General features: G+C 72.0%; 58 protein-coding genes, 2 tRNA genes and 1 riboswitch (1 of these 61 cut by a window edge). Of the genes, 23 read left to right on the plus strand and 37 right to left on the minus strand.

Annotated features, from left to right (window positions below):
- The 3 genes from AC069K_RS23595 to AC069K_RS23605 all read left to right on the plus strand — a co-directional run.
- On the plus strand, nt 1-651 hold a 651-nt coding region (locus AC069K_RS23595; RefSeq protein ID WP_478619434.1), incomplete at its 5' end, for a flavodoxin-dependent (E)-4-hydroxy-3-methylbut-2-enyl-diphosphate synthase.
- Between the two features lie 44 nt (nt 652-695).
- A complete protein-coding gene (gene dxs, locus AC069K_RS23600) occupies nt 696-2603 on the plus strand; it encodes a 1-deoxy-D-xylulose-5-phosphate synthase (protein ID WP_478619437.1) in 1908 nt (635 codons plus the stop codon).
- Nucleotides 2600-3997, plus strand: a complete 1398-nt coding sequence (locus AC069K_RS23605; protein ID WP_478619440.1) for an aspartate aminotransferase family protein — start codon at nt 2600-2602, stop codon at nt 3995-3997. The genes dxs and AC069K_RS23605 overlap by 4 nt, the downstream gene beginning before the upstream one ends.
- Before the next feature lie 129 nt (nt 3998-4126).
- Here the strand turns inward: AC069K_RS23605 and AC069K_RS23610 are convergent, their stop codons facing one another.
- From AC069K_RS23610 to AC069K_RS23675, 14 genes are all read right to left on the minus strand, one after another.
- Nucleotides 4127-5299, minus strand: a complete 1173-nt coding sequence (locus tag AC069K_RS23610; protein ID WP_478619443.1) for a site-specific integrase — start codon at nt 5297-5299, stop codon at nt 4127-4129.
- On the minus strand, nt 5299-5484 hold the full coding sequence (locus AC069K_RS23615) for a helix-turn-helix domain-containing protein (RefSeq protein ID WP_478619446.1): 186 nt from the start codon (nt 5482-5484) through the stop codon (nt 5299-5301). The genes AC069K_RS23610 and AC069K_RS23615 overlap by 1 nt, the downstream gene beginning before the upstream one ends.
- Nucleotides 5477-6763 carry a replication initiator gene (locus AC069K_RS23620; protein ID WP_478620028.1) on the minus strand — a complete coding sequence of 429 codons (1287 nt, stop codon included), beginning with the start codon at nt 6761-6763 and terminating at the stop codon, nt 5477-5479. Before AC069K_RS23620 ends, AC069K_RS23615 begins: the two co-directional genes overlap by 8 nt.
- 53 nt (nt 6764-6816) lie before the next feature.
- Entirely contained in the window at nt 6817-7509 is a 693-nt protein-coding gene (locus tag AC069K_RS23625) for a class I SAM-dependent methyltransferase (protein ID WP_478619449.1), read from the minus strand.
- Nucleotides 7502-7624, minus strand: a complete 123-nt coding sequence (locus tag AC069K_RS23630; RefSeq protein WP_478619452.1) for a hypothetical protein — start codon at nt 7622-7624, stop codon at nt 7502-7504. The genes AC069K_RS23625 and AC069K_RS23630 overlap by 8 nt, the downstream gene beginning before the upstream one ends.
- Nucleotides 7621-7866 carry a hypothetical protein gene (locus AC069K_RS23635; protein ID WP_478619455.1) on the minus strand — a complete coding sequence of 82 codons (246 nt, stop codon included), beginning with the start codon at nt 7864-7866 and terminating at the stop codon, nt 7621-7623. Before AC069K_RS23635 ends, AC069K_RS23630 begins: the two co-directional genes overlap by 4 nt.
- Nucleotides 7863-8051: a hypothetical protein gene (locus AC069K_RS23640; RefSeq protein ID WP_478619458.1), complete on the minus strand. Its 189-nt coding sequence runs from the start codon at nt 8049-8051 to the stop codon at nt 7863-7865. The genes AC069K_RS23635 and AC069K_RS23640 overlap by 4 nt, the downstream gene beginning before the upstream one ends.
- A 91-nt stretch (nt 8052-8142) precedes the next feature.
- Nucleotides 8143-8472 (minus strand): SpdD-like protein, encoded by a 330-nt coding sequence (locus AC069K_RS23645; protein ID WP_478619461.1) that lies wholly within the window; start codon nt 8470-8472, stop codon nt 8143-8145.
- 23 nt (nt 8473-8495) lie between these two features.
- On the minus strand, nt 8496-8654 hold the full coding sequence (locus tag AC069K_RS23650; RefSeq protein ID WP_478619464.1) for a hypothetical protein: 159 nt from the start codon (nt 8652-8654) through the stop codon (nt 8496-8498).
- Between the two features lie 18 nt (nt 8655-8672).
- Nucleotides 8673-9335, minus strand: a complete 663-nt coding sequence (locus AC069K_RS23655) for a DUF2637 domain-containing protein (protein WP_478619467.1) — start codon at nt 9333-9335, stop codon at nt 8673-8675.
- Nucleotides 9335-9493: a hypothetical protein gene (locus AC069K_RS23660; RefSeq protein WP_478619470.1), complete on the minus strand. Its 159-nt coding sequence runs from the start codon at nt 9491-9493 to the stop codon at nt 9335-9337. Before AC069K_RS23660 ends, AC069K_RS23655 begins: the two co-directional genes overlap by 1 nt.
- A gap of 73 nt (nt 9494-9566) precedes the next feature.
- Nucleotides 9567-9758, minus strand: coding sequence for a hypothetical protein (locus tag AC069K_RS23665; protein WP_478619473.1), 192 nt, complete (start codon nt 9756-9758; stop codon nt 9567-9569).
- Between the two features lie 73 nt (nt 9759-9831).
- Entirely contained in the window at nt 9832-11169 is a 1338-nt protein-coding gene (locus AC069K_RS23670; RefSeq protein ID WP_478619476.1) for an FtsK/SpoIIIE domain-containing protein, read from the minus strand.
- Nucleotides 11170-11174: 5 nt separating this feature from the next.
- Nucleotides 11175-11531 (minus strand): SCO3933 family regulatory protein, encoded by a 357-nt coding sequence (locus AC069K_RS23675; RefSeq protein WP_478619479.1) that lies wholly within the window; start codon nt 11529-11531, stop codon nt 11175-11177.
- A gap of 431 nt (nt 11532-11962) precedes the next feature.
- On the opposite strand from AC069K_RS23675, the gene AC069K_RS23680 reads away from it, so the two are divergent.
- Nucleotides 11963-13006 (plus strand): XRE family transcriptional regulator, encoded by a 1044-nt coding sequence (locus AC069K_RS23680; protein ID WP_478620031.1) that lies wholly within the window; start codon nt 11963-11965, stop codon nt 13004-13006.
- Here AC069K_RS23680 and AC069K_RS23685 read toward each other — a convergent pair.
- Nucleotides 12990-13781 carry an NUDIX domain-containing protein gene (locus AC069K_RS23685; RefSeq protein ID WP_478619482.1) on the minus strand — a complete coding sequence of 264 codons (792 nt, stop codon included), beginning with the start codon at nt 13779-13781 and terminating at the stop codon, nt 12990-12992. The genes AC069K_RS23680 and AC069K_RS23685 overlap by 17 nt on opposite strands.
- A gap of 769 nt (nt 13782-14550) precedes the next feature.
- On the opposite strand from AC069K_RS23685, the gene AC069K_RS23690 reads away from it, so the two are divergent.
- From AC069K_RS23690 to AC069K_RS23700, 3 genes are all read left to right on the plus strand, one after another.
- On the plus strand, nt 14551-14958 hold the full coding sequence (locus AC069K_RS23690; RefSeq protein WP_478619485.1) for an NrdR family transcriptional regulator: 408 nt from the start codon (nt 14551-14553) through the stop codon (nt 14956-14958).
- 439 nt (nt 14959-15397) lie between these two features.
- On the plus strand, nt 15398-16006 hold the full coding sequence (locus AC069K_RS23695; RefSeq protein ID WP_478619488.1) for a helix-turn-helix domain-containing protein: 609 nt from the start codon (nt 15398-15400) through the stop codon (nt 16004-16006).
- Between the two features lie 10 nt (nt 16007-16016).
- Nucleotides 16017-16160, plus strand: coding sequence for a DUF6126 family protein (locus AC069K_RS23700; RefSeq protein ID WP_365109476.1), 144 nt, complete (start codon nt 16017-16019; stop codon nt 16158-16160).
- Between the two features lie 13 nt (nt 16161-16173).
- Here AC069K_RS23700 and AC069K_RS23705 read toward each other — a convergent pair whose 3' ends face one another.
- Nucleotides 16174-16989, minus strand: coding sequence for a tyrosine-protein phosphatase (locus tag AC069K_RS23705; RefSeq protein ID WP_478619492.1), 816 nt, complete (start codon nt 16987-16989; stop codon nt 16174-16176).
- 588 nt (nt 16990-17577) lie between these two features.
- A riboswitch (cyclic di-AMP (ydaO/yuaA leader) is annotated at nt 17578-17743 on the plus strand.
- Between the two features lie 4 nt (nt 17744-17747).
- On the opposite strand from AC069K_RS23705, the gene AC069K_RS23710 reads away from it, so the two are divergent.
- The gene (locus AC069K_RS23710; RefSeq protein WP_478619495.1) at nt 17748-18671 is read left to right on the plus strand and encodes a LysM peptidoglycan-binding domain-containing M23 family metallopeptidase; all 924 of its coding nucleotides are present in this window, start codon (nt 17748-17750) and stop codon (nt 18669-18671) included.
- Between the two features lie 150 nt (nt 18672-18821).
- A complete protein-coding gene (locus AC069K_RS23715) occupies nt 18822-19613 on the plus strand; it encodes an SGNH/GDSL hydrolase family protein (protein WP_365109485.1) in 792 nt (263 codons plus the stop codon).
- 77 nt (nt 19614-19690) lie between these two features.
- Here AC069K_RS23715 and AC069K_RS23720 read toward each other — a convergent pair whose 3' ends face one another.
- The 4 genes from AC069K_RS23720 to AC069K_RS23735 form a co-directional block, all read right to left on the minus strand.
- Nucleotides 19691-20683: an NAD-dependent epimerase/dehydratase family protein gene (locus AC069K_RS23720; RefSeq protein WP_478619499.1), complete on the minus strand. Its 993-nt coding sequence runs from the start codon at nt 20681-20683 to the stop codon at nt 19691-19693.
- A 108-nt stretch (nt 20684-20791) separates the two neighbouring features.
- Complete coding sequence (locus AC069K_RS23725) at nt 20792-21589, minus strand: polysaccharide deacetylase family protein (RefSeq protein ID WP_365109491.1); 798 nt, start codon at nt 21587-21589, stop codon at nt 20792-20794.
- 115 nt (nt 21590-21704) lie between these two features.
- Nucleotides 21705-22703 carry a pentapeptide repeat-containing protein gene (locus AC069K_RS23730; protein ID WP_478619502.1) on the minus strand — a complete coding sequence of 333 codons (999 nt, stop codon included), beginning with the start codon at nt 22701-22703 and terminating at the stop codon, nt 21705-21707.
- A 226-nt stretch (nt 22704-22929) separates the two neighbouring features.
- Entirely contained in the window at nt 22930-23109 is a 180-nt protein-coding gene (locus tag AC069K_RS23735; protein WP_358834403.1) for a hypothetical protein, read from the minus strand.
- A gap of 148 nt (nt 23110-23257) precedes the next feature.
- On the opposite strand from AC069K_RS23735, the gene AC069K_RS23740 reads away from it, so the two are divergent.
- From AC069K_RS23740 to AC069K_RS23770, 7 genes are all read left to right on the plus strand, one after another.
- On the plus strand, nt 23258-23698 hold the full coding sequence (locus AC069K_RS23740) for a TIGR03618 family F420-dependent PPOX class oxidoreductase (protein ID WP_478619507.1): 441 nt from the start codon (nt 23258-23260) through the stop codon (nt 23696-23698).
- A gap of 97 nt (nt 23699-23795) precedes the next feature.
- The gene (locus AC069K_RS23745) at nt 23796-24989 is read left to right on the plus strand and encodes an MBL fold metallo-hydrolase (RefSeq protein WP_478619510.1); all 1194 of its coding nucleotides are present in this window, start codon (nt 23796-23798) and stop codon (nt 24987-24989) included.
- Nucleotides 24990-25204: 215 nt separating this feature from the next.
- A complete protein-coding gene (locus AC069K_RS23750; protein ID WP_478619513.1) occupies nt 25205-27091 on the plus strand; it encodes an ATP-binding protein in 1887 nt (628 codons plus the stop codon).
- Nucleotides 27092-27098: 7 nt separating this feature from the next.
- Complete coding sequence (locus AC069K_RS23755) at nt 27099-27533, plus strand: roadblock/LC7 domain-containing protein (protein WP_067166122.1); 435 nt, start codon at nt 27099-27101, stop codon at nt 27531-27533.
- A 2-nt stretch (nt 27534-27535) separates the two neighbouring features.
- A complete protein-coding gene (locus AC069K_RS23760) occupies nt 27536-27907 on the plus strand; it encodes a DUF742 domain-containing protein (RefSeq protein ID WP_365106503.1) in 372 nt (123 codons plus the stop codon).
- A complete protein-coding gene (locus tag AC069K_RS23765; RefSeq protein WP_365106505.1) occupies nt 27885-28499 on the plus strand; it encodes a GTP-binding protein in 615 nt (204 codons plus the stop codon). The genes AC069K_RS23760 and AC069K_RS23765 overlap by 23 nt, the downstream gene beginning before the upstream one ends.
- Nucleotides 28496-29065 (plus strand): GAF domain-containing protein, encoded by a 570-nt coding sequence (locus AC069K_RS23770; protein WP_478619518.1) that lies wholly within the window; start codon nt 28496-28498, stop codon nt 29063-29065. Before AC069K_RS23765 ends, AC069K_RS23770 begins: the two co-directional genes overlap by 4 nt.
- Nucleotides 29066-29092: 27 nt before the next feature.
- Here AC069K_RS23770 and AC069K_RS23775 read toward each other — a convergent pair whose 3' ends face one another.
- A complete protein-coding gene (locus tag AC069K_RS23775) occupies nt 29093-30298 on the minus strand; it encodes an acyl-CoA dehydrogenase family protein (RefSeq protein ID WP_358836057.1) in 1206 nt (401 codons plus the stop codon).
- A gap of 609 nt (nt 30299-30907) precedes the next feature.
- Between AC069K_RS23775 and AC069K_RS23780 the strand changes: the two genes are divergently transcribed.
- The 3 genes from AC069K_RS23780 to AC069K_RS23790 all read left to right on the plus strand — a co-directional run bounded on the left by AC069K_RS23780 (nt 30908) and on the right by AC069K_RS23790 (nt 34676).
- Nucleotides 30908-32131 carry a Gfo/Idh/MocA family protein gene (locus AC069K_RS23780; RefSeq protein WP_478619522.1) on the plus strand — a complete coding sequence of 408 codons (1224 nt, stop codon included), beginning with the start codon at nt 30908-30910 and terminating at the stop codon, nt 32129-32131.
- 69 nt (nt 32132-32200) lie between these two features.
- Nucleotides 32201-32277, plus strand: a tRNA-Pro gene (locus AC069K_RS23785).
- 179 nt (nt 32278-32456) lie between these two features.
- Nucleotides 32457-34676: an NADP-dependent isocitrate dehydrogenase gene (locus tag AC069K_RS23790; protein WP_478619525.1), complete on the plus strand. Its 2220-nt coding sequence runs from the start codon at nt 32457-32459 to the stop codon at nt 34674-34676.
- 107 nt (nt 34677-34783) lie between these two features.
- Here AC069K_RS23790 and AC069K_RS23795 read toward each other — a convergent pair whose 3' ends face one another.
- The 11 genes from AC069K_RS23795 to AC069K_RS23845 form a co-directional block, all read right to left on the minus strand.
- The gene (locus AC069K_RS23795; protein WP_478619528.1) at nt 34784-36037 is read right to left on the minus strand and encodes an MFS transporter; all 1254 of its coding nucleotides are present in this window, start codon (nt 36035-36037) and stop codon (nt 34784-34786) included.
- A gap of 139 nt (nt 36038-36176) precedes the next feature.
- On the minus strand, nt 36177-36539 hold the full coding sequence (locus tag AC069K_RS23800; protein ID WP_478619531.1) for an ArsR/SmtB family transcription factor: 363 nt from the start codon (nt 36537-36539) through the stop codon (nt 36177-36179).
- Nucleotides 36540-36614: 75 nt separating this feature from the next.
- Nucleotides 36615-37340 (minus strand): SDR family NAD(P)-dependent oxidoreductase, encoded by a 726-nt coding sequence (locus tag AC069K_RS23805; protein WP_358836052.1) that lies wholly within the window; start codon nt 37338-37340, stop codon nt 36615-36617.
- Nucleotides 37341-37409: 69 nt separating this feature from the next.
- A complete protein-coding gene (locus tag AC069K_RS23810; RefSeq protein ID WP_365106525.1) occupies nt 37410-38786 on the minus strand; it encodes an aldehyde dehydrogenase family protein in 1377 nt (458 codons plus the stop codon).
- A complete protein-coding gene (locus tag AC069K_RS23815) occupies nt 38786-39883 on the minus strand; it encodes a phenazine biosynthesis protein (RefSeq protein WP_478619534.1) in 1098 nt (365 codons plus the stop codon). The genes AC069K_RS23810 and AC069K_RS23815 overlap by 1 nt, the downstream gene beginning before the upstream one ends.
- Before the next feature lie 215 nt (nt 39884-40098).
- Nucleotides 40099-40980: an inositol monophosphatase family protein gene (locus AC069K_RS23820; RefSeq protein ID WP_478619537.1), complete on the minus strand. Its 882-nt coding sequence runs from the start codon at nt 40978-40980 to the stop codon at nt 40099-40101.
- Between the two features lie 4 nt (nt 40981-40984).
- A complete protein-coding gene (locus AC069K_RS23825) occupies nt 40985-41842 on the minus strand; it encodes an NAD(P)H-binding protein (protein ID WP_478619540.1) in 858 nt (285 codons plus the stop codon).
- Between the two features lie 44 nt (nt 41843-41886).
- Nucleotides 41887-42573: an FmdE family protein gene (locus tag AC069K_RS23830; RefSeq protein WP_478619542.1), complete on the minus strand. Its 687-nt coding sequence runs from the start codon at nt 42571-42573 to the stop codon at nt 41887-41889.
- A 67-nt stretch (nt 42574-42640) separates the two neighbouring features.
- Nucleotides 42641-43258 (minus strand): MPN domain-containing protein, encoded by a 618-nt coding sequence (locus AC069K_RS23835; RefSeq protein WP_478619545.1) that lies wholly within the window; start codon nt 43256-43258, stop codon nt 42641-42643.
- Nucleotides 43255-44724, minus strand: coding sequence for a class-II fumarase/aspartase family protein (locus AC069K_RS23840; RefSeq protein WP_478619548.1), 1470 nt, complete (start codon nt 44722-44724; stop codon nt 43255-43257). The genes AC069K_RS23835 and AC069K_RS23840 overlap by 4 nt, the downstream gene beginning before the upstream one ends.
- Nucleotides 44721-46001, minus strand: coding sequence for a Glu/Leu/Phe/Val dehydrogenase dimerization domain-containing protein (locus tag AC069K_RS23845; protein WP_478619551.1), 1281 nt, complete (start codon nt 45999-46001; stop codon nt 44721-44723). The genes AC069K_RS23840 and AC069K_RS23845 overlap by 4 nt, the downstream gene beginning before the upstream one ends.
- Nucleotides 46002-46175: 174 nt before the next feature.
- Between AC069K_RS23845 and AC069K_RS23850 the strand changes: the two genes are divergently transcribed.
- Nucleotides 46176-46610, plus strand: a complete 435-nt coding sequence (locus AC069K_RS23850; protein WP_478619554.1) for a MarR family winged helix-turn-helix transcriptional regulator — start codon at nt 46176-46178, stop codon at nt 46608-46610.
- Between the two features lie 361 nt (nt 46611-46971).
- On the opposite strand, the gene AC069K_RS23855 is transcribed toward AC069K_RS23850, so the two are convergent.
- Nucleotides 46972-48147 (minus strand): nitric oxide synthase oxygenase, encoded by a 1176-nt coding sequence (locus AC069K_RS23855; RefSeq protein WP_478620034.1) that lies wholly within the window; start codon nt 48145-48147, stop codon nt 46972-46974.
- A gap of 252 nt (nt 48148-48399) precedes the next feature.
- Nucleotides 48400-49209, minus strand: coding sequence for a helix-turn-helix transcriptional regulator (locus AC069K_RS23860; protein ID WP_478619557.1), 810 nt, complete (start codon nt 49207-49209; stop codon nt 48400-48402).
- A gap of 102 nt (nt 49210-49311) precedes the next feature.
- On the opposite strand from AC069K_RS23860, the gene AC069K_RS23865 reads away from it, so the two are divergent.
- The gene (locus AC069K_RS23865; RefSeq protein WP_478619560.1) at nt 49312-50490 is read left to right on the plus strand and encodes an MFS transporter; all 1179 of its coding nucleotides are present in this window, start codon (nt 49312-49314) and stop codon (nt 50488-50490) included.
- A gap of 270 nt (nt 50491-50760) precedes the next feature.
- On the opposite strand, the gene AC069K_RS23870 is transcribed toward AC069K_RS23865, so the two are convergent.
- Nucleotides 50761-50856, minus strand: a tRNA-OTHER gene (locus AC069K_RS23870).
- A gap of 219 nt (nt 50857-51075) precedes the next feature.
- Here AC069K_RS23870 and AC069K_RS23875 point away from each other — a divergent pair.
- Entirely contained in the window at nt 51076-51747 is a 672-nt protein-coding gene (locus AC069K_RS23875) for a GDSL-type esterase/lipase family protein (RefSeq protein ID WP_365106555.1), read from the plus strand.
- A gap of 113 nt (nt 51748-51860) precedes the next feature.
- Entirely contained in the window at nt 51861-52805 is a 945-nt protein-coding gene (locus tag AC069K_RS23880) for a phosphatidylglycerol lysyltransferase domain-containing protein (RefSeq protein ID WP_478619564.1), read from the plus strand.
- A 14-nt stretch (nt 52806-52819) separates the two neighbouring features.
- On the opposite strand, the gene AC069K_RS23885 is transcribed toward AC069K_RS23880, so the two are convergent.
- Both AC069K_RS23885 and AC069K_RS23890 read right to left on the minus strand, forming a co-directional pair.
- Nucleotides 52820-53581, minus strand: coding sequence for an AfsR/SARP family transcriptional regulator (locus AC069K_RS23885; protein ID WP_358837626.1), 762 nt, complete (start codon nt 53579-53581; stop codon nt 52820-52822).
- Nucleotides 53582-53824: 243 nt separating this feature from the next.
- Nucleotides 53825-54595: the 3' portion of an NAD(+)/NADH kinase gene (locus tag AC069K_RS23890; protein ID WP_478619568.1), read on the minus strand. The gene runs 120 nt beyond the window's last position; only the last 771 of its 891 coding nucleotides appear in the window; the start codon falls outside the window, past its right edge; its stop codon occupies nt 53825-53827.

Genomic DNA, 54595 nt, shown 5'->3' on the forward strand with positions numbered 1-54595 from the left:
TCGGCGTTGTGGGAGGCGTCGCTGTTCGAGGAGCATGATTTCCGGGATATCAAGATCTCGGTGAAGCACAACGATCCGGTGGTGATGGTCGAGGCGTACCGGCAGCTGGCGGCGCAGTGTGACTATCCGCTGCATCTGGGGGTGACGGAGGCGGGTCCGGCGTTCCAGGGGACGATCAAGTCGGCGGTGGCGTTCGGGGCGCTGCTGAGCCAGGGGATCGGGGACACGATCCGGGTGTCGCTGTCGGCGCCGCCGGCGGAGGAGATCAAGGTGGGGATGCAGATCCTGGAGTCGTTGAACCTGCGTCAGCGGCGTCTGGAGATCGTGTCGTGTCCGTCGTGCGGGCGGGCGCAGGTGGATGTGTACAAGCTGGCGGAGGAGGTCACGGCGGGTCTGGAGGGCATGGAGGTGCCGCTTCGGGTCGCGGTGATGGGGTGTGTGGTGAATGGGCCGGGTGAGGCGCGTGAGGCGGATCTGGGGGTGGCCTCCGGCAACGGCAAGGGGCAGATCTTCGTGAAGGGCGAGGTCATCAAGACGGTCCCGGAGTCGAAGATCGTGGAGACGCTGATCGAGGAAGCGATGAAGATCGCGGAGCGGATGGAGGGAGAGGGCGCCGCCTCCGGCGTCCCCAGCGTCACCGCACGGGGCTGACCGCAACCACCGAGAGCTGAACGGGATCCGAAGGGGGCTCCAGCGTGACGATCTTGGAGAATGTTCGGGGGCCGCACGACCTGAAGGCGCTTCAGAGCGCCGAACTCCCCGCGCTGGCGCAGGAGATCAGGGAGTTCCTGATCCAGGCGGTGGCGCGGACCGGGGGCCACCTGGGCCCGAACCTCGGGGTGGTGGAGCTCTCCATCGCCCTCCACCGGGTCTTCGACTCGCCCGTCGACCGCGTCTTGTGGGACACCGGGCACCAGAGCTACGTACACAAACTGCTCACCGGGCGGCAGGACTTCTCGAAGCTGCGCTCCAAGGGCGGCCTCTCCGGCTACCCCTCGCGCGCCGAGTCCGAGCACGACGTCATCGAGAACAGTCACGCCTCGACCGTGCTCGGGTGGGCCGACGGCCTCGCCAAGGCCAACGAGGTCCTGAAGAGGGACGACCACGTCGTCGCGGTCATCGGCGACGGCGCCCTGACCGGCGGTATGGCCTGGGAGGCGCTGAACAACATCGCCGCCGCCCGCGACCGGCCCCTGATCATCGTCGTCAACGACAACGAGCGCTCCTACGGCCCCACCATCGGCGGCCTCGCCGACCACCTGGCGACCCTGCGCACCACCGACGGCTACGAACGGTTCCTGGCCTGGGGCAAACAGGTGCTCCAGCAGACGCCGGTGCTCGGACGCCCGCTCTACGAGTCGCTGCACGGCGCCAAGAAGGGGTTCAAGGACGCCGTCGCGCCGCAGGGGATGTTCGAGGATCTGGGGCTGAAGTACGTGGGACCCATCGACGGGCACGACATCGAGGCCGTCGAGTCGGCGCTGCGGCGCGCCAAACGCTTCCACGGCCCCGTCCTGGTGCACTGCCTCACCGAGAAGGGCCGCGGCTACCAGCCCGCCCTGGACGACGAGGCCGACCGCTTCCACGCCGTCGGCGCCATGGACCCGCTGACCTGCGTCCCGCTCACCCCGGCCGGCGGCCCCTCCTGGACCTCGGTGTTCGGCAAGGAGCTGGCGGCGCTCGGCGAGGAGCGCGAGGACATCGTGGCGATCACCGCCGCCATGCTCCACCCCACCGGGCTCACCGAGTTCGCGGCGCGCTTCCCCGACCGGGTCTGGGACGTCGGGATCGCCGAGCAGCACGCCGCCGTCTCGGCGGCCGGGCTCGCCACCGGCGGGCTGCACCCGGTGGTCGCCGTCTACGCCACCTTCCTCAACCGCGCCTTCGACCAGGTCCTGATGGACGTGGCCCTGCACAGGTGCGGAGTGACGTTCGTCCTGGACCGGGCCGGTGTCACCGGAGTCGACGGCGCCTCCCACAACGGCATGTGGGACCTGTCGGTCCTCCAGGTCGTGCCCGGTCTGCGCATCGCCGCCCCGCGCGACGCGGCCCAGCTCCGGGCCCAGCTGCGCGAGGCGGTCGAGGTCGACGACGCCCCGACCGTGCTCCGCTTCCCCAAGGAGGCGGTCGGCCCGGACCTCGCGGTCCTCGGACGGATCGGCTCGATGGACGTGCTGCGCCGGGACGAGGACGCCGAGGTGCTGCTGGTGGCGGTCGGGGGGCTCGCGCCCGTCTGCCTCCAGGCCGCCGACCTGCTCGCCGGGCGCGGCATCCGGTGCACGGTGGTGGACCCCCGCTGGGTCAAGCCCGTCGACGAGCAGCTCGCGCCGCTGGCCGAGCGGCACGCGCTGGTCGCGGTCGTGGAGGACAACTGCCGTACCGGGGGCGTCGGCTGGGCGGTCGGGCAGGCGCTGCGGGACGCCGGGGTGGACACCCCGCTGCGCGCCTTCGGCATCCCCGAGCAGTTCCTCGCGCACGCCAAGCGCGCCGAGGTCCTCGCCGACATCGGGCTCACCCCGGTGGAGATCGCGGGACGGATCAGCGCCGCCCTCGCGGCGCGCCAGGACGCCGCAGCGGCGGCCGAGAAGGGACATGACGGATGACCGACGGCGGACCCAAGGGCTTCGACCTGGCCCGGCTCCTCGCCGAACGCGGCGGCGAGCGCTACGAGCTGCACACGAAGTACCTCAACCACCAGCTGCCGCGGATGCTGCACACCATCGGCTTCGACAAGGTCTACGAGCGGGCCGAGGGCGCGTACTTCTGGGACGCGGAAGGCCAGGACTACCTGGACATGCTCGCCGGGTTCGGGGTCATGGGCCTGGGCCGCCACCACCCCGTGGTGCGCAAGGCGCTCCACGACGTCCTCGACGCCTCGCTCGCCGACCTCACCCGCTTCGACTGCCAGCCGCTGCCCGGCCTGCTCGCCGAGAAGCTGCTCGCCCACAGCCCGCACCTGGACCGGGTGTTCTTCGGCAACAGCGGTACGGAGGCGGTGGAGACCGCCCTGAAGTTCGCCCGGTACGCCACCGGCAGGCCCAGGGTCCTGTACTGCTCCCACGCCTTCCACGGGCTGACCACCGGCTCCCTCTCCGTCAACGGCGAGTCCGGCTTCCGCGACGGCTTCGCCCCGCTGCTGCCCGACACGGCCGTCCCCCTCGGCGATCTCGCCGCCCTGGAGCGGGAGCTGAAGCACGGGGACGTGGCCGCGCTGATCGTCGAGCCGATCCAGGGCAAGGGCGTCCACGAGGCGCCGCCCGGCTATCTGCTCGCCGCGCAGGAGCTGCTCCACCGGCACAGGGCGCTGCTGATCGCGGACGAGGTGCAGACCGGTCTCGGCAGGACCGGCGACTTCTACGCCTACCAGCACGAGCAGGGCGTCGAGCCGGACCTGGTCTGTGTCGCCAAGGCGCTCTCCGGCGGGTACGTGCCCGTCGGGGCGACCCTCGGCAAGGAGTGGATCTTCAAGAAGGTCTACTCGTCGATGGACCGGGTCCTGGTCCACTCCGCGAGCTTCGGCTCCAACGCCCAGGCGATGGCGGCGGGCCTCGCGGTGCTCGCGGTGATGGAGGACGAGGAGGTCGTCGCCAACGCGCGCGCCACCGGCGAACTCCTGAAGTCCAGGCTGGCCGCGCTGGTCGGCCGCTACGAGCTGCTGCACGACGTGCGCGGGCGCGGCCTGATGGTCGGCATCGAGTTCGGCAAGCCCTCCTCGATCCGGCTGCGCGGGCGTTGGACCATGCTCCAGGCCGCCCGCAAGGGCCTGTTCGCGCAGATGGTCGTGGTCCCGCTGCTCCAGAAGCACCGCATCCTCACCCAGGTCTCCGGGGACCATCTGGAGGTGATCAAGCTGATTCCGCCGCTGACGATCGGCGAGCGCGAGGTGGACCGCTTCGTCGAGGCGTTCACGGCCGTGATGGACGACGCACACGGCGGGGGTGGCCTGATGTGGGACTTCGGGCGCACCCTGGTTCAGCAGGCGGTAGCCAACCGGTAGCGCTTCTTGCCTCTGGGAGAAAGACCAGTGATCCCACGGGCCGCCACCGGCACTAGGAAACACAAGGTCAAGGCCACCCGGGAAGGTTCCTGGGTGGCCTTGATCGTGTGTGCGTGACTATCTGCGTGACTAGGGCTCCGGTGACGCCGACGTTCGGAAGATTTCGTCCATGGCCACGGCCCCGGTCTGGATCACGGGCCGGATCTGCTTCCGGTATACCTCTTCGGTCACCGCCGTGCTGGAGTGGCCGACGAGCCGGGAGATCTCTTCGAGCGGGATGCCCTTGTCCGACAGGATCGACACGAAGGAGGTACGCAGTTCGCGTGTCGTCCAGTCGTCCGCTTTGATCTTCGGAACCCGTTCCAGGATCAGGCGCAATTCCCGGCGCATGTCGGCAGCGGTGAGCTGTGTACCGACTGCCGACGTGAAGACGAGACCGTGTTCCTGCCAGTGGTCACCGGCCGCCGCCCGTTGCTGTGCCTGGTGCTCACGGTGGACCTTGAGCGCGTCGATTGCGCGTTGGGGCAGCGCCAAGGTCCGGCGGGACTTCTTGGTCTTGGTATCACCGCTTCTACGGACCGAGCGCCAAACCGCGATGTGCGGCGGGATCTCCGGAACCGCATCCGGGTCCCCGTCAAAGTCAACGTGATCCCAGCGGAGAGGTCGCATTTCCTCCGTACGGCCACCGGTCAGCAGCGACACGACGAAGTACGCGCCAAACACTGTGCCTTCCGCAGCAGCCAGGACCGCCTCCGCTTGGGCCAACGACAGCGACTTCGACGGTCGGCCGGGACGCCCGGTGGGGATGGAACACAGCTCGACGACGTTGCGCTTGACCTTGTCCCGAGCCATGGCCCGCTTGACAGCTCGGTTCAGGCACGAATGGATCGCCCGGAGGCTGCGCGTGCTGAGGACACTGGCTTTCACCGCCAACCACTTGTCCACGTCATCCGCGCTGAGGTCCCGCAGCTTGCGCGCCCCCAGGGCGGGGATCACGTGCCTCTTGCACAGGCTGGTGTTGGTACCGAGGGTGCCCTGATCCCGCCCAGCCAGCCCGTACGCCAACCAGTCGTCCACCGCGTCCTTGACCGTGTAGCGGTTCGGTGCGATTGGCAATCCGTCATCCGAGTCCCGAAGAATCGCCTTGAGCTTGTTCTTCGCCTCAGTCTTGGTACGGCCGCTGCCGCGCTTCACGATCCGCTTGCCGCTCGGGTCGTAACCGAGGCTGGCTGTGGCGATCCAGCGTTGGCGCTTGTCATCCCAGTGAAGTCCGCCGTCACCCCGGCTGCGTCGCTTGGCCATCAGGCAGCCCCCCAGCCATTCGGGCGGGATGCGACGTACGCGCGGTAGCCGTCCAATGGAATGCGACGGCAGCGGCCGACCTTGATGGACGGCAGCCGACCCGTGCGGAGGAGGTCGTACACGGCGGACTTGCCAATCTTCAGCTTGCACACGACCTCAGCCACGGTCAGGAAGTCGTCACTCATCCGCGTCACCGCCTCCCATGCCAGCGGCGAGCCATTCTTCGGCTCGGGTGAGGCCGGTTGCGGCGAAGGTCCAGTGGGTGAGGACGAGGGTGGTTTCGTCGGCCGGTAGGTCCGGGGCGGGGTGGTGTTCGGCCTGGGCTTGGGCGGCTTGCTGGCGGCGCCATTCGGCACGGGCAGCACGCAGGAGGGCGAAGGTGGTGGAGTAGCGACGCCCTTTGGTCAGGAAGTGGCCTCGGAAGCCGAGCATGTGAGCCCAGGCCCGCAGTCGGAGGTGTTCGAGGTCCTTGCGGGCGCCCAGCGTCCAGGCGGTGCGGATCATGCGGCGGGCGTGCTCGGGGATGCGCATGCGGGCCAGTTCGGCCAGGAACCTGATCGGCCGGTCCAGGGTGCCGGTGGCGGTTTCGGCTCCCTTGGTGGCGTACTTGGCGATGTAGGCGGCGACCGCCCGGTCGGTGAGTTCGGTGCCGGTGGCGAAGTCGGCCGAGCGGATGATGCGGATGTCGAGCTGTCGGCCGAAGGCGAAGGAATGCGTGCGGCCGTTGACAACCGGGCCGGGCACGGACGCTGCACGAGCGGCAGCCTTGATCGCGTCGGTGAGAAGTGCGGCCGTCGCCCAGCACGGCGGCAGGGCAGCACCGCCCGCTGTCCCGTCGAGGCGGATCACGGCATGAAAGTGGATCGCACCCCGCTTCTGGTACTCAGCGACCTTGGCGAACGAGATCCGGGCGTGTTCCGCGAACTCGCGTTGGGTCAGTCCGGCCCGCTTGGCGACCTCCCGGCGCAGGTAGATCGAGAAGCGGGCCCAGATCTTCGAGGCGTGCGCGTTCCACAGCACGGCTGCTTCGTAGTCGTAGCGTTCGGGATCAAGCGGGGTGCCTAACTCCTCTGCATCGTCCGGATGCTGGAGGCCGCAGCGGCAGCGGCCGGAGGCGGGCCGGTTGTGGACGGGGCCGAAGCCGGGGGCAGTGAACGTGGCGAACACGCGGGGGTGGGTGGCCACGTCGGCCGGGGTGCCTTTGCCGCCCTTGAGCCCGGCGGTGATCAGTTGGTAGGCGTCGCGGCGGTAGGTCTCCGCACACGAGGCACAGCGCGTGGCCCGGCGGTTGTTGCACCGTACGAGGAGGTGTCCGGCGGGAAGGCCGGCCGCCGTGATGTGGGAAAGGACGGGGCCGATCTGTCCTGTGGTGGTGTTCACCGTGTGTTCGGTGCGGTGTCCGTCGAGGCGGACCGGGTTGGCGCAGCCGCCCAGGCTCCGGAGCTGGGCCATGAGGCCGGGCATGGTGCCCAGGCGGGCGAGGTAGGCGAGTTCCCCGGCAGGGGGCGTGGTGGTGGTCACGCTGCCTCCAGGGTGCGGGCAGCGAGGTAGTGGCCGGCGATGTGGCGGGTGTAGGCCGGGGGGATGCATTCGCGGATGCCGTCGCGGTTCATCCACGGGACGCTCATCACGGTGCGGGCCTGGCTGACGCCGGAGAAGTTGCCGATGTACTGGCCGAAGTGGCCGGGCGGGACCGGGCGGCCCATCTTGGCCTGGGGTGCGGTGTGGCGAGGGTGGCGGGGCTGGGTGAAGGCGAAGCCGCCGCCGGTCTCAAAGTAGCGGTGGCGGTAGGTCTCAAGGCCGAACATGGGCCCGCACAGCAGCAAGGGGGCGTAGAGCTTGGGCAGCGCGCCCCGTACGTTCTCGATCACCCACGGCCGCCCGGTGGACTCCAGTGCGGCGCGGGTGGGTGCGATCAGATCGGGGTGGGTGTTGCCTTGCAAGCGCTGGCAGTCGCTGTCTCCCTGGCAGGGCGGTGAGGCGTGGATGAAGTCGAAATCTGCGCCGTGCTCGCGGATGAAGGCAACGGCGTCGCCCTGGACGAACGTGAAGGGGTAGCGGGGCTGGGGTGCGAGATCAATACCGGTGACGTCGAACCCAGCGTCCGCGTAACCCTTGCCGGCGCCTCCCTGGCAGCAGAACGCATCCAGAACGCGCAGCCCGCGCGCACCTGCCCCGGGGAGGCCGGGGGCGGGGGTGAGGTCAGACATGGGTCACCACCACGGTGCGGGCCGGGTGAGTGCCGGTGCCCCGGCAAGTGGGGCAGTGGCTGGTGACCGTGGTGCCCTGGCAGTGGCAGGCGGCTGGGGTGATGGTGGTGGTCATCGGGACCCGTCCTTGCTGTGATTGCGGGGCGGGTCGGAGTGGTAGCGGCGGGTGCCCAGGTCCCGGCCGTCGTGCAGGTGACGCGGGGCGGCGGGGTGGTTGTCGTTCCAGTCCTCCGCGCACACCTTGTGGACCGGTTCGCCGGAGTGGGCGCGCAGCGGGGTGGGCTTGCCGCACTGGGTGCAGGCGCAGTCCCCGGTGTGGTCGAAGTGGTCGCCGGAGCGCCAGTTCAGGAGGCTCATGCCGTCACCGCCCGGTACTGCGGGCGCAGGGTGAGCGTGTGGCCGGTGCCACGGCAGGCCGGGCAGAAGACGCGGACGGTGCGGCGGCGGCCGAACCGGTCCACGGTTCCGGTGGTGATGGCGGCGGCGGCGAAGCCGTCGCAGTCGGGGCAGACGCGGGCCGGGGTGGGGTGGTGCTGGGGCATGATGGGTGTGCCTTTCGGGTCCGTTGGATCGGGAAGGGAAGGGCCGTCCGGGCGGGCTGGACTTGGCGGTTGAGACCGCCCGGAGGGCCGCTCAGCGCGTCGGGCGCTGGGAGTTCATGAGCGAGCGCACGACCAGCGCGCAGATGGCGACCGAGGCGCCGGTGATCGCCACGGCCAGCAGGAGCGAGACGAGGACCGCGCCGAGGACGAGAACCACGGCGGTGCCGCCGCCGATCACGGCCAGGACACCGGCCGGGGACAGATGCGACGTGGGCGTGGCCGGGGCCGGTGCCGGGGTGTGCGTGGGGTGCTGGCAGTGGCAGGGCGCCGGGGTGAGCGGCTGGGGCTGGTAGACGACCGGGGTGGTCAGGTTCTGGATGGTGGCCGGGAGCGGGTTGGCGGGGACTTTGGGGCGGATCATCGGTGTTCTCCTTCCGGGGTGGGTTACGGGTTGAGGGCGTCGTTGATGGCGGGGGCGAAGTCGCTTCCGGCGAGCAGGAAGCCGCCGAGGAGGAGCACGGCGACGAGCCAGGCCGGTGGGCGGGTGAGTTTGATGCCGAGCCAGCCGATGACGATCAGGGCGAGCCACAGGGGTACGTCCATGGCGGTTCTCCTTCCAGGTCAGGCGAAGTGCGTGGCGAGTTGGGTGGCCATCGGGGCGGGCAGGCCCAGGCGGTCGGACAGGGTGGCCGCGTCGATCGGGCGGCCGGTGGTGGTGCGGTGCGCGTCAGCGACCTTCCGGGCGTGGTCCACCAGGGCCGGGGGAAGATCCGCCAAACGGCCGGCGGGCAGAGGCGAGGCAGGCTCCGGGGCGGTGACCGCCTCGGGTAACGGCTCGATGACCGGGGCGGGCGGCACGGGAGCGGGCGGTTCGGGCAGCGGCTCAGGCGCCGGGGTGGCGGTCGCGGCAGCCGGGGTGTGGACGAGGAGGGTGCCGCCGAGGAAGGCCAGCGCGGGCCATCCGGCGACGAGGATCCGCAGCCAGGCCGGAACAGCGGACAGGTTCAGGAGTCCGGCGGTGGCGACGTTGGCGCCCAGCGATGCGGCGAGGGCGACGGTGAACCACGTCCAGGCCGCGCCCGTCGGCCCGCCAGTAGCGCGCAGGGTCCGCAGCCGGTGCCACGCGGCGACCAGCAGCAGATCCACGCTGATGGGGTAGGCCCAGGCTTTCCAGCCGTCCTGTCCGGCAGCGGCGGCGATGTCGTGCAGGTGGGCGAACGACAGGGAACCAGCGATCACCGCTTGGACTAGGAGAGCATCGGGACGGAGCGTGGGGCGGGCCATCACTGCCACACCGCATCGGGAAACAGGTCGTCGATCTCCCCCGACCCGTTAGCCATCGCCTGTTCAGCGATGCGGGCCAGTTCCAGCAGCGTGGGAGCCTCGTCGGAGTTCAGCGCCTGCGGTTCTGCACTTGGCGTTTGTCCGTTCTCATTGCACATCGCGTGCGTCCTCTCGGCTGGTGGCCGGGGCCGGGCGGGGAAGTAATCTCCTGCCGCCCGGTCCCGGCGGTGATCAGGTGGCGGGGGCGTCGCCCGTGCCGAGGCAGGTCATGCACAGCGCTTCCTGGCGGGCCGTGCTCTCGCGCTTCTTGCGACCGCCGACCAAGAACGTCTCGGAGGTCTGCCCGTCGCTCTTGCAGTCCGGGCACGGCGCGGAAGCAGTCGGTTTGGCGGGGCGACGGGTGGTGGTCTTCTTGGTGACCATGGCTCTCCCCTTTCGGGCATGGAGCGGGTAGGGACCTGGCGCGAGAGGCCGCGCCGACCGGGGATGCGAAGGGCTACGGGATGCGGGAGGAGGCGGCGGCTTCGATGGCGGCCGGGCGCCAGGCATCCAGGGCCGGAAGGTGCGGGGTGAGGTGGGCGAACTGGCGGCACACACCCGCCGCCTCGCCCAAGGTCGTGTACGGGGTGCGGATGCGGGACCAGCCGCCGGAGGAATCCCCGGCTACCGCCATGCCGCGCCGCTCGGGCGGGATGCTCGTGGCAGCCAGTACGGCCAGCTCGTCCACATCACCGAGGCCCATTTCGGCGGTCTGCTTGTCGTTGCAGCGGTGCACCACACGGCCGGTGAGCTGAGCGCGCAGGGCGGTTGCACCACGGCCGAGTTCGGAGCCGAAACGCTGCCCGCTGATCTCCAGGTACATGCCGACCGCGCGGGCGAGCTGTCCGTACCGGATCAGCTGGGTGACCATGCGGTCCCGGCGCTCGGTATCGGCGCGGGAGCTGGTGAGGAAGAGTTCCGCGATCTCATCGATCAGCACGACCACCGGAACGGGGCGCAGCTTGGCGGGCAGGCCCCAGATGTCGGAGGTGATGTCTTCCAGGGCAGTGCCCGGGGTGATGCCCTGGTGCAGGCACAGCACGTCGAAGCGGTCTTCCATCTCGCCCACCAGCGCGGACAGCAGTCCGTCAGCGTCCTGGGGACTGGTGGCCAGGGCTGTCAGCCGTGGGGCGAAGGGGGACTGTTCCACCCCGCGCTTGCAGTCGATGCCCACCAGTGCGACATCCAGCGGGGCGAGGGCTTTGATGAGGCAGCGTTGGTACATCGACTTACCCGAGTCGTTCGCCCCCAGGGTCAGGCTGTGGGGGATCGTGCGGAAGTCCCGCACGAACGGGCGCCCGTCCTCGCGCACGCCGACCACGGCAGAGAGCGGACCGGCGACCAGGCGGCGCGGCATGCGCACCCGTGCCAGGACATCGAACCCCGTCAGCCGCAGTTCCACCACGCCCGGCTTGATGACGGACACGTGGACGGAGTGGACGCCCCAGGCGTGCCGCAGACGCTCAGCCGACTTCACCACATGAGCCGGCTCCAGCCCTGCCGCAAGCCGCATCCGCAACCGCACTCCGGTAGCGGTCGGCCGGATGCCACGAATCAGGGGGATGCCCGGCGGAACCTGCCCCGAGCCATTCGCGCCCTTGGAGAAGACCCGCCACCACGGCGGGGCCACGGTCAGCTCACAGGCTTCCATCGTGGCTCGGTAGGACGAGAGCACCCGGCCCAGCGCAGCCGGAAGACCCACCAGCACCCAGTACACGGCCGGGGCCTTGAGCCGGGCCACCCGCAGCAGCACCACGGCCAGGACCACCAGCGCTAAGAGCACACCCCCACCCATGGCAATCAGCCCTTGGACGAGGAGGCAGCGGACGCGGACGGGGCGACCAGCGCCACGGCACGGAACGCGATCCCGAACCGCTTCTCACCGTTGAACGTGTTCTCCCAGTCCCGGGCCCTGAGCCCGATGACCTTGACCGGCAGGCCCAGCGTCAGCCCGGAGGGCACCCCGGTTTCCGGGATCGTCACGGTGAAGAGGTTCGCCTCACCCTCATCAGCGATGGTCAGGCCGACCGTCATCAGCTTCGCACCGGTCTCCCGGTCGATCGCGACCTCTTCAGTCTGCTTGTTGATCACCTTCGGCTTCGGCTCCACCGCGACGAACACGACAGCGGTCTGAGTGTCGATCTTGAAGGATGGCATGATGGAAGCTCCCTGTTTGGGGCGGAAGCGGTGACTTGCTTGGCGGTAGGGCGCCGCTTCCTGGAGTTGGAGGATGAGCCCTCTCGGCGAGTGCCAGGGGGCTATTTGTGTTCCCATCTGGTGCGCACCAGCAGGATGCATCTGGTGCGCACCAGATGTCAACGGGGTGTCGCCATCAGGCTGGCAACTCGCCTTCCTGCAACAACTCCAGGGAACTCCGTCGCTCAACGCGCCGGTAGCCAACAGAAGTTAACGAGGCACGTGTTAACCCCTGCCGACCTGCACCGATGTGAGGCATGCTGCTGGGAAGGGCTGACGGCCACACATGCGAGGCGGTGCAGGTGTCCAATCGGCTGCGGGACGTACGGAACGCGCGCGCATGGTCACAACAGCGGCTGGTGCGTGAGATCGAGCGATACGCCCGACAACACATGCTCGATGTCGCTTCGACTGCGAGCCTGCACGTCTATGTCTCAGAGTGGGAGAACGGGAAACGGCAGCTCAGCGAGCGCTACGCGAGGATCCTTCGCCCGTTGCTTGGAGTCACTGACGATGAGCTGTACGGCAGGCATGCACCGTCGGCGGCATCTGTCGAGGTCGGCGGGTACAGCGAGCTGATCAGTCGTATTGACTCCGCCCGAAGTGTGAGTCTGACCATGGTCAAGACATTCATGGATCAGACCGAGCTCCTGCGGACTGTCGACCGTCAGATGGGCGCTTCAAGCCTCGTTGATCAGATGACCGGACACTTGGCGACCCTGGAGGAAGCGCTCACTTTCGCAGTACTTCCCGAGACCCGCAGGCCGGTAGCCCTCGCTTTAGCCGGAGCGGCAACTCTAGCCGCATGGCAGGCTCTTGATGCTGGATCCGTCGAGCGCGCATGGCGACACTACGAACTCGGCAAACGGGCAGCCCAAGAGGCCGAAGAGCCGATGTATCTAGCGCATGCCACCGCAGAGCAGGCGTACGTACTCAACGAGGCTGGCCGGCCAGAAATGGCGGTAGATCTTGTCCGCGAGGCCCAGCGATTGGGTGGTCAGCACGTGTCGCCACGGCTCCGCACCTGGCTCTTCGCGGCGGAAGCCGAACTGTGCGCAAAGGCCAGCCTGGCCGACGATTGCCGCCGCGCGCTGGATAGTGCCCTTGCCTGCCTTCCCGACGGTGACGAGGCCCGCGACCCCGACATGCTGAGCATCTTTCTGAATGGTGGGCACTTAGCCCGATGGCATGGGAACGCACTCGCCCTCTTGGGTGACGATGACGCACTAAGTAGCCTCTACGCGGCGCTCGACGCGGCAGACCCTACGTTCATCCGAGCCACCGCCGGTCTCCGATGCGATCTGGCCCAAGCGCATGCAGCGCGCGGGGAATTCGACCAGGCCCAGGAGCATCTACGCCAAGCTCGTTTGCTCGCGAACCGCACCGGTTCAGTACGGCAGCGCCGACGCGTGGAGCAGCTCACCCAGCGGCTGTAGCAGCGGACTCCCCTCGCGAAGCGAGCAGGTGTAGGAGGGCAACGAGCGTGCCCGAACCCATCAATTCGTCTCTTGCCATCAAGCCGGGGATATCAGAGAGCGGCACCCATGCCACGTGCCCGGCCTCTTCAACGTCCGTGGGATCACCGATGTGCTCCGCTCCCCGTCCGACGAAGATCTCATGGGGCGAATCGACCATGCCGACCATGGGCTGATAGGTGACCACATGCTCCAAGAACTGTGGGCGCCATCCAGTCTCTTCCTCGAACTCCCGCATCGCGGTCGCTTGCGGCTCCTCGCCTTCGTCAACGATGCCGCCCGGGAGTTCCCAGCCCCACTTGTCGGGAACGAAACGGTAGCGCCAGAGCATGAGCACCCGGTCGTTGTCGTCGAGAACCGCCGAGATGGCGACGTGGTGCAGTCGTACGACGTGATGCTCGAACCGCTCAACTCCCGGCGGTTCCACGTCTACAAGTGCCAGTTTGACCCATCGATTGTCATAGACGACGCGCTCACCGTGAATCTGCCAGGGTTCCAGCTCCCCCGGGCGCTCGATGCTCACGTCTCGGGATGGCACTCGATACGAGCTTCGCGCATTCCGCTCCAGGATGCGCTCTTCCACCAGCTTCGCCAGCACAACACGAAGCTGCGTCCGCCCGATCTCTAGGTCGGTCTCCAGCTTGCGCTCGGAAGGGATCTTCTCGCCCGGCTTGTACTCACCTGACGCCACCCGTTCACGAATCGCGCGGTAGGCCCGAAGCGACTTGGGTCCCATTGGCTGAGCACACTCCCTGACGTCATCAACTGGCCCGCACCAGCGTAGCCGCAGCCCCTGACAGGCGACAGAGCGCGATCACTCATCGTCCGGAGCGGGGTGAGTAAAAACCTTCTCTACGGGTTCAAGGCTCGCTGCGCTCGCTGCCCGGTCGCGCCGACCGGACACGGGTAGTTCAGATCAGTAGCCGCCGCCGGCCGCACCATGGGTCGGCTCGCCTCCGCCCTCCAATGCGTCGAGCGGCCCCGGACAGCTACAACGCCACGCCTACCGGCCCGAGGAACGGTGGTCGCCGGGAGATCACCACACTAAACGCGAGAGCGTCTGCGTTCCGGCCTCCTGAACTACAGAGGTAGTGCGATCAGAGATCGCAGGGTGCCGCGCACAGCGCGGCGGCGCCGCCGGCCGCCGCCGCGCTTGCCCCTCCTTGTCTGCGCCACCGGGGCCGCGCGCCGTCGCCCGGCGCGCCCGAGGGGGCGAAAAATGCAAGGCCGGGGTGGGGGACGGTCGGCTCCACGGCTTTACCCACCTCCCCGGTTCGGGTCCCGCGTTGAGCAAGACCAGGGGGCCACTCGGACACATTGCGGGCAGGAGGCAAGCCTGCCCGAGTAGCTGGCAAGCGTACGGCCCCCTGATCATGCTCAACCCCAAACCGGGCAGGACACCGGCCAAAGCCGCTCCGCCGACCTCACGAGATCTCTCACCCTCGCGGCCGGAGCGCCGTAGCATCTAGTTCGTCGGCAGCCTCTACCCGCGAGCAGGAGGGCAAGTGCATTGTCCTTCATGCTCCGTGCCCACCAGCGTTCTGCGCGTTGTGACCAGCCACGATGGCACTTCGACCAGGCGACTCCGCCTCTGTGAGAGCTGCGGTCTGAGGTTCACCACTATCCAGGTAGCCGTTCTGGTCCGGCTGAACAGACCAGGTGTACGTTCTGAGTTCTCCCGCGCGTGTGTCATCGCTCGGGTTCGTACGGCGGCACAGCAAGGCATCCCAGTCGAGAACGCGCTAGCTGAAGCGCGGCGACGCGCCAGAGCGCCGGCCACTTCGACAGCACAGCTATGTCTGCTCACGGATCGAGGAAGCGAGCCCAGCACGGTGCAAGGCGTGAATGCGCCTTTACCGCTGGACCTTGCTTCGGGCCGGGGCATTGCCAGCGTTAACGTCGTACCTTGCTGATCCTCTACATAAGGAGTGCGATGCGCGAACCGGCCCCTCGGCGCGTCCACACCCCTCATGCGGAGCTTGGTACAAGATCTGTCCGTCAACATCCTCAGCGCGGGGCTGATCGGTCTCGTGACCCTGGCTGCCCGACGAGCGCGCACGGCATGGCGGCGCCGTAGGGCAGCGGCACCCAACGTGACACCAGCAGCTGACACGAACAGGAACGAATAGCGGCAGCTAGCTCAGTACCTCACGTCGCTGCTCACCAGGCGTGAGTGCGACAGTGAGTGTCCAACTGAGTGACAACCCCGGCGAATGCCGCCGGACGCCGACGGACGGCTGTGAACCCTCAGAGCAGGCCAGCCGCGCGTTCGATCCTGGTGAAGGGCACGGAGGATTTGCCTCTGGGGCAAAAAAGTTGCCCCAGAGGCAATGCCCTGACTGAATGGAGTGCATGAGCACTCCCGCCGAAGGCGCCGGGGAGCCAGCGGGCCCCGCCCTCCCCGATGTCGCCCCGCGCCTGCGCGAACTGCGCCGCCGCCGGGGTCTCACCCTGGAGGCCGCCGCCCCGCGGGCCGGTCTCTCGCCGGCGCACCTCTCCCGCCTGGAGACGGGCGCCCGCCAGCCCTCGCTGCCGATGCTGCTGGCGCTCGCGCGTACCTACGGTACGACGGTCTCGGAGCTGCTGGGCGAGATGGCGCCCGGACGCGAGCCCGTCATCCGGGGCGGCCGGGCCGAGCCCGCCGAGGCCGACGGCTGGACCTACCACCGGGCCGGGCACCCCGGCCGCGCCATGCAGGCCCTGCGCGTCGAGGTCCCGTACGGCACCCAGCGCGAGCTCGTCCGCGTCCACCCGGGCGAGGAGTGGCTGCACGTCCTGTCCGGGCGGCTGCGGCTCACCCTGGGCGACGCCACGCACGAGCTCGACCCCGGCGACAGCGCGCACTTCGACTCGCTCACCCCGCACCGGATCTCCGCCGTCTCGCACGGCGGGGCCGCGTTCCTGTTCGTCCACACCCTGCTCCAGAGCCCCGATCCGCATCCGCACCATCCGCACGGCTGAGAGGTACGACATGTCGCAGAACCAGGGACGGTCCGGCGTCGACACCCGGGAGACGAAGTTCCCCCGGGGTCTCGTGGTCCGGCTGTTCGCCTATCTGATCGCGGGCCACATCTTCGCGGCCTTCCTCTACCTGCTGTTCACGGTCGGCAAGTGACCGGGCGCGCCCCCTAGACGGCGTCCTCGACCAGCCGCTCGCGCAGCCGCTCACGGGTCTCGGGGGAGAGCCCGAGGCCTTCGGAGAGGTAGCGCTCGGTGCTGCCCCAGGTCTCCTCGATGGTCTCGAAGGCCGCGTCGAGATAGCCGGCGCGGGCGTCGAAGAGGGGGTTGAGCAGCTCCACGACCTCGGTGCTCAGGCCGGCGGGGGAGCTGTCGCTGCGGTGCATCTTGTAACGGCGGTGCGGGTCGTTGGACTTGAGGTAGTCGGCCTCGATGGCGTCGCGCTCGACGCCCACCGCGAGCAGCGCCACCGCGATGGACAGCCCCGCGCGGTCCTTGCCCGCCGCGCAGTGCATCAGGGCCGGGACGCTGTCCTCGGCGAGCGCGTGCAGCACCCTGCTGTGCTCGGCCGTGCGCTGGCGGATGATCGTGCGGTACGAGCGCGCCATCCGCTCGGCGCCCCGGCCTTCGGAGAGCACCGACCGCAGCTGGTCGATGTCGCCGTCGCGGACCATCTTCCAGAACTCCGCCCCGTCCGCCGGGTCCGTCAGCGGTATGTTCACGTTGCGCACCCCCGGCAGCTCCACGTCCGGGCCCTCCAGCTTCTGGTCCGCCGCGTTGCGGAAGTCGAAGACGGTGTGGAGGCCGAGCGAGGCGAGGAAGGCCGCGTCCTGCGCGGTCGCGTGGGCGAGGTGGCCGCTGCGGAAGAGCCGTCCGTACCGCAGCCGCCGGCCGTCCACGGTCGGCAGTCCGCCCACGTCACGGAAGTTGCGGACGCCGGAGAGCTCGGGTTCGGTCGAAGGGATCTGCGGAGTCTGCTGGGTCACGTTGGCTCCTGATGGGGGTCGAAAGAAGATCACGCCGCCTCGGTCCCGACGATACGACATGGGTTCCCGGGGCAATCATCTCGATCGTCTGGCCGGAATGCGACCCCTTCGCGCCCATTGCCCCGCGCGAAGTCCTGTCCCGATGCCGGCGCCGCCGTTGGCGCCTGTGTGTACCTGTGCGGTCCTGGGGCTCGGGATGATCCAGACCGGGGATGGCGGACGGGTCCGGTTGCTTTCCGGTCGCATGTGAGCAAAACGGGCAGAGTGGGGCGGTGGTGGGGGAGAGGGGTGAAGAGGGGCAGAACTTTCGCCCTTATGGGGCGATTTGGTGACCCCTGTCCATCTCCCGCTCGGGAAAGGGGGATTACCCGTGAGCAGCGTCATATCCGTGACGTTCCGTGGTGGCGGTCCCGGATGAATTCCCCCGTCCGGCCGGGCCCGTTGGGAATGACGGTCGACGCAGGGTGACCGCGATTCCCGTAGGAATTCCCGGCCGGGAATGCCGAAGGGAAATCGGCACTTGTCGTGGCCCACCGGGCTCGCTTACGGTCACCGCAATCCGAGTGGACCGCCGAATCCTGCCACCGCTCGGAATCCGCACCCATCCACGCGTGGCAGGAGCGGGGGACCCAGGTAAGCGCCGTCCGGAATTCCGGCACGGCTCGGGGTGAAGCCGAAGCACCGTGACCGGTGCCCGGCCGGGCATCTCCAGCCCGAACCCGACAGCTCACCTCGCAGGCGCCGGAGAGGAATCCGCCATGCCCGCGAAGGGTAAGCACCGCCGTCCCAAGTCCAGCCCGATATCCCGGGGCATCGCCGCCGCCGGAACGGGTGGCGCCGCGCTCGCCATCCCGCTGCTCGGCGCCACCGGCGCACACGCCGCCGTGCAGACCGCCGCCCCCGCCACCGCGCCCCAGCAGGCCGCCCGCACCACCGGGACCCTCGCCGCCGCCGCGCCCCAGGCCGCCCCGACCACGTACAAGGTCAAGAGCGGCGACTGCCTCTCGCGGATCGCCGAGGACCACCGGCTCGGCAGCTGGCAGCGGCTCTACCGGGACAACCGCGAGGTCGTCGGCGCCGACCCGGCGCTGATCCGCCCGGGCATGAAGCTCGTGCTCGGCGCCAAGGCCAGGACCGGCGCGCCGCACGGCTCCGCCAGGACGACCACGCACGAGTCCGGCACGAAGGCGGCGTCCCCCGCGCCCCGCACCCCGGCGCCGTCCTCGCCCGCCCCGGCCACGAACACCTCCACCACCGCGGACCAGGGCTCCTCCACCGGCTTCCGCGCGCCGCTCGACAGCGTGAGCATCGGCACCCCGTACCGCATGGCCGGGTCCATGTGGTCCAGCGGCTACCACACCGGCGTCGACTTCGCGGCGGAGACCGGCACCACGGTCAGGGCCGTCGGCCCGGGCACGGTCGTCTCGGCCGGCTGGGGCGGGGCCTACGGCAACCAGGTCGTCATCCGGCACGCCGACGGCATGTACTCCCAGTACGCCCACTTCTCCCAGCTCTCCGTCTCGGCCGGGCAGACCGTGACCGCGGGCCAGCAGATCGGACTCTCCGGCGCCACCGGCAACGTCACCGGCCCGCACCTGCACTTCGAGATCCGCACCACGCCCGACTACGGCTCGGACGTCGACCCGATCGCCTATCTCAGGCAGCAGGGCGCGGCCCTCTGACGAAGCCGGTCGGCCCCGGATTTGTCCGGTGCGCCGGAGGTATTCGGCGTATTCCCGCTGGGCGAAACTGACCGGGTGGTCTATATCACCCACCGTCAACCCCTCCTTACGGTCGCGTAGGTCACACCGGTAGGGGAAAGATATGGTCCCGTGGCAGACGATTCGAGATCATTCAACAGCGGTACGTTCGGGTCGTACACGGCGATCGGCGACAGCTTCACGGAAGGCGTCGGCGACCCCGGCCCGGACGGGGCGTTCGTCGGCTGGGCGGACAGGTTCGCCGTGCTACTGGCAGATCAGCGACCGGAGGGGGCCTTTCGCTACGCCAATCTCGCGGTCCGCGGCAGGCTCCTCGACCAGATCGTCGAGGAGCAGGTGCCGCGGGCCAAGGAACTCGCGCCCGACCTGGTGACCTTCTGCGCGGGGGGCAACGACATCATCCGGCCGGGCAGCGACCCGGACGACGTGGCCGAGCGCTTCGAGCGCGCGGTCGCGGACCTGAAGAGCACGATCCCGACGGTGATGGTGACCACCGGGTTCGACACGCGCGGGATTCCGGTCTTCAAGCATCTGCGCGGCAAGGTGGCGACGTACACCGCGCACGTGCGCTCCATCGCGGACCGCTACGGGTGCCCGGTGCTCGACCTGTGGTCGCTGAAGTCCGTGCAGGACAGGCGGGCGTGGGACGGCGACCGGCTCCACCTGTCGCCCGAGGGGCACACCCGGGTCGCGCTGCGCGCCGCCCAGGTGCTCGGGCTCGCGGTGCCGGCCGACCCGGACCAGCCGTGGCCGCCGCAGCCGCCGCGCGGCACCCTGGAGGTGCGGCGCGACGACATCCAGTGGGCGCGCGAGCACCTGGCGCCGTGGATCGGACGACGCCTGCGGGGCGAGAGCTCGGGCGACCACGTGGAGCCCAAGCGCCCCGACCTGCTGCCTCTCTGACGGGTCATCAGCCCAGTCGGCCCTCCGTGGCCGACGGCGTCACCGACGGACCGCCCCGAGGGCGGCGCCCGCACGGCTCAGCCGTGCAGCAGCTTCCGCTCCGTCTCCGGGTCCAGTCCGACCCGGGGGCGGTCCGGCCGCTGCGGCGCCTCGCCGCCGAGCGACCCGAGCCACGCCCAGGTGTCGGCGACCGTCTCCTCGACGGGCCGGCAGTCGAGCCCCGCCAGCACGGCCTTCCACACGTTCGAGCCGTGCATCGTGTCGTGCAGCTCACCCGGCGGAATCCACACCGGCAGATGGTTCCACGGCTCCACCCCGGCGGCCAGGATCGGCTCCGGGGCCGTCCAGCGCAGCTCCGCGCCGCCGCCGGTGACCCGCGCACACGCGTCGAGCAGCTCGCCCATGGTGGTGTGGTCCGGCGGGCAGACCAGGTTGTAGGGCCCGCAGAGCCCGAAGTCGGCGGCGCTCACGATCCACTCCGCCAGGTCCCGGACGTCGATGAACTGCACCGGAAGATCGCGCGGCCCCGGCGCGAGCACCTCACCGCCGCGCGCCACGCGCCCCAGCCACCACGGCAGCCGCCCGATGTTCTCGTACGGGCCGAGGATCAGCCCGGCGCGCACCAGCAGCGAGCGGTCGGGGCCGAACTCCCGCACCGCGGCCAGCTCGCCGCCGCGCTTGGCCTGCGCGTACGCCACCTCGCCCGCGGCGTCCGGCGACCCGTCGACCAGCGGCGCGCCCTCGTCCGCCCCGGCCGGGACCGGGTACGCGTACACGGAACGGCTCGACACGTACACGTACCGGGCGGCGCGGCCCTCCGCCAGCAGCCGCGCGGCGTCGCGGACCGCCGAGGGCGCGCCCGACCAGGTGTCCACCACCACGTCCCAGCGGCCGTCGGCGAGCGCCGCCAGACCGTCCTCGGCCGTCCGGTCGCCGAGCAGCGCCCGCACTCCGGCGGGTGGCTCGTGGCGGCCCCGGTGAAAGACCGTCACCTCGTGCCCGCGTGCCACGGCGGATTCGGCCACGGCACGTCCGACGAACTCCGTACCACCCAGTATCAACAGCTTCATGGCCGCAACTCTGCCCGCTCGCAGGGGTCCTGAGAACAGCTCCATGCTGAGGGCGAAATCGCGACACCCGCCGGGCCGGGCGGGCACGGCCGGGCGGGGCGGGAGTCGTCAGGGGCGGTAGAGCCGGCCGGGCTCCGGAGCCGCGGGGGCGAGCAGCTGGGGCACGGTCACGAAGGTGAAGCCGCGGGCCTTCAGCGCGTCGATGATCCCGGGCACGGCGGGCACGGTCCCGTCGTAGATGTCGTGCAGCAGGATGATGCCGTCGCGGTCGGCCTGGTCGAGGATGCGCTCGGTGATCAGGGCCGAGTCGTTGGTGGAGTAGTCCTTGGCGGTCGCGCTCCACAGGATCTGCGAGAGCCCGAGCTCCTTGCTGACCTTGGTGACGTCCTTGTTGGTACGGCCCTGGGGCGGCCGCATCAGGACGGGCTTGCGGCCGGTCAGCGCGGCCACCGCCTCCTGGGTGCGGTTGAGTTCGGCGCGTATCTCGGCGGGCTTGAGCTTGTCCAGGCGCTCGTGCGACCAGGTGTGGTTGGCGACCTCGTGCCCCTCGGCCGCGATGCGGCGCACGGTGTCGGGGTACTTCTCCACGTGGTTCGCGCCGAGCAGGAAGAAGGTGGCGTGCACCTTCTTCTCCTTGAGCGTGTCGAGCAGTTGGGGCGTCTTGACGCCCGGCCCGGCGTCGAAGGTCAGGGCTATGCACTTGGCCTTGCGGCAGTCGACCCCGGTGGCGCCGCCCGCGTCGGCGCCGACCGCGGCCTTGCTGTCGAGCGCGTCGTCGCGGGCCGAGCGCGGCGAGACGGCGTTGTCGGAGCAGCCGGTCAGCGCCAGTCCGAGCGCGGCCACCGCCACCAGTGCGGCCGCGGACCGCCCCCGGGCACGGCGGACTCCGGAATTGCTGCTGCGCATGAGGCGACTCCCCTTCGGCCTGGACCTGAACATGCTGAGGACTATACGCGAGGTGTATACACGCAATGCATAGTGGGGTCGGGGCTGCGGGACGGCGGCGTCGCAGGCCGACCGGTTACGACCGGCGCGATCCGGTCGGGCCGGAGCCCCGGCGCCGGGCGCCACCGGACCTGCGGGACGGACCGCCCCGGCGGCCGGCGGTACCCGGGGCCTTCTCCCCGCCGCCGGACCGCGCCGCGGGCCCCGCCGTCCCCGCGCGCCAGTGCGAGGGCCGGTCGAGCCCGGCCGGGAGCACGGTGGCGTCGTCGCCCCGGGCCGCGTTGACCTGCGTCTGGGTGAGGAAGAGACAGTCCGTGAGGTCCGCCCCCGCGAGGTCGGCGTCCCGGAAGTCCGCGCCGATCACATCGGCGAGCCGCAGATCCGCCCCGCTCAGATCGGCCGCGATGAGGTACGCCCCGCGCAGGTCCGCGCCGCGCAGGTCGGCGCCCCTGAGCCGGGCCCCGAACAGATCGGCGCCCCTGCGGTCCTTCCTGCCCCTGACCTCGGCGCGCACCAGTTCGCTGGTGCGCAGCAGCAGGGTGTTCACCCCGGCGCGCAGCTCGGCGACATCCAGCTCCAGGAGCGTGTCCACGTCACTGAGGGTCAGCCGCTCGATCCGCTCCCGCTCGGCCGCCGCCCGGCGGTGGACCGGACGCGCGGCGGGGCGGCTCCCCGCCTCGGCGAGGTACCAGAGCAGCTCGTGCAGCTGGCGCATCACCGGGAGCGCCGCGAACATCCGCCGCGACCCGTCCGGAGACTCGCGCCAGTTCCGGCCCACGAAGGTGACCTGCGAGATCTTCTGGCCCGCGCCGAAGCAGTCGTACACCGTGCAGCCCTGGAAGCCCTGGGGGCGCAGCCGGTCGTGGATGCCGCAGCGGAAGTCCTGCTGGAGGTTGGCGCAGGGATCCCCGGCGGCCTTGTCGACGGCGAAGTCCGTGGACCGCGAGAACGCCAGCGCCACACAGCACAGGCCGAAGCAGTTCGCGCAGTCGGCCCGCAGCCGGGAGCGGTCGTCCACCGGGGCGGGCGCCGCCGCGGCCCGCTCCTGTACGCGGTTCTCGGATGTCTCGGACACGGCGGACGCTCTCCTGCGGTTCTCTGGGGCCCCGGGGGTGCCGCGTGACGGTGGGACGCGGGCCCGGGCGGGCACAAAGGAGGGTCGAGCCTATCGCCGGAGGTCACACGGACCGCAACGGGACGGACGGCAACGGACCGGTTCGCCCCGAGACGTCACCGGACCTGCGAGACGTACGGGACGTGCGGGCGACGGCCGCCGGGGGTCCGGGCCGGACCGGCAGGCGCTACGCGGCCTCGTCGAGGTCGGCCGTCGTGGCCTGCGCCCACACCGTGAGCAGCCGCTCGTACTCCTCCGACGGCCAGCCGCCCTCGGGGTCCGTGCTCTCGACGAGGTCGCGGATCGCCGCGTTGGCGGCTTCGGCGTCCGGCAGTACGGAACCAGGCTGGTCGGAGGAAGTGGACATGCGTCCAGACTAGGGCCCCGGCCCGCCGATCCGCTCCGTACAGTCATGCCAGGTCCATCACACAGTCATCGAGCGCTCCCCACACGACCTTCACCCCGCGGGGGCCCACCGGGGAATCCGGAGCCCCGCGCGCGCTGTTCCAGTGGCCATGACGGCATTCGACGCATCCGAGGAAGCCCTGCTCAAGCTGGTCGCACAGGAGAAGGGCGGCGTACTCGCCACCCTCAAGCGCGACGGCTGGCCGCAGCTGTCCAACGTGAACCACGCGTACTACCCGGACGAGGGCGTGATCAAGGTCTCCCTCACCGACGACCGCGCCAAGACCCGGAACCTGCGCCGCGACCCGCGCGCCGGCTACCACGTCACCAGCGCCGACCGCTGGGCCTGGACCGTCGCCGAGGGGGTGGCGGACCTCTCCCCGGTGGCCGCCGATCCGTACGACGCGACCGTCGAGGAGCTGGTCCGGCTCTACCGGGACGTCCAGGGCGAGCACCCGGACTGGGAGGACTACCGGCGGGCCATGGTCCGCGACCGGCGCCTCGTGCTCCGGCTGCGGGTCGAGCGCGCCTACGGGCAGCCGCGCGCCTGAGCCCGTCCCCGGCGGGTGCCACCGCCGCACGGCGCGGTTCCCGCGTTGTCGTACCCGTTGCACATAATGGAATGACCCCCGAGCCCCAGGAGGTGCCGTGACCGGCGCTGGTTCTCTGCTCCCACTCCGCTCCCGGCTGCGCGAGCTGCGCCCCGCCGCCTTCGGGGCCGACCCGGCGGGGGACCGCCTGGAGCGGATCCGCCGCTCACCGAACTTCGCGGACGGCGTCTTCCAGAACCCCGAGGGCGCGCGCACGCGTCCCTCGGGGTCGATGGTGGAGTTCGCCAAGATCTACTTCCAGAAGGAGCAGCGGGCCCTGCGCGCCCCCATGGGCAACATCCCGGTGCACGCGACGACGCTCGCCGACCTCGCCAGGCCGCCCGCCACGGGCCTGCGGATCACCTGGATGGGGCACTCCAGCGTCCTCGCCGAGATCGACGGCCGCCGGGTGCTCTTCGACCCTGTCTGGGGCGAGCGCTGCTCCCCCTTCGCCTTCGCCGGCCCCAAGCGGCTGCACCCGGTGCCCGTCCCGCTGGCCTCGCTCGGCCCGGTCGACGTGGTGGTCATCTCGCACGACCACTACGACCACCTGGACCTGCCCACCATCCGCGCCCTCGCGGGTACGGGGACGGTGTTCGCGGTCCCGCTCGGCGTCGGCGCCCACCTGGAGCACTGGGGCGTCCCCGCCGACCGCCTCCACGAGCTCGACTGGAACGAGTCGACGAAGGTCAACGGCCTCACCCTCACCGCCACCCCCGCGCGCCACTTCTGCGGCCGGGGCCTGCGCAACCAGCAGCACACCCTCTGGGCGTCCTGGGCCGTCGCCGGTCCCGAGCACCGGATCTACCACAGCGGTGACACGGGCTACTTCGACGGCTTCACGGCCATCGGCGCCGAGCACGGCCCGTTCGACGCCACGATGATCCAGATCGGCGCCTACAGCGAGTTCTGGCCGGACATCCACATGACCCCGGCCGAAGGCATGCGCGCCCACCTCGACCTCCAGGGCGGCCGGCCGCACGGCCTGATGCTCCCGATCCACTGGGGCACCTTCAACCTCGCCCCGCACCCGTGGTCCGAGCCGGGCGAGGGCACGATGGCCGCCGCGGCGGCCGCCGACGCCAGGATCGCGCTGCCGATCCCGGGCGAGCCCTTCGAGCCCGCCGCGGAGAGCGTGCCGTCCGCCCCCTGGTGGCGCCCGGTCGCACCGCCCCCGGCGGACGGCTGGCCCACCCACACCCGCAGGCCCGCCAAGGCGGGGGAGCAGGAGGCGGCGCCGGTCGTCTCCTAGGACACGCCCGGCGGCGGCCGGGACGAGCCGGTATTTCGTGCTGCCGTACGAGGCGTCATACCAGAGCGGGACACGGAAGGGGGGACTTTTCCAACTGCGCACCGAGGGTGAGGGGTTGACCCCTACTGTGAGTGGCCGACGATCAACGCGGGCCCTCATGGAACGAGCGGGGCCCGGGACCACGATCTCTGGGACCCCACGTACCGAGGACGCAGATGTCTCATCTTCGCGCACCCGCCGCGCGGTCCGACCGCCGCGAGGGCGGGCGGCACGGACGTACGGCACACCGGGCGACCCCCCCGGCCGCACCCGCGGGCGCCCCGGCCCCGGCGGGACGTCCGCCGAGCGGGCAGCGCCCGTCCACCGAGAGCCGGATACGGCCCCAGCTGCTGCGCAGCGCGGTGCTGCCCGCCCTGGCCGCCGTGCTGTGCGGCACGGCCGCCGTCGTCGTCACCCTCCACTCCACCCACGCCCACCCCTCGAAGACGCTCTGGGCCGCGCTCGCCGGGATGGCGCTGCTCGCCCTCGCGGCCGTGGCCGCCGCCGCCATCGGCGCCGACCGGGCCGCCAGGACCGTGCTCGCACGCGCCAACGGACTGCGCAGGGGCAGCGCCCGCTCGGCCGCCGACCTGCGCACGGTGGTCGACGGACTGCGCCGCGGCGAGGGCCCGCCCGCCCGTCGCGGACCCGCGCAACTTCCGCCCGGCGCGGACGAGTTCGACCTCCTGGCGCACGAGCTGACCCGCTCCCACGAGGCGGCCGTCGCCGCCGTGGTGCAGGCGTCCCAGCTCTCCAGCAGCGTCGGCAACGAACAGAAGGTCGAGGTCTTCGTCAACCTCGCCCGCCGCCTCCAGTCCCTGGTGCACCGCGAGATCCAGCTCCTGGACGAGCTGGAGAACGAGGTCGAGGACCCGGAGCTGCTCAAGGGCCTCTTCCACGTCGACCACCTGGCCACCCGCATCCGCCGGCACGCGGAGAACCTCGCCGTCCTCGGCGGTGCCATCTCCCGCCGCCAGTGGTCCCACCCGGTGACCATGACCGAGGTGCTGCGCTCCTCGATCGCCGAGGTCGAGCAGTACCCCCGGGTCAAGCTGGTGCCGCCGATCGACGGCACCCTGCGCGGCCACGCGGTCGCCGACGTCATCCACCTGCTGGCCGAACTCGTCGAGAACGCCACTCTGTTCTCCGCCCCGCACACCCAGGTCCTGCTGCGCGCCCAGCTGGTGACCGCCGGGCTCGCGGTCGAGGTCGAGGACCGGGGCCTGGGCATGCCGGTCACCGAGCAGAACAAGATGAACGCGCTGCTCGCCGACCCCGATCAGGTGAATGTCGCCCACCTCCTCCAGGACGGCCGGATCGGCCTGTTCGTGGTCTCGGCGCTGGCCCGCCGGCACGGCATCGCCGTCCGCCTCCAGACCAACATCTACGGCGGCGTCCAGGCCGTACTGGTGCTGCCGCAGGGCCTGTTGGGCGCCGACTCCGAAGCCCCGAAGGAGGGGCAGTCGAGCGAGCGGCAACCCCTGCCCGAGCCCGCCCGCACCCCCCTCCCGGCCCAGCCCCAGGCCCCCGCGGTCCCTCCGCAGGCACCCCCGCCGGCCCCGGCCGCGGCGCCGATGACGCCGCCCGCCCCCCGCACGCCCGAGCACGCCGAGCCACCGGCGTCGTCGCCCGGCCGGCCCCGGCACGGCGAGACCGTGTCCGCCCAGGGCACCGCACCCCTCCCGGTCCGCGCCGCCCACGAGGAGCGACCGGGCCCGGCCGCCGCCGTCCCCGGCACCCACCGGGTCACCGGGGAGACCGCGGTGCCTCCCATACCCCCGGCGAACGGTACGGTGCGCGGCGCGGGCCGCCCCGATCTGCCCCGGCGCCGCAGCCAGGAGCATCTCGTCCCGCAGTTGCGCGACGCCCCGGCCGCCCGCAGGGAGGACGAGCACGCCGTGCACGACCCGGGGCTGATGGCGGCGTTCCAGCGGGGCATCGGCCTCGCCGAGTCGCAGCCCGCCCCGCACGACCACACGGCCGTACCGCAGCCGCACCCGCCCCACCCCGCCCAGTCGTTACAGCACCCGGCAGAAACTGACGCCGAACACTCCAAGGAGTAGATGCACCATGGCGAGCGATGCGCCGACCGGACACGTCTCGGACCTCGACTGGCTGCTCAGCGGACTGGTCCAGCGGGTGCCCTACACACGCAACGCGGTCCTGCTCTCCTCCGACGGGCTGGTGAAGTCCGTGCACGGTCTCGACGTCGACAGCGCCGACCACATGGCGGCCCTCGCCTCCGGGCTCTACTCGCTGGGCCGCAGCGCGGGCGCGCGCTTCGGCGACGGCGGCGAGGTCCGCCAGGTGGTGGTGGAGCTCGACTCCACGCTGCTCTTCGTCTCCACGGCCGGCTCGGGCACCTGTCTGGCCGTACTCGCCGGGCGCGAGGCGGACGCGGCGGTGCTCGGGTACGAGATGGCGATGCTGGTCAAGAGCGTACGGCCCTATCTCGTGACGCCGGCCCGGCAAGGCGCCGGCACGCCGAGCGGCACGAGGCGCTGAGCGTGCCCGCCCCGCAGGACGGCCCATGGCTGGACGACGCGGCCGGGCGGCTGATCCGGCCGTACACCGTCAGCAACGGGCGCACCCGGCCGACCGCCACGCTGGACCTGCTCTCGCAGGTGATGGCGACCGGACAGCCGCCCCAGGCACCGCTGGGGCCCGAGCACTCCCAGGCGCTCGGGCTCTGCGAGGGACCCACCTCGGTGGCGGAGATCGCGGCCCATCTGCGGCTGCCCGCCGTCGTCACCAAGGTGCTGCTGTCCGACCTGGTGGACTGCGGAGCGGTGACGGCCCGCGCACCCCGCTTCCACCACACCCCGACCGACCGTTCTCTGCTGGAGGCAGTGCTCGATGGCCTACGACGACGGCTCTGACGTCAGCCCCGCCGTGGATCTCTTCCCCACCGCGCTGAAGATCCTCGTCGCCGGCGGCTTCGGGGTCGGCAAGACGACCTTCGTGGGCGCGGTCAGCGAGATCGAACCGCTCTCCACCGAGGAGCTGCTCACCACGGTCAGCGTGGCGCACGACAGCCTCGAAGGGGTCGAGTCCAAGACCACCACGACGGTCGCCATGGACTTCGGGCGCATCACGCTCGACGAGCGGCATGTGCTGTACCTGTTCGGCACGCCCGGACAGGAGCGGTTCTGGTTCATGTGGGACGAGCTCTCCGAGGGCGCGCTCGGCGCGGTGATCCTCGCCGACACCCGGCGCCTGGAGGACTGCTTCTCCGCCGTGGACTTCTTCGAGCGGCGCGGGATCGGCTTCCTCGTCGCGGTCAACGAGTTCGACGGTGCCTACCGCTACAGCCCCGACGAGGTCCGCTCCGCCATAGACCTCAAGCCGGAGGTTCCCGTCGTGCTGTGCGACGCCCGTATCGGCAGCTCCGGGATCGGGACCCTGGTCACCCTGGTCCAGCACCTGCTGTCCACCTTTCCGGCCGCCACCAGCCATGGAGCCCACACATGACGTACGACCCCACCGGCCATCTGCTGCTCACCCCGGTCGACCAGGAGGCGCCCGTCCGCGTCCAGCGGCTGCGCCAGCTCGGTATCGGGGAGCACGTCGATCCGGCGTTCGACGAGTTCGCGCACAAACTCGCGGAGGTCACCGGGGCGCCCTATTCGATGGTCAACTTCATCGACGAGCACCAGCAGTTCTTCGCCGGGCTGCACACCCCCGAGGGGGCGCACGCGGGCACCGATCTGAACGCGGTGGCCGCGGCCGGCGGGGTGAGCCGTTTCATGGCCCGCGACCACGGCTACTGCCCGCACGTCGTGGTGCGCCGAAAAGCCCTGGTCCTGGAGGACGTCTGCGACTATCCGCGGTTCGCGGGCAACCCGGTGGTCGACGAGATCGGCATCCGCTCCTATCTGGGCGCGCCGCTGATCGACCGGACCGGTATCGCGCTCGGCACGATCTGCGTCGTCGACACCGAGCCCCGGCCGTGGGGCCGGGCCGGTCTCGAGACGATCAAGTCGATGGCGGCCGAGCTGATCGAGCAGATCCACCACCGGGAGGACGGCGGCTTCTGACCGCCGCCCCCGATGACTTCCGCGCGGTCAGTGGGCCGCCGCGAACTCGTCCGTGCGTACGACGTCGGAGAGCCGCTGGGACCACTGGCCCTTCGCCGTGCCCAGCGCCACCTCCGCCAGCCGCAGCAGCTGGACGTCCGTGGTGCCGGCCGGGGCGAAGATGTGGTGCGCGTCGCGCAGGTACCGCTCGATGGGGCAGTCGGTGAAGAGACCGGCCGCCGCGTGGATCTCCATGGCGCTGCGGGCCGAGTCGAGCGTGGACTCGACGTTGACCACCTTGGCGTTCATCAGCTCGGCGTCGCACGGGAGCCCCTGGTCGAGCAGGTGCACCGCGTGGTAGGCCGCGAGCCGGGCCGTCATCAGCCGGGACTGGAGCTGGCCCAGCTTGATCTTGATGTTGGGCAGTTCGTACAGCGGTTTTCCGTAGCGGACACGCTCCGCGCAGAACCGGCTGGTCTCCTCCAGGATCGCCCGGTGGATGCCGAGCGAGACGGCCGTCAGATTGGCCCGGCCGTACAGGACGCTGGAGGAGTAGGCCACGGCGAGCCCGTCGCCCTCCTCGCCGAGGCGGCTCTCCACCGGCACCCGGCAGTTGTCGAAGCGGAGTTCGCCGAAGCTGAAGCCGTGCAGGCCCATCGTGTCGCGCTCGGCGCCGAGGGAGAACCCGGGCCGGTCGGACTCGACGAGGAACGCGGTCAGCCCGCCGGAGCCGGGGCCGGTGCGGACGACGACGCCGTGCACGTCCCCGACATGGCTGTTCCCCACGTACACCTTGCGCCCGTTGAGGACGTAGCTGTCGCCGTCGCGGACCGCGCTCGCCGTCATCCCGAGGACATGCCCGCCGGACTCGGGCTCGGTCACCGCGATCGTGGGCAGGCAGTCACCGGCGGCGATCGCGGGCAGCCAGTGCTTCTTCTGCTCCTCACTGCCGAAGTGGACTATCTTGGCCACCCCCAGCTGGGAGGCCTGGACCATGGCGCCCATGGCGCCGCTGACCCGGGAGAGCTCCTCGATGATGATCGTCTTTCCGAGGTGTCCGACCCCCATCCCTCCGTACGACGGACTGACGGTGGCACCTATCCAGCCCTGCCGGGCGATCAGTCGTGACAGGTCGTACTGGACGGAACGCGCCGCCTCCATCGCCGCTATCCGGGGCCGGATCTCGCGTTCCGCGAACTGGCGTACACGCTCCCGTAGTTGATGGTGCGGGCGGCTGCTGAAGTATCCGTCCATGGCGAGCCCTCCTCCGCGAAACGCCTGCTCGTCACGGTGTTCGAGCAGGTGGTGCATCGGCAGTGGTCCCCGTCCCGAAGAGGCCGACCCACTCATGTTGTTGATCATTCATTGGCGCTACAACGTCCTTGTCAACTTTGGCCGAAACAGGGCGTGTTGACGTTTGACTACTGGTGTGTTCTGTGAGGTTGGCCTCCTCGGTTCCACTCGGTTGGCATTCCCCGGTCTCGTCTTCTTGCCACATGCCAACGGCAAAGGTTTCGTGGGCATACGGCACTGAGGGACAGGTTCTGGTCCCGGATGCGCACCGAAATGGCATCGAGGAGCACCCGGGAAAGCGCGGAGAGGCCGCGCGTGAACGCGTTTGGAGGCCCTTCGGCCATCCGCCGTACGGCCTCCGCCTGTGCGAACCTGATCGTTTCACCCGGCGCCCCTCGGGCAGGACCGCGCACCGGCGCCTTGGAGCGGAGTCCGGTGGAGATGGCGCGAAAGCGTCGTCGCAGGCGCGCGCCCCGGCGCGCGGCACCGGCCCGGGCGCCGATGTCATCATCGGGCAGCGGGGCGGCCCGGCGAGCGGGCCATCCCGCCCGGACCGTAAGGAAGTTGACCATGACCGACCTCCGTATCGGCGTCCTCGGCTACGGCCTGCGCGGCAGCCTCGCCCGCGTCGCCCACCGCCCCGGCCGCGGCGCCGTCGTGACCGCGCTCGCCGACCCCGACCCCCGGGCCCGCGCGGAGGCGGCCGGGGCCTTCCCCGAGGCCGCCCTGACCGGCGACCACCGCAAGGTCGTCGAGGACCCCGGCATCGACGCCCTGCTCGTCCTCACTCCCGACCACACCCACGCCGACCTCGCCTGCACGGCCCTGCGCACCGGCAAGGCCGTGCTGGTGGAGAAGCCCCTGGACATCTCGGTCGAGCGCTGCGACACGATCCTGCGTACGGCGTACGAGACCGGCTCGCGGCTCTACGTCGGCCACAACATGCGCCACATGCCGGTGGTCCGGCTGATGCGCGACCTGGTCGGGCGTGGGGCGATCGGGGCCGTCAAGACGGTGTGGATCCGCCATTTCGTCGGCTACGGCGGCGACTGGTACTTCAAGGACTGGCACGCCGAGCGGGCCCGCACCACCGGGCTGCTGCTCCAGAAGGCCGCCCACGACATCGACGTGCTGCACTGGCTGGCCGGCGGCTACGCGCGCGACGTCCAGGCGATGGGCGACCTCATGGTCTACGGGGACAACCCGCACCGGCGCGCGGCGGGGGAGCCCAAGGCGGACGACTGGTACACCAAGGACGGCCACTGGCCGCCGCACACCCAGCGGGCGCTCAACCCGGTGATCGACATCGAGGACGTCTCCCTGCTGAACATGCGCCTGGACAACGGGGTGCTCGCCGCCTACCAGCAGTGCCACTTCACCCCCGACTACTGGCGCAACTACACCGTCATCGGGGACGCGGGCCGCCTGGAGAACTTCGGCGACGGGCCGGGCAGCCGGGTCAAGGTGTGGAACACCCGCCGCTCCCACTTCCGGGACGAGCCCGACGAGGTCCACGAGGTGCCGCCCGCCCGGGACGACTCGGGGCACGGCGGGGCGGACCCGCTGCTGATGGACGAGTTCCTGCGGTTCGCCCGCGAGGGCGGCCCCACCGACACCTCGCCGGTCGCCGCGCGGATGGCGGTGGCGGCGGGCTACGAGGCGACCATGTCCCTGCGCGACGGCGGCACGCCCCGCCGGGTCGAGCCGCCGGCCCCGGATCTGGTGGCGTATTTCGCGGGCGGCCAGCGGCGCCGCTCCACGGCGCCGGACCCGACGGCCGAAAGCGGTTCGTGACCACCGGTCGAAGTGCGGTATTGTTCTCGTGCACGTTCGGCCGGGGGAAACCCCAGGTCAGACGGGCACCGGGACGTGGCGCAGCTTGGTAGCGCACTTGACTGGGGGTCAAGGGGTCGCAGGTTCAAATCCTGTCGTCCCGACCAGCGTTTTCGCAGGTCGGAAGCCGTCTTCTCCATCGGAGAAGGCGGCTTTCCGTGTGTTTTCTCCCGTTCCCGGGCCCCTTCCAGGGCCCGCCACCCCGGGGCAGGGCCCTGTCCGGGCCGGGGCCGCCACGAGATATCTTGATGTCGAGCAATGTTGCATACGTGGAGTGGAGCACCCGGTGACTGACTCGACCATCATCTACACCCACACTGACGAGGCGCCCGCGCTGGCGACGTACTCGTTCCTGCCTGTGGTCCAGGCGTATGCCTCGACGGCCGGGGTCACTGTGGAGACGCGGGACATCTCGCTGGCCGGGCGGATCATCGCCCTCTTCCCGGAGTACCTCCAGGAGGGGCAGCGCATCGACGACGCCCTCGCCGAGCTCGGCGAGCTGGCGAAGACGCCCGACGCCAACATCATCAAGCTGCCGAACATCTCGGCCTCGATCCCGCAGCTCAAGGCCGCCGTCGCCGAGCTTCAGGCGCAGGGCTACGCCCTCCCGGACTACCCGGACGACCCGAAGACCGACGAGGAGCGCGACATCCGCGCCCGCTACGACAAGGTCAAGGGCAGCGCCGTCAACCCGGTGCTGCGCGAGGGCAACTCCGACCGCCGCGCCCCCGCCTCGGTGAAGAACTACGCCAAGGCCCACCCGCACCGCATGGGCGCCTGGACCCCCGAGTCCAGGACCAACGTGGCGACCATGGGCGAGAACGACTTCCGCTCCACGGAGAAGTCCGCGGTCATGCCGGCCGACGGCACGCTGCGCATCGAGCTCAAGGGCGACGACGGCTCGACCACCGTGCTGCGCGAGTCGGTACCGGTCCTGGCCGGCGAGGTCGTCGACGCCTCGGTGATGCGCGTCGCCGCGCTGCGCGAGTTCCTGACCGCGCAGATCGCCCGGGCCAAGCAGGAGGGCGTGCTGTTCTCCGTGCACCTCAAGGCCACGATGATGAAGGTCTCCGACCCGATCGTCTTCGGTCACGTCGTGCGCGCCTTCTTCCCCGGCACCTTCGCCAAGTACGGCGAGGCGCTCGCCGCCGCGGGCCTGACCCCCAACGACGGTCTGGGCGGGATCCTCGCGGGCCTCGCGGCCCTGCCGAACGGCGACGAGATCAAGGCCTCCTTCGACGCCGAGCTGGCCGAGGGCCCCGCGCTCGCCATGGTCGACTCCGACAAGGGCATCACCAACCTGCACGTGCCGTCCGACGTGATCGTGGACGCCTCCATGCCGGCCATGATCCGCACCTCCGGCCACATGTGGGGCCCGGACGGCCAGGAGGCCGACACCCTCGCGGTGCTCCCGGACTCCTCCTACTCCGGCGTCTATCAGGCCGTGATCGAGGACTGCCGCGCCCACGGCGCCTACGACCCGGCGACGATGGGCTCCGTGCCGAACGTCGGCCTCATGGCGCAGAAGGCCGAGGAGTACGGCAGCCACGACAAGACCTTCGAGATCTCCACCACCGGCACCGTCCGCCTGGTCGACCAGAACGGCGACGTCGTCCTGGAGCAGGCCGTCGCGGCCGGCGACATCTTCCGCGCCTGCCAGACCAAGGACGCGCCGATCAAGGACTGGGTGAAGCTCGCCGTCACCCGCGCCCGTGCCACCGGTGACCCGGCCGTCTTCTGGCTCGACGAGACCCGCGCCCACGACGCCAACCTGATCGCCAAGGTCCGCCAGTACCTGGGCGAGCACGACACCGACGGCCTGGACATCCGGATCCTCGCCCCGGTCGAGGCCACCAAGCTGTCGGTGGAGCGCATCCGCCGCGGCGAGAACACGATCTCCGTCACCGGCAACGTGCTGCGCGACTACCTCACCGACCTCTTCCCGATCCTGGAGCTGGGCACCAGCGCCAAGATGCTCTCCGTGGTCCCGCTGATGAACGGCGGCGGCCTCTTCGAGACGGGCGCCGGCGGCTCCGCGCCCAAGCACGTCCAGCAGCTGGTCAAGGAGAACTACCTGCGCTGGGACAGCCTGGGTGAGTTCCTGGCCCTTGCGGTCAGCTTCGAGCACCTCGCCACGACCAAGGGCAACGCGCGCGCCCAGGTCCTGGCCGACACGCTCGACCGCGCCACGGGCTCCTTCCTCAACGAGGACAAGTCCCCGAGCCGCAAGCTCGGCGGCATCGACAACCGCGGCAGCCACTTCTACCTGGCCCTGTACTGGGCCCAGGAGCTGGCCAGGCAGACCGAGGACGCGCAGCTCGCGCAGGCCTTCGCCCCGCTGGCCAAGACGCTGGCCGAGCAGGAGGAGACCATCGTCGCCGAGCTGATCGCGGTCCAGGGCTCCCCGGCCGAGATCGGTGGCTACTACCAGCCCGACCCGGCGAAGGCGGCGGCGGTCATGCGCCCGTCGACGACCTTCAACGAGGCCCTCGCGCTCCTCGGCTGATCCCGAGCGGCACCCGACCGCCCCGGCCGGCACCACGCCCGGCCGGGGCGGTCCGCTTTTCCCGGATCTTCCCGTGTTCCCGGTGGTTTCCCGTACGTGACGTGCCGTCAGCGCACGGACACCGTCGCCCGGTGTACGGCCGCCCGCTCCGGCGCGCGTTCCCGCGGCCACACCGCCGTCGCCGCCGCTGCCGCCGCCAGCGAGACCACCCCCAGCACCCCGGCCGTCACCGGCACCCCGGCCCCCGCCGCCAGCCATCCCGCCAGCGGATACGTCAGCAGCCAGCAGCCGTGGGAGAGCGAGAACTGGGCGGCGAACGCGGCGGGAAGTTCGGCGGCGGGCGCGCAGCGCCGGATCAGCCGGCCCCCGGGGGTCAGCACCGCCGAACTGGCCGCGCCGATCGCCGCCCAGGTCACCAGCATCCCCGCCCAGCTCCCGCTCCCCGCCGGGGCCAGGGTGGTGAGGGCCACCGCGACCAGGACGCCCGGCAGCGCGTAGGCGGCGCGGAGCATCACCGCGCGGTCGCTCGCCCGGGACAGCAGCCTGGGGAGCCACAGGGCGGCGGCGATGGAGCCCGCGCCGTACGCGCCGAGGGCCAGCGAGACCGCCCCGGCGGACTCGTGGAAGTGGCCGCGCACCACGACCACCGTGTTGACGAAGACCATCGCGCCGGCCGCCGCCACCGCGAGGTCGAGGGCGAGCAGCGCCCGCAGTCGCGGCTCCGCCCAGAACAGCCTGGCCCCGGACGCCGCCGTGGCGTACGCGCCCCCGGTGCGCGCGGGCTCCGGCGCGGGCCGGGGCAGTACGGCCGACACGACCAGGGCGGCGGACGCCAGGAAGCCCAGGGTCGTGCCCGCGAAGAGCCAGTGGTAGGAGACCGCGGTGAGCAGCAGGGCCGCGAGTGCGGGGCTCAGCAGGCTCTCCAGGTCGTAGGCGAGGCGTGACATGGACAGCGCGTGGGTGTAGTCGCGCTCGGCGGGCAGCACCTCGGGCACGGTCGCCTGGAAGACCGGCGTGAAGGCGGCCGAGGCCGCCTGGAGGAGGAAGATCAGGACGTACACCTGCCAGACCTGCGCGACGAACGGCAGGGTCAGGGCCACGCCCGCGCGCAGCAGATCGCTCGCCACGAGCAGGGCCCGGCGCGGGACGCGGTGGGCGAAGGCGCCCACGAGCGGGGCGACGCCCACGTACGCCACCATCTTGATCGCCAGCGCGGTGCCGAGGACGGCCGAGGCGTGGCCGCCCGCCATGTCGTAGGCGAGCAGGCCCAGCGCGACCGTGGCGAGGCCGGTGCCGAGGAGCGCGACGACCTGGGCGGTGAACAGGTGGCGGTAGGTGCGGTTGCGCAGTACGGACAGCATGGGATCCGTCCCGGGGGCACGAGAAGGTGCGGGGAACCCCATCGTAACCAATGCGTGCGTACTTATGCACATGTTCGGCGGTCGTCACCCGTGGGACGCCGGTGCCGGGCGGGCCGGTCGCGCGGGTCGGGCGTGCGGGTCAGTCGTGCGGCGGGAGGGCGCCGAGCTGGTGGTCGGCCACGTTCATGGCCTCGTCGACCAGCCGGCGCAGATGGCCGTGGCGCAGCGAGTAGACCACCCGGCGTCCGTCCTTGCGGGTCGCCACCAGACCGGCCAGGCGCAGCTTGGCCAGGTGCTGGCTGACCGAGGGGCGGGCGGCCCCGCAGGCCTCGGTGAGGGTGGTGACATCGGCCTCGCCCGCGCCCAGCTCCTTGAGCAGGGCGAGCCGGGTGCGGTCCGCGAGCAGCGTCAGTACGGCGACCGCGACGTCCAGGCGCTCGTCCTCGCCCGTGGTGCGCGGGTGCGAGGAGTGCGCATCCGGAAGGTGCTTGCTCGCGCTCATGGGCCCATCGTAGAGGTCCGGTACGGGCACGACGGGCGGCCGGCCCGCACCGGTCCGCCGCTCAGCGACGGGCCCTCACCGGGTGGGGATCACGCCGCCGTCGACCCGGACGACCTGCCCGGTGATGTGGCGGGCGGCGGGCGAGGCGAGGAACCGGACGACCGCCGCCATGTCCTCGGGCTGTCCGGCCCGGCCCAGCATGGTCTCCGCCACCCGGGCCTCGTGGAACTGCTCAGAGCGGCGGTCGCGGAAGAACTCCGTCTTGTCGACGTAGCCCGGCGCGACCACGTTGCAGGTCACCCCGCGCGGCCCGAGCTGGCGGGCGGCGAAGATGTTCCAGCTGTTCATGGCCGCCTTGGCCGCGCCGTACGAGCCCGCGCCCCGGTCTGCCGCGAAGGAGCTGATGTTGACCACGGCGCCCCCGGAGGCGAGCTGCTTGTCGACGGCGGCCGTGGTCAGCACGGCGCCCAGCAGGTTCGCCTCCAGGTTCGCCCGCCAGCGTTCGGCCATGGCCCGCAGATCGCCCGGCGGCGGGGCGTCGAACTCCCGGTTGCCGCCCGCGTTGTTGACCAGGACGTGCAGCACGTCGGGCAGCCGCTCGCGCAGGCCCTCCAGCTGCTCGGGGTCGGTGACGTCGCAGGGCAGCGCCGTCACCCGGCCGTCGAGCTCCTCGGCGGCCCTCAGCAGCACGTCCTCGCGGCGGCCGCTGATGACGACGTGGTCGCCGTCGGCGAGGAAGGCCGCGGCTATCGCCTTGCCGATGCCGGTGCCGCCGCCGGTCACCAGGACGGTTCGAGTCATCTCCACACACTCCAGGGGTCGTTGCAGCGCAGTAGGGCGGGGTCGCGCGGGCGGCTCGCGGGCCGCGTCTCAGGCCGAGGTGCCGAAGGCCCGGGCCTCCATCAGGTCGTGGCTCAGATAGCCGTCGTGCGGACTGGTCCGGCCCGCCTGGTACGTGGGGATGGGGCCCAGCAGGACCTTGCGGATCGACCGCTCCCGCAGCGCCTCGCGCGCCAGCGGCTCGTCGCCGCCGAGGATGGTGAGGGCGAGGGTGTCCCGCAGCGGGCCGAACCCCTCCTCGCGCCGCCACGGCAGGATCCACACGCACGGGAACGAGAGCTCGATCCGGGCGCCGGGATGGTCGGAGCGGTCGCAGAGCAGGACGGCGGGACGCAGCGCGGCCGACCCGTCCCCGAGGTCCGCCACCGGCCCCTCGGGATACAGCGGCGCGGCCACGTCGACCGCCCCCTCCAGGCGTGCCGTCAGATGCTCGCGCAGCGCCTTCGCCTCCGCCAGTGGCAGCACCGGCACCTGCGCCTCGGGCGACTGGGGCGGCGCCGGGGTCAGTTGGGCCAGCCGCTCGGCCACGGCCGCGGCCAGCGCCGCCGGGTCGGCGTCGGTGAACACGGCGGTCGCGTTGGTGCAGCGCATCCCCGCGTCGTAGCCCACCGAACGGCAGATCACGTCGACGGTCTGCTCGGTGATCGCGCCGGTGTGCAGCAGCTTGGAGCGGCCCGGCCCGCGCAGGATGACCCGGCGGTCCTCGCCGTAGCGCCGGGCCGCCGCGTCCCCGCCGAAGACCAGGCTCAGATCGGCCGCCTCCACCAGCGCGTCCCCGGTGGCGTGGCTGCCGGGCAGCAGCGAGAGGTAGTGCGGGGCGACGCCCGCGTCCAGGAGTGCGGCGATCATCCGGGCCGGGGTGAACGGATCCCGGGTCCCCGGCCGCACCACCAGCCGGTACCCGCAGGCCAGCGCGGTGAGCCACTGGGTGTGCGTACCGGGGTTGTTGCTGGGCGCGATCACGGCGAGGACGTCGCCGCGGCGCGTCCACACCGTGGAGATCTCGCCCGGGACGGGCGCGGCCGGGACGCCGGCCGGGCGCTCGGCGAGGAACTTCGCGCCCACGTCTCGGAACGTCTCGGCGACATCGTTCAGCGAGTGCCGGGCCACCGCGACGGGCACCCCCGTGACGCGGGACTGGAGTTCGCCGTAGGCCTGCGGTGTCAGCCCGCCCAGGGTCGCGGTGGCGAAGAGCTCGCCCGCCGCCGCGATGCGCTCCGGCTCCGGTGTCCGCTCGGCCCCGGCCCGCGCGTCCGCCACGGTCAGCCGCGCCAGCAGCGGCGGGGCGAGGTGGACCAGCGCCAGCGGGGTGCCGTCGACGCCCGCGAGTTCGGCGCGCTCGGCCGACTGCCGGGGCAGACCCGCCCGGATCAGCGGGATCTCGTACAGGTCCTCGGCCCCGTCCATCAGTACACCCCTTCGACCACGGAGGTGCCGACCGACTCGTACGGGCGGACCCCGGAGAGCTCGATGCCGGGGAAGCCGTCGACCGCGGCGCGGCGGGTCGCCAGGTCCCGCTCCAGGGTCGGCGGGGTGAAGTAGTCCCGGGTCAGCACGGTGATGACGACCCGCCCGTCCTCGTCGTCGCAGACGATCCGGTCCGGCTGCGCGGGGTCGACGAGTTCGACGACGGTGTACGGATAGAAGGGGCGGAAGACGCACGGCGCCGCGTCGCCCGGGCGCGGGGTGCGCTGCGGGGCCACGCCCATCATGGTGTTGCCGTACGCGCCGGCCAGCCTGGCCCGCGGGAACATCTCCTCGTCCAGCAGGCGCAGGGTCTCGCCGTCCATGCTGGTGCCGCCCCAGATGATGCCGCGCACGCTGTCGCGCAGCAGGGCGTGGACGTCCTCGCGGGCGCCGATGGACTCCAGGATGCGCGGCGTGGTGGAGATGCCCCGGATGTCCTGGGTGCGCAGGACGTCCTTGACCTGGTCGAGGATGTGGTCGACATAGCGGCGGAACTCGCTCTGGCGCCCCTCGCTGACACAGCGCCGCACCCAGCGCGGGTCGAGGTCGACGAAGTAGCAGAGCATGCCGCGCAGTTCGGAGAGGGTGCTGATGTTCTTGGCCATGACGTGCGGCCCGGTGGGGCCGATGTGCAGCCAGTTGCCCTCGCCCGAGGGGAATCCCTGCTCGTCGAGCATCAGGCTCTGCCACTGCACGTTGCGGCGCCGCGAGGTGGCGTCCACGATCCGCTTGGGCGCTCCGGTGGCCCCGCCCGACTCGTAGATCCCGTACCGCGTGCCCGGCGCGCTGCCGCGCGGCACCAGCTGGTCGGCGGCTATCCGGCTCCAGTCGACCGGCACGTCCGCGAACAGGCGCAGATCCGCCAGGCTCTGGACGTCGGTGCGCGGGTCGAAGGAGAAGTCCTTGGCGCGCTCGACCCAGTACGGGCTGCCGGTCAGCGGCGAGAAGTGCCACTCCATGGTCGCGCGGACGAGGTCGTCGATGTCGGGCAGCTGGTCAAGTGGGGGCTCGAACACGGAAGTGAAGTCGTCGGCCATCTCGGTTCGGTCCTGTCCGTTCTGGAGGGATCGGCGACCCGGCGTCTCGACACGCGGCGGGCGTAGAACAGGTGACTGATTGTCAGAGGTCCTGATTGTTGGCAGTATGTTGAGCGCGGGAAGGGGCGTCAAGACTGCCCGCGCCGCCGGTGGGGAGTCGGCCGCGCGGAGGCGACGCCCCGATCGGCCGGGGGGCCGGGCCCGGCCCCCCGGCCTCACCCCGCGGCCGGTGACCCCGGGCGGGCCCGGGGCGCCGGCAGTGTCGCGGCCGGCCGGATGCCGTGCACCGCGAAGGCGGTCAGGAGCGCCCGGGTCAGCCCCGGACGGCAGATCACCGCCAGCGGGGCCCGGCGGCCGGGGTCCACCGGACCGGGCCGCCCCTCCTGCGGCGGGTACAGCCGGCTCACCTGGAGCCCGGCCGCCCGGGCCACCCGGAACAGCGCCTCGTCGCCCCACTCCCAGGCGCCCGCGGTGTGGATGTAGGCGTCGGCCTCGCCCTGGACCACCGCCAGGACCTTGGCCCCGGACGAGCCCATCGGGACCAGCTCGCCCCCGGTCTGGCGCACCACCGTACGGGCGAACGCGGCCGGGTCGCGGGTGTCGACCACCACCCTCGGCCGCTGCCGGGGCACCGGCCGGGGCCGGCGCCACCCCGCGTCCCGGTCCGCGGTGCACACCACCTCGCACAGCGCGGGGACCGCGACGGCCGCGGCCACCACACCCCGCTCCCGCTCCCAGAGCGCGAGCTGCACCGACCAGTGCGGATCGCCGCCGGCGTGGTACTCCTCGGCCGAGTCCAGCGGCTCGACCAGCCACACCCGGCGTCTGCGCAGGGACTCCGGCGCCCGGTCGGCCGGGCCGGTGAGCATCCCGTCGCGCGGATAGCGGGCGCGGATCCGGTTGCGCAGCAGCAGCCCCGACCAGGTGCGGCCGAGCTGCGCCATCTTGGCGCCGCCGGGGGCGAGGCCGTCCTCGTGCTGCATCCGCAGATCGAGGAGGAGCCGTCCGGCCGCCACCGCGGAGCGGGCGGCGAAGCCCGCGGCGAGGAAGTCGTCGGCGACGACCGCCCGTTCGGCGGCGCGCGGGGTCACGGGCATCGGCTCAGCCCTCCGCGTCCGGCAGGAAGTGCGGGAGGTGGGCCTTGAGGAAGTCCGCGACGGGGCGCGGCTCGTGCCCGGTGAGCCGGCGCACGTCGTCGGTCACCGGCTCGCCCGCGCCCTCCCGGAACTGGCCGAAGAGCGCGTCCAGTTCCGCCTCCCACGGCCGGTGCTCCCGCGCCAGCCACGCCGCCAGCTCCGCCCCGGCGAGCTCCCGCGCCGAGACCGGCGCCGACAGCAGCCCGGCCAGCATCTGGGCGAGCTGGGCGAAGGTGGGCGCGGCCGGGCCGGTGAGGGCGTAGGTGCGGCCCTCGTGCCCCGGCTCGGTCAGGACGCGGGCCGCGGCCTCGGCCACGTCGTGCTCGTCGACGACGCTCACCCCGCGCCCGCCCGCCGGGTCGACCAGCACCCCGCGCCGGCGCACCTCGGGCGCGTAGTGCCGGATCAGTTCCTGCATCGGGTAGTTGGGGGACAGGATCGTGTACGGCAGGTCCCGCTTGGCCAGATACCGTTCGGTGATCCAGTGGTGGCGGGCCCCGGGCGCCGGGCTGTCCTCCCGTACCGCCGCCTGCCACGGCGACATCTTCACCAGCCGCGCGCCCACGTCGGCGGCGACGTCCACCGCGGCGCTCTGGCACTCCACGTCGCAGGCGGCCGAGAGGAACAGGCTCGCGCAGCCCTCGGCCGCCGCCCTGACCGGGCCCGGGTCCGAGAGGTCCCCGGTCACCACCCGCACGCCCGGCCCGGCCGGGACCCGCTCGGGGTCCCGCGCCAGGACGGCCACCTCCACCTCACGCTCCCGCAGCGCACGGACCACCAGCTGTCCCAGTCCGCCCGCCGCGCCGATCACGAACACTGTCACGGCCCCTGGGCCCCTTCCGCACGTACGCGCTCGGTCGGCATCGGTCAGTGCTTGTGCTCGTGCTGGTGGCCGTGGCGGTGCTGGTGGCTCTGCGGGTGGTGTCCGTGGTCGCCGTGGCCCTCGGGCAGCACCCCGCCGTGCGCGGCCAGGTGGCAGGCCGGGCAGACCATGCGGCCCCGGTGGTCGTGGAGCGTCTCCACACTGGTGGGCTCACCGCAGTCCACGCAGAGGTCCGTGCGGGCCAGGTGCTTGACGCCCGGCGCGGGTGCCTCGACCTTCTCGACCGCGAGGATCTCCTCGTCCGCCACGCTCAGCAGCTTCGCGATCCGCTCGCCCTGGAGCCGTGCGAAGGACGCCTCGTCCTCCAGGGTCGCGGTGCCGTCGTCGATCCGGCCGGCCAGCGCCCAGATCTCCTCGGTGCGGAAGACGACGCTGTCCGCCTTCGCCCGTATCCGCACCCCCTGGGAGCCGTCGCGCTCCCAGAGCGTGAAGACGTTGCGGCCCGCGTCCTGGTGGATCAGGTTGCGCTTGCCGTACGTACAGCCCGTGAGCACCTGGAGCGCGTCGACCGCACACGCGTCGGTCTCGGAGACCAGGACCAGGGGCGTGCCCGGGTCCTTGAGGTCGAGGGCGGCGAGCCCGGCCTCGGCGACCCGGACGCCGAAGGCGGCGCCGGGGCACTCGTGGCCGTGGAAGCGGATGACGTCGTTGTAAGCCTGGGTGCGATCCATGACGACCTCTTTACGGATGTGCGGATGGGATGCGGAACGGTCGGTACTGCGCGGAGGACCGGGCGGTTCAGGCCCGGGCCGTGCGCATGCCGGGCAGCGGCGGGACGATGCGGACGGTCGCCTCGCGGTCGTTGTCGCCCTCGAAGAACGCCCGCAGGAGCGGCCGGTGCAGATCGACGACGGACAGGATGAACGTCCACTGGCCCGACTCGGCGGCCAGCACCCGGTCCAGATGGGTGCAGGTGTCCCGCAGCGGATCGTGCGGCCAGGGCACCCGGTGGGTGTGGTAGTTGCCGAACAGCACCCAGCCGGCGTCGTCGCAGGCGTCGTCGATGGCCATCAGCTCACGCGGATCGGCGATCCAGCCGCGCTGCTCCATCGGGGTCTCGGACGGGACGGCGTGCTCCTGGACCACCTCGTCCATCCGGGCCCGGTGGCCGCTGTCGTGGCGCATGTTGACGATGAGCGGGAAGACGGAGCCGACCTGGATGCCGCCCGGCACCGGGCGGCCCGCGAGCATCCCGAACGCCTTGCGCTCCTCGGTCTCGCCCGCCAGGTAGTGGCCGGTGAACTTCCGTACGGCGTGGGCGACCAGGCTGGAGTAGAGGGGACGCGGGAAGACGATCTCGCGGGCCCGGGATATCTCCCCGGTGTCGGACTCGGCGGGCGCGAGCGCGGCGTTCATCGCGCGTCGCCGCCCTCGGTGTGCCGCGCGGGCCGGGCCAGCGCCTCGCGCGCCCCGGCCACCGCCCGGCCGGTCAGGGCCACCGACTGGCCCAGATAGGTCGCCGGGTCGAAGATCTCGTCGAGGGCGGCGGCGTCCAGCGGCGCGCCCGCCAGCCCGTCGCGGCCGGTCACCTCGCGCATGGAGGTGCCGTTGTCCCGCGCCGCCTGGACGAGTTCGTACACGTACTCGTGGGCGGTCTGCTTCCCGATGTGCTTGCCGAGCGCGAGCATCAGCTTCTCGGTGGCGATCTGCTCGGCGACCGCGGCGACGTTGGTCCGCAGCCGCTCCGGGCGCACCGCGAGGCCGCTCACCAGGTGCGTGACGATCTCGCACGCCGACAGGGCGTAGTGCGAGGCGTCGGGCACGCAGGCCCATTCGATGCGCAGCGCCCGCGAGTCGCGTTCGTGGTCACCGCCCATGCAGGCCAGGGCGTTGGCCATCTGGGCGGCCGCGAGCCGCGCCATGACGACGGCCTGCTCGCACGCCTCCGGGTTGCGCTTGTGCGGCATGGTGCTGCTGCCGACCTGGCCGTGCCGCCAGCCGATCTCCAGCTCGCCGAACTCCGGCCGGGACAGGACGCGCACCTCGTCCCCGATCCGGCCCATCGTCCCCGCCACCATCGCCACCGTGGAGACGAACTCCACCACCCGGTCCCGTGACACGTGCCAGCCGACCGCGGGCGCCGCGAGGCCGAGCCGGGCGGCGAACGCCTCCAGGAGGGGCAGCGCCCGCTCCCCGAAGCCGGCCATGGTGCCGACGCCGCCGAAGAGCTGCGCCGCCAGCACCCGCGGCCGCAGCTGCTCGATCCGCTCCAGATGCCGGACGACCTCGTCCAGCCAGCTGGCGATCTTGATCCCGAAGCCCATCGGCAGGGCGGGCTGGGCGTGGGTGCGGCCCAGGGCCACGGTGGCGCCGTTGGCCTCGGCCAGGTCGGCGAGCTGCCCGGCGAGTCCCCGCAGCAGCCCCTCCATCTCGTCCAGGACGTCCCGCATCTCCAGCACCTGCGCGGTGTCCTGGATGTCCTGGGTGGTGGCGCCGTAGTGCACGTACTCACCCGCGCCGCCCTCGCAGGAGGCCTGGAAGACGCGGAGGAAACCGACGAGGGAGTGGCTGGTGCGGCGGATCTCGGCCTGGATCGCGGCCAGGTCGAGCCGGTCCACGTCGGCGGCCTCCGCGATCATCCGGGCGGCCGCCGCCGGGATGATGCCCAGCTCGCCCTGGCTCAGGGCGAGCGCCGCCTCGACGTCGAGCCACCGTTGGTAGCGACATCGGTCACAGAAGACGCGGTGGCTGGCCTGGGTGCTGTACCGGTGCCCGTAGAACCGCGAGTCGGTGATGTGGCTGCGTAAGTGGGCGCACTCGGTGGCCTCCGGGGCGGGGGCCGGACGGGTGGCGGGGGTCTCGGGCGAGGGTGCGGTGGTCATGACGGTCGCCTCTCGGACTTCTGCGGGGTACGGACGGAACGCCCCCGGCTGCCCCGCGGCGCGGGGCGGACCGGGCGGTACGGACTTGCGCCATACGGCTTCTCGCCGGGCGAGACGATCGCCGACGCGGCGATTCCGGCGGCCACCTGACGCGGGCTCACCCGCCGGTCGCGCGCTCCGCAGAGGATGTCCCCGACGAGCTCGCGCATCATCGCCCCGATGGTGTCGAGCACCTCGGGCGCCGTCGGTGTGGCGGGCGGACCGAACAGCGCCTCCATCGAGGCCGAGCCGCCGATCCCGCCGATGAAGTCGGGCACGACCACGACCCCGCGGTCCAGGAGCAGCCGCTCGGCGGTGGCGCTCAGCCCGCAGTTGGCGCCCACGGCCACGATCGGCACCGGCAGCACCGCCGCCCGCTCGGCCGTGACCGCGTCCTCGCCGCCCGCGAGGACCAGGACGTCGGCGGGCAGCTCGAACAGGGCCTCGCGGGGCAGCCGCATCGGCTCGGCCAGCAGGCTCTGGACCGGGCGGCGCTGGTCGAGGGTGAGCATCCGCGCGATGTCCAGGCCGCGCGGGTCGACCGCGCAGCCGTACTCGTCGGCGACGACCGTGATGCGGACGCCCGCCTCCAGCAGGGCGAGCGCGGCGGCCCGCCCCAGGTTGCCGAAGCCCTGGAGGGCGACGCTGACCCGGCTGTCGCGGCGGCCGGTGTGGGCGGTCGCGGCGAGCGCGGAGTGGGCGAGGGCCTGGCCCGCCCGGCGCTGGCCGAGGGTGAGCAGACCGACGCGGGTGTCGAGCAGGCCCATCCGGGCGCGGAACTCGCGGTCGGTGATCCGCTGCGCCCGCCGGACGGCGATCTTGGCGGAGTCGATGCCGAGCGCCCCGGCCATCGCGTCGAGCTCCTCGAACCGGGTGCCCATGTCGCACCCCATGCTGAAGCGGGTGCTCAGCTCCTCGGCCAGGAAGGCGACGAAGCGGCGCAGCACCTCCGCGCGGTGCGGGCCGTGCGGGTCGTAGGCGATGCCGCACTTGGCACCGTCGACGTTGACCCCGAGCACGCGCTGCTTGAGCGTCATGCGTCCCGCGAGGGTCTGGAGGGTTTCGGCGGTGAGCCCGGCCTGCATACGGCACCCGCCCGCCGCGAGGCGGCAGTCCGTGGCGTCGTAGACCAGGTAACCGGGGCAGTGCTCGACCGGATCGACATACTCGATGACGCTGACCATGGTTCCCCCGTAGGTCATGAAGATCGCGCGGATGAGGGCGCGCGAATTGAGCAAGATAGATTGTCTGCTACAGTGACAATCAGGTGCTCTGTCAAATCGGGAGCATGGCCGACCGGTGACTGGAGAGTCAAGGGCCCTGTTTCGCGGCCCTCATGATGGACCGTCACCACTGGAGGGTGAACCGAAAAAGTGGTGGCGAAGAGGGAACCGAACAGTGGGACACAGCCGTTGTTCCCCGGGTTGCAGGGCTGGCACGGCTTCCTCCTCCGCAAGGCCGGCCAGCGTTTCACCGAGCAGGCCGAGCAGGCCCTGGGTCATCTGGACATCACGCTGCGTCAGTTCGGTGTGCTGAACGTGGTGGACTCCGAGCCCGGGATCAACCAGCGGATGGTCGGGCAGACCCTGCGCATCGACCGTACGACCATCGTCGGGCTCGTCGACGACCTGGAGCGCAAGGATCTCCTGGAGCGCCGTCGCGGCGCCGACCGCAGGACCTTCGCGCTCTATCTGACCGACCGCGGCACCGTGTGCTTGCGGGACGCGGGAGACCTGATGGTCAAGGTCCATGAATCGTTCCTGCAGCCCCTGTCGGCGGCGGAGCGCGACGTGCTGCGTCAGCTACTGCAACGGCTCGCGGTCGCGGACGAGTCGACGGCCCTGTAGCGGTCCGGGCCCTCCGGTACGGCCCCGACTCCCGTGCGTCCCGGCCCGGTTGAGTGTTCGGCAGGTCATTGCGGTGCGTCACTCTTGCGCATCATGTGCAATTACGCCAGTCTGGCATTGGCCCCTCCGTGATGCCGCCCGTCCCACGGGCCGCCCGTCGGCGGCCGCGCCCCGCGCCCTAAGCGTCCCCGCCCCCTTGAGGGTCCGGGGCCGTCGCGCACATCAGGGGGTTCGGGCCGACGGCCGGACGGCACCGGCGGACGGAAGTACCAGAGCATCTCAGTCCCTCGGGGGACACCCCGGTACGCCCGTGGCCCCGCACCTCCCTACGCATCCCCCGCACCGGTGGCCGGGAGGACCGTCACGACATGCGCCGAATCGATTCGCCGCGGGCCCGGGCGGCCGCCTCGGGATGATGCGCGAACCCCGGCCGCAGCTCCGCCGGGTCGTAGGTGCGGTGGAAGACCTTGGTGGTCGCGCCGGACATCGGGGGCACGATCCAGGACCAGTCGGCCGGCACCGAGCGGCCCTTGTGCTCCTCGCGCTCCAGATGCCGTACGAAGCGCCGGGACTCGGTGTGGTGGTCGGCCATGGTCACCCCGGCCCGGTCGAAGGAGTGCAGCACCGCCCGGTTCAGCTCGACCAGGGCGCGGTCCTTCCACAGCGAGCGGTCGTCCGCGGTGTCCAGGCCCAGCCGCTCGGCGACGCGCGGCAGCAGGTCGTAGCGGTCGGTGTCGGCGAGGTTGCGGGCGCCGATCTCCGTCCCCATGTACCAGCCGTTGAAGGGCGCCGCCGGATAGTGGATCCCGCCGATCTCCAGGCACATCCCCGAGATCGCGGGCACGGCGTGCCAGCGCAGCCCCCACGCGCGGCCCCAGTCGTCCTCGGGGTGGTCGAGGGGCACTTCGAGGACCGCGTCGGCGGGCAGTTCGAAGGTCCGCGGCTTGTCGTCGACGCCCTCGACGATCAGCGGCAGTACGTCGAAGGCCGTGCGCGGCCCGCCCGGCCAGCCGAGGCACAGCGCCAGGTCCGTCAGCCCGGCGTTGCGCGGGTCGCCCAGGACGCGGCCGTCGGCGGTGCGGTAGCCCGCGTACCGGATGAGCTGCTCGTTCCAGATGCGCGGCGCCGGGCGGCCCGGCGCCTCGGGGGCGAAGACGGTGATCAGGGGGCGGATGCGGCCGCCGTTGGTGGCCTCGCGCAGATGTCCGGCGCACGCCTCGGCGATCGGCTCGGCGTCGGTGAGGTGGCGCAGGTCGCGCACCCGCAGCGACCGCCAGTAGAGGCGGCCTATGCAGCGGTTGCTGTTGCGCCAGGCCACCCGGGCGCCGAACTCCAGCTCCGCGGTGGTGTGCCGGTAGGTGCCGGTCGCCCCGATCTCCTCGCGTATCTCCGCCAGCCGCTGCTCCGGGCCGCCGGGCGCGGGCTCCTCCGCGTGGTGCAGCCGGACGAACTCGGCGGCCTCCTCCCACAGCGCCGCCCCGGCCGGGCTCGGGCCGCCGCTCGCGGGGCGCCTCGGCCTGGCGAGGAATTTCCGTATCACGCGCACCTCCGGGCCCAACGACGATCGGTGGGCCGATGATGCCCGCGATCCGCCGGCGGGGGACGGCCGTTGCGGAGCAGTGATGGGCAATGGCGTGTTCGGATCGCGCGATGACTGTTTTCGATCGGGTCCAGGGCCATGTGCGGGGGACCGGGGGCACCCCCGTGACCCCCGGTCCCCGCCGGCCCCCGATTTCCCCCCGGGACCCGCCCCCGCACCCATGGTGGCAAGCCCCACATGTGCGCGGCGTCAACCGGCCGTTGGGCCCGGGGTAAACCTGTGCGGTACACCGGAGGTGGGCGCGGCGAGTCCCGGCGCCGCCCGACGCGCCCCCGGTGTGTGCCCGAACGCCCGGCGGAAGACGTCGATGAACGCGCTCGTCGAGGACCAGCCGCACCGCCGCGCCACCGAGGTCACCGTGGCGTCCCCCGAGAGCAGCACCAGCGCGTGGTGGAGCCGCAGTTGGGTGCGCCACTGCGGAAACGTCATGCCCAGCTCGGCGCGGAACAGCCGGGCCAGGGTGCGGGCGCTCGCCCCCACCGCCGCCCCGAGCTCCGCCAGCGGCCGGGGGTCGGCCGGGTCGTCGTCCAGGAGCGCGCAGAGCGCCGCCAGCCGGGGATCGCGGGCCGTGGGCAGGTGCAGCGGCTGCTCCGGCGCGTGCCGCAGCTGGTCCAGGACGACCGCCAGCATCCGGTCGGCCTCGGGCGTCCCCCTCGGGCCCGGCGAGCTGTACGCGATGACCAGCTCGCGCAGCAGCGGCCCCACCGCCAGGACCGCGGGCCGGGCGAGGCCCAGCGGATCGCGGTCCACCGGAACGCCGACGGTGTGCAGATCCGTCTCGCCATACGCCCGGTGCTCGTGCGGCGTCCCGGCGGGCACCCAGATCGCCCGGGTGGCCGGGGCCACCCAGGTGCCCGCGTCCGTCGTCACCGACAGGACGCCCCGGCCCGCGTAGACGACCTGGTGCACCTCGTGGCGGTGGGTCCGCACCCCCGTGCCCGGGGCGAGGTACCGGGTCGTGGTGGGGACGTGCGGCGGCCCGTGGCGGAATATCGGCACAGCTCGGCACTTTATCGGAAGCCCGCCGACCGGCGGCGCCCACAGGATCGAGGGGTGACGACGACAGCGCCGCCCGCCGGCCCCGCCAAGAGACCGTCCCCTGTGGCTCTACTGGCCCTCGGCCACGCCACGGTCGACTTCTCCCAGGGGGCGGTGCCCGCCCTCGTCCCCTTCCTGGTCGCCGGTCGCGGCTACGGCTATGCGGCCGCCTCCGGCATCGTGCTCGCCGCGACCCTGCTCTCCTCCGTCGTCCAGCCGGTGTTCGGGGCGCTCACCGACCGCTGGACGATGCCGTGGCTGATCCCGCTGAGCAGCCTCGGCGCGGGCGTGGGCATCGCCCTGTCCGGCCTCGGCGACTCCTATCCGCTCACCTGGCTCGCCGTCGCGCTCGCCGGGACCGGCGTCGCCGCCTACCACCCGGAGTCCGCGCGGCTGGCCCGCGCCGCCGGGCGGGGCAGCCATGTCGCCATGGGGTGGTACTCCCTCGGCGGCACCCTCGGCTTCGCCCTCGCGCCGGTCGTGGTCGGGCCGGTGCTCACGGCTGGGGGACTCGGGGCGACGCCGTGGCTGGTGGTGCCCGCGGTGGCCGGGGTGGTGTGCACGGCACCGGCGGTACGGCTGCTGGCGCGGCGGACTGCGGCGGCCGGGCGCGCGGGCGCCGCGCATCCGGCCGGGCCGGACGACTGGCCGGTGTTCCTGCGGCTCTCGGCGATCGTGGTGTGCCGCTCGGTGGTCTTCGTCGGCCTGAGCGCCTTCATCGGCCTCTACGCCCAGGAGCGCGTCGGGGGCGGCCCCGCGACCGGCTCGGCCGCGCTGTTCACCCTCTTCGCGGGCGGCGCCGCCGGGACCGTCGCGGGGGGACGGCTCGCGGCGCGGTGGGGCCGGGTCCGTACCGTACGGAGGGCGTACGCCGCCTCGGTCCCGGCCGTGGCGGGCGCGGTCCTGGTGCCCGGGCCCGCGTTCTTCGGCTGCGCGGCGCTGGCGGCGGCCGTGCTGTACGTGCCGTTCTCCCTCCACGTCACCCTCGGGCAGGACTTCCTGCCGAACCGGGCCGGCACGGCGAGCGGGGTCACGCTCGGGCTCGCGGTGAGCGTCGGGGGAGTGGTCTCGCCGGGGATAGGCGCCCTGGGGGAGGCGGCCGGGCTCGGCGTGGCGCTCGCCCCGCTGATCGCGCTGTGCGCCCTCGCCTGGTGGCTGGCGCGCGGGCTGCCCGAGCCGGAGGTGCCGCGGGGCTACGGGGCGAGTACCGGCAGCGCGCGCGGGACCGTGTCCGGCGGGTAGCGGGTCCCGTGGGCGGGGCCCCCGCGCCCTCCCCGCGTACCAGGACGGCCGGGCCGCCCGGCCCGCCCGCGGTGCGGACGAACTGCTGGGCGGGGCCCGGCCGCTCTGTCACAGCCGGCTCGCCGGGCGTACCGGCCCCCGCGATCCGTCGCGCGACCTCGTGCCCCGTCCCCGGGTGCCGTTCCCGTGGCCGGACTGTCCACCACCGGAAGCGGCTCGGGGGACGGACACATCGACGGACGTCTCGGCGCGCCCGACGCAGCAGTGCTGTGGCGGAGAGGGCAGGACTCGAACCTGCGCGGGCCGCCGGCGCCCGGTCCGGCGCCTGCCCGCAACCCCCGATCGGACCCCTTCGGGTACCTCTCCCGTCCTCGTACGGATGGATCCTCGCCGGGGCCGCTGAGACCGCGCTGAGACGGCGCTGAGACGCGTGTTTCGCCGGTCCGGCGCCCGGTACCCGCCACTGGGCGGCCGGGTGGCCCGATCCGGTCCGGCCCGTCTGCCCCGGCTCCACGAGCGGTTGACGGCCGGCGCCGCGGTCATTACGACGGCAGCGCGGGGGCGAGCGAAAGGCTGGGCCGTGCGATGGAGGACGACGATCCGCGCTGTCTGCGCCCGGGCGAGGCCCGGACCCTGCTCGGCGGCCTCCCGTGGCGGCGCGCGGTGGTGCTCAGCGGGCAGGAGGGCCGGCTCGCCCGGGCCGCCGCGGTCCCCGGCTACCGGCCCCGGGTGTGGCCCGACCGGGTGGCCCGGGCGCTGCGCGAGGCCCGCCCGGGCCTGGCCTGTCTGCTCGTGCAGGCCCGGCGCGAACTCGTCCTCGCCGAGGTGCGCTCGCGCCAGCTGGCCCAGGCGCTCGCCTTCCGGTCCGACCTCGCGGTGATCGCGTGCGGCGGACCCGATGTACGGGCGCGCCGGTTCGACGCGGATGCGGTGGAGACCGAACTCAGCCGAATTCTCGCCTCGTTGAAGGAGACGGCGTGCCGCCACACCGTGGTGGTCAGCCCGTTCGACTGGTCCGCCTCCGGCCAGGTGGCTCCGGCCCACCGCGACCGGGTGCGCTCCCGCCAGCGCCTCCTGGTGGAACGCCTGACGATAGTGACCCTTCGTCATGGGGCCCTGCACATCGACCTGATGAAGCACCAGGGCGCCGATCCCGGGGCGCTGTGGGGCCCGCAGCCGGGCCGTCTGAACAGCCGGGGGCACGCGGTGGCCGCGGCGGCGGTGGTGCGGACCCTGGCCTCCTGCCCGGCGTCGTAGCCCAACCGCTAGGCGGCGGGTGCGACACGAGGACTCTGATACCCGACTGAGACGCGCGTGTCAGGGAATGGGGGCCCGCGGCTGCGACGATGCTCATGACAGGGGGGAATGTCATGAGCATCGACACCTTCGCCGTGCGCGGCGGCGATACGGTCCGCGAGGTCTTACGTGCCTACGGCGACCATCCCGGCGCCTTTCTGGCGATGAGCGAGGGAGCGGAATACTTCCGTGTGGCGGGCAGGTCCGGAGTGATCCCTTTTCGGGATACCGGTGGCCATCTGCACCAGAGCGGCGGAGTGATCGCTCCCCATGACGGCCAGGAACCGCTGTTGCGCGCTTTCACGGAATTCGCCGCGGAACGGCGCAGGAATGTCGTGGCCACCCGGCTGCGGCGCCCGGAGGCCGCGCTCTTCGCCCGCTGCGGCTTCACCGTGAACCAGGCCGGCTCGTCCTACGCGGTCTACCTTCCCGAATTCCGCCTCGGCGGCCCGCGCCTGGCCGAGCTGCGGCTGGCGGTCACCCGGGCGTGGCTCGCGGGGGTCGAGACGGCCGAAGTGTCGTACGGGGACAGGGCGTACGGGGACAGGGCGGGCGGTCGCGAGGAGGCCGGCGCGGCCGACGGGAGGCGGGTGTTCGCGGGGCGGGCCGGAGGCCGGGACGTCGCGTCCGTCACCTACCTGCCGGTCTTCGGCTCCCGCCCCGGCTGGCTCCACCACACCGCGCACCGGGCGCCGGACGCTCCCCGGGGCGCCGTGGAGGCGGTCAACCTGGCGGCCGTACGGGCGTTCGCCGCCGAAGGGGCGCAGTGGCTGCACCTCGGCTTCACCGCCTTCGCCGGGCTCTGCGCGCAGTACGAGTTCGGGACCGCGAGCGCGGCGGCGGCGCGGCTGCTGCGGCTTGCCGCCGGGCACGGCGCGTGGCGGCACGCGACGGCCCGGCGGCTCGCCTACCAGCGGATCTGGGATCCGCACCTGGTGCAGCCCGGGTACCTCGCCTGGCAGGGCCGGGCGGCCGGCGGGGCGCTGGGCCGACTGCTGAGGTCGGCCGCGGCGCCCTGACGGCCGGGGCGGCGTCAGAGGGCGACCGGCTCCCTTCGCAGGATGTCCTGGAAGCGGGCGCGCAGCGCGTCCCCCGGCTCCAGGCCGAGGCTGTGGGAGAGCCGCTGGCGGGTGCGGTGGTAGGCGTCGAGCGCCTCGGCCTGGCGCCCCGAGCGGTAGAGCGCGGTGATGAGCTGCTCGCAGAACCGCTCGCGCAACGGGTACTGGGCGTGCAGCTGCTGGAGTTCGGTGACCGCCTCGCGGTGCCTGCCGAGGTCCAGCTCGGCGTCGAAGAGGTGCTCGTACGCCATCAGCCGCACCTCGGTCAGCCGGGTGTAGGCGAGCCGGCTGATCATGCCCTGGCCGGTGTCGAGGAGCGCGGGCCCGCGCCACAGGGCCAGCGCCTCGGTGAGCAGTCTGACCACGCGCTCGGGCGAGGCCCGGCGCGCGGCGGTGGCCTGCCGCACCAGGGCGGTGAACAGTGAGGCGTCGACGTCGCGTTCGGGCAGCGAGAGCGCGTAGCCGAAGCTCGACGTCTGGATGAGTCCGCGCGGCCCGTCGCGGCCGGTGCGGGACTCGATGATGCGGCGCAGCCGGGCGACATGGCCCTGGAGCGAGTTCTCGGCGTTGCGGGGGAGTTCCTCTCCCCACAACTCGTCGATGAGATCGTGCCGTGAGACCGGCCGGCCCGGCGACAGGGCGAGGGCCGCCACGATCGCCCGTAACTTCTCGCCGGGAATCCGGAACGTGAGATGGCCGTCGGTTATTTCGAGTGATCCGAGCAGACGAACTTTCACCGTGCTTCCCCCGTGCTTCGTGCTGGAATCCCCCGACTCCGCCGATGCCCTGAAGGGATCTTCCGGCAGTGCCGGTGGATATGGATGATCTCCGCTTCGAAGAGCGGCGATCCTACCCCGTATCGCACATGGATGAAGCCTATTTGTTCGCTTCTGGCAGGGTCAACGAGAGAGGAGAAAGTGGATTACGCACTGTGAGGGGGCTCACGCGCCCACGGGGCAGCGTGAACACGGCCGGCGTCGCTATCCGACGAGCCGCAGCGCCGTGTCGGCCCGCCCCAGGCTCACCGTCTGACCCCATGTCAACTCCAGTGCGTCCGACTCTATTCCGTCGCCGAAGGCCACCAGGCGGTCCGACTCGACGGTGACCCGCAGGCGTTCGGCGCTCTCCAGCACCCCTTCCACCCGGCTCGTCCCGGTCGTGGGGGAGGGCCACGCCTCCCGTACGAACCAGATGAGCCGGGGATCGGCCGGACCGGGCAGCGCGAGCCCGCTGCCGCGCTGCTGCCAGAGCGAGCGCAGCCAGCCCGTGGCCCCGGTACCGGTGCCCACCAGCAGACCGGAGGAGGCCTGGGGTTCGGGGGCGGAGTCCGGGTCGTCCGGGCCCAGACGGTAGCGGGCGGTCTGATGGCCGGGCGGACCCAGATAGATCTCGTTGAGCGCGAGCAGCCGCTGGGTGTCGTCCGCCACCGCCTCCACCATGGTGAGCTCGTCGGCGCGGCCGGTGGCGGCGGATGCCAGCAACGCGGCCGCGTCGGACGGGCGGTGGCGGACCAGGACGCCCGGGTTGCGGCCCGGGTCGGTGTCGATGCCGATCACGGGCTGGCCCGCGAGGTACTTGGCCGCGTTGGCGACCAGCCCGTCCTGGCCGACGACGACCACGTCCTCCGGTGCGAACAGGAACCGGTCCAGGTCGGCGCGCTCCACCCGCGACTGCCGCCAGCGCAGCGGCACCGCCGCCGCCACCTCGGTGAGCGCCCGCCGGGCGCGGTGGTGGCGCTCGGCCACCTCGTC

The organism is Streptomyces sp. NPDC043908, assembly GCF_056435525.1.

Coding starts and splice junctions, on each gene's coding strand:
- AC069K_RS23750 (WP_478619513.1), top strand. CDS start 25,205: ATGTCTCATCTTCGCGCACCCGCCGCGCGGTCCGACCGCCGCGAGGGC.
- AC069K_RS23700 (WP_365109476.1), top strand. CDS start 16,017: ATGTCGCAGAACCAGGGACGGTCCGGCGTCGACACCCGGGAGACGAAG.
- AC069K_RS23625 (WP_478619449.1), bottom strand. CDS start 7,509: ATGTCTGACCTCACCCCCGCCCCCGGCCTCCCCGGGGCAGGTGCGCGC.
- AC069K_RS23875 (WP_365106555.1), top strand. CDS start 51,076: ATGGAGGACGACGATCCGCGCTGTCTGCGCCCGGGCGAGGCCCGGACC.
- AC069K_RS23815 (WP_478619534.1), bottom strand. CDS start 39,883: ATGGCCGACGACTTCACTTCCGTGTTCGAGCCCCCACTTGACCAGCTG.
- AC069K_RS23755 (WP_067166122.1), top strand. CDS start 27,099: ATGGCGAGCGATGCGCCGACCGGACACGTCTCGGACCTCGACTGGCTG.
- AC069K_RS23630 (WP_478619452.1), bottom strand. CDS start 7,624: ATGACCACCACCATCACCCCAGCCGCCTGCCACTGCCAGGGCACCACG.
- AC069K_RS23795 (WP_478619528.1), bottom strand. CDS start 36,037: ATGCTGTCCGTACTGCGCAACCGCACCTACCGCCACCTGTTCACCGCC.
- AC069K_RS23685 (WP_478619482.1), bottom strand. CDS start 13,781: ATGGGACCCAAGTCGCTTCGGGCCTACCGCGCGATTCGTGAACGGGTG.
- AC069K_RS23765 (WP_365106505.1), top strand. CDS start 27,885: ATGGCCTACGACGACGGCTCTGACGTCAGCCCCGCCGTGGATCTCTTC.
- AC069K_RS23675 (WP_478619479.1), bottom strand. CDS start 11,531: ATGCCATCCTTCAAGATCGACACTCAGACCGCTGTCGTGTTCGTCGCG.
- AC069K_RS23655 (WP_478619467.1), bottom strand. CDS start 9,335: ATGGCCCGCCCCACGCTCCGTCCCGATGCTCTCCTAGTCCAAGCGGTG.
- AC069K_RS23880 (WP_478619564.1), top strand. CDS start 51,861: ATGAGCATCGACACCTTCGCCGTGCGCGGCGGCGATACGGTCCGCGAG.
- AC069K_RS23695 (WP_478619488.1), top strand. CDS start 15,398: ATGAGCACTCCCGCCGAAGGCGCCGGGGAGCCAGCGGGCCCCGCCCTC.
- AC069K_RS23645 (WP_478619461.1), bottom strand. CDS start 8,472: ATGATCCGCCCCAAAGTCCCCGCCAACCCGCTCCCGGCCACCATCCAG.
- AC069K_RS23710 (WP_478619495.1), top strand. CDS start 17,748: ATGCCCGCGAAGGGTAAGCACCGCCGTCCCAAGTCCAGCCCGATATCC.
- AC069K_RS23620 (WP_478620028.1), bottom strand. CDS start 6,763: ATGCCCGGCCTCATGGCCCAGCTCCGGAGCCTGGGCGGCTGCGCCAAC.
- AC069K_RS23720 (WP_478619499.1), bottom strand. CDS start 20,683: ATGAAGCTGTTGATACTGGGTGGTACGGAGTTCGTCGGACGTGCCGTG.
- AC069K_RS23840 (WP_478619548.1), bottom strand. CDS start 44,724: ATGACCACCGCACCCTCGCCCGAGACCCCCGCCACCCGTCCGGCCCCC.
- AC069K_RS23835 (WP_478619545.1), bottom strand. CDS start 43,258: ATGAACGCCGCGCTCGCGCCCGCCGAGTCCGACACCGGGGAGATATCC.
- AC069K_RS23820 (WP_478619537.1), bottom strand. CDS start 40,980: ATGCCCGTGACCCCGCGCGCCGCCGAACGGGCGGTCGTCGCCGACGAC.
- AC069K_RS23680 (WP_478620031.1), top strand. CDS start 11,963: ATGCTCGATGTCGCTTCGACTGCGAGCCTGCACGTCTATGTCTCAGAG.
- AC069K_RS23780 (WP_478619522.1), top strand. CDS start 30,908: ATGACCGACCTCCGTATCGGCGTCCTCGGCTACGGCCTGCGCGGCAGC.
- AC069K_RS23770 (WP_478619518.1), top strand. CDS start 28,496: ATGACGTACGACCCCACCGGCCATCTGCTGCTCACCCCGGTCGACCAG.
- AC069K_RS23640 (WP_478619458.1), bottom strand. CDS start 8,051: ATGCCCCAGCACCACCCCACCCCGGCCCGCGTCTGCCCCGACTGCGAC.
- AC069K_RS23800 (WP_478619531.1), bottom strand. CDS start 36,539: ATGAGCGCGAGCAAGCACCTTCCGGATGCGCACTCCTCGCACCCGCGC.
- AC069K_RS23735 (WP_358834403.1), bottom strand. CDS start 23,109: ATGTCCACTTCCTCCGACCAGCCTGGTTCCGTACTGCCGGACGCCGAA.
- AC069K_RS23670 (WP_478619476.1), bottom strand. CDS start 11,169: ATGGGTGGGGGTGTGCTCTTAGCGCTGGTGGTCCTGGCCGTGGTGCTG.
- AC069K_RS23665 (WP_478619473.1), bottom strand. CDS start 9,758: ATGGTCACCAAGAAGACCACCACCCGTCGCCCCGCCAAACCGACTGCT.
- AC069K_RS23650 (WP_478619464.1), bottom strand. CDS start 8,654: ATGGACGTACCCCTGTGGCTCGCCCTGATCGTCATCGGCTGGCTCGGC.
- AC069K_RS23660 (WP_478619470.1), bottom strand. CDS start 9,493: ATGTGCAATGAGAACGGACAAACGCCAAGTGCAGAACCGCAGGCGCTG.
- AC069K_RS23740 (WP_478619507.1), top strand. CDS start 23,258: ATGACGGCATTCGACGCATCCGAGGAAGCCCTGCTCAAGCTGGTCGCA.
- AC069K_RS23775 (WP_358836057.1), bottom strand. CDS start 30,298: ATGGACGGATACTTCAGCAGCCGCCCGCACCATCAACTACGGGAGCGT.
- AC069K_RS23610 (WP_478619443.1), bottom strand. CDS start 5,299: ATGGCCAAGCGACGCAGCCGGGGTGACGGCGGACTTCACTGGGATGAC.
- AC069K_RS23805 (WP_358836052.1), bottom strand. CDS start 37,340: ATGACTCGAACCGTCCTGGTGACCGGCGGCGGCACCGGCATCGGCAAG.
- AC069K_RS23615 (WP_478619446.1), bottom strand. CDS start 5,484: ATGAGTGACGACTTCCTGACCGTGGCTGAGGTCGTGTGCAAGCTGAAG.
- AC069K_RS23830 (WP_478619542.1), bottom strand. CDS start 42,573: ATGGATCGCACCCAGGCTTACAACGACGTCATCCGCTTCCACGGCCAC.
- AC069K_RS23605 (WP_478619440.1), top strand. CDS start 2,600: ATGACCGACGGCGGACCCAAGGGCTTCGACCTGGCCCGGCTCCTCGCC.
- AC069K_RS23810 (WP_365106525.1), bottom strand. CDS start 38,786: ATGGACGGGGCCGAGGACCTGTACGAGATCCCGCTGATCCGGGCGGGT.
- AC069K_RS23635 (WP_478619455.1), bottom strand. CDS start 7,866: ATGAGCCTCCTGAACTGGCGCTCCGGCGACCACTTCGACCACACCGGG.
- AC069K_RS23725 (WP_365109491.1), bottom strand. CDS start 21,589: ATGCGCAGCAGCAATTCCGGAGTCCGCCGTGCCCGGGGGCGGTCCGCG.